This window comes from Parafrankia sp. FMc2 (assembly GCF_041008525.1).
Lineage (GTDB): Bacteria > Actinomycetota > Actinomycetes > Frankiales > Frankiaceae > Parafrankia.
This window is the reverse complement of sequence record NZ_JBFLUG010000069.1, coordinates 1-42,195: the sequence shown is the minus strand read 5'-3', so window position 1 is coordinate 42,195 and position 42,195 is coordinate 1. Positions and strand designations below refer to the sequence as shown.

The following is a 42,195-nucleotide window of genomic DNA, read 5'->3' as shown; positions in this document are numbered from 1 at the left end:
CATTCCGAACCCGGTAGCTAAGCCCTTCAGCGCCGATGGTACTGCGCGGGGTACCGCGTGGGAGAGTAGGACGCCGCCGGACTTCTTTTGGTGGGGGCTGTTTCTGGCTTGGGCCGGGAGCAGCCCCTACCTGTGTTTGAGGCACGTTTCCCGCAGCCGACGAGCCGTGTGCAGGCTGGTGCGGCGGTGCGGGCACTGGTCTGTTGCGCCTGGTGCCGTACCTCACAGCACGCACCAGCCCGGGCGGCTGAAGGCCCTCCCGCTGCTGGTCGGGGCGCCCTGACGGCGAGTGGTGTGGTGCGTGCAGAGGCGGGCTCCGGTGGCTCCAGTTTGATGGACGTCCTACTATCGGAGTGCCAACGAGGGGCGTTGGCACCGGAGTTCCGTCCAGGGGAGCGAGCCGCATGAGCGCAGTCACCGTGGCGGGTCAGGAGACCCCCACCCTGCACGTGCCCGTCTGGCCGGTGCGCGTCGTCACCGCCGCAGCCCTGTTCGACGGGCACGACGCGGCGATCAACATCATGCGTCGGATCCTGCAGGCGCAGGGCGCCGAGGTGATCCACCTGGGGCACGACCGGGGCGTGGACGAGGTTGTCAGCGCCGCCATCCAGGAAGATGCACAGGCCATCGCGATCTCGTCCTATCAAGGCGGCCATGTCGAGTACTTCAGCTACCTGATCGAGCGACTCCGGGCCCGGGGCGCCGGGCACATCCGGGTCTACGGGGGTGGTGGTGGTGTGATCGTCCCCGAGGAGATCGAACTACTGCATTCCCGTGGCGTCGCGCGGATCTTCTCCCCGGAGGACGGGCAGCGGCTCGGGCTCGCACTCATGGTCAACAGCATTGTTCGCGAGAGCGACATCGATCTGGCCGTCGACGCTCCCTCGGTCGCGCAGGTGCGCGGTGGCGACGAGACGGTACTCGCCAGGGCGATCACCGTCCTGGAAGCGGGGCGCGACGAAGGCTTCGCGGCCGGGCTGCGGGACGCTGCCGAACGGGGGCCCAAGGTTCCGGTGCTGGGTATCACGGGCACCGGTGGCTCCGGGAAGTCCTCCCTTACCGACGAGGTGCTGCGCCGCTTCCGGCTGGACCAGGGGGATGCGCTGCGGATCGCCGTCCTCGCCGTTGACCCGACCCGGCGCCGTGGTGGCGGTGCGTTGCTCGGTGACCGGATCAGGATGAACGCACTGGCGGCGCTGCCGGACAACGCCGCTGCTGCTGCTGCCGCTGCCGCTGCCGCTGCTGCGAATGCCGCTCCGGCGTCCGGCGGCGGTGGCGCCGCGGTCGCCGGCGTGGACGAGTCCGCGCCTGCGGCCGGCCCACGGGCGTTCTTCCGCTCCCTGGCCACCCGTAAGGCGGGGCGGGAGCTGCCGGAGCAGCTCGCCGACATCATCGCGGCCTGCAAGGTCGCCGGGTACGACCTGGTGATCGTGGAGACGCCCGGCATCGGCCAGGGCGACGCCGCCATCGTGCCCTTCTGCGACGTCTCGATGTACGTGATGACGCCCGAGTACGGTGCGGCCTCCCAGCTCGAGAAGATCGACATGCTCGACTTCGCCGACCTCGTCGCCGTCAACAAGTTCGAGCGGCGGGGTGCGGAGGACGCGCGGCGCGACGTCGCTCGTCAGATGGTCCGTAACCGAGAGGACTTCGGTGCCGCGTGGGAGGACATGCCGGTGTTCGGCACCTCGGCCGCGCGGTTCAACGACGACGGTGTCACTGCGCTCTACCTGTTCCTGCGCGCACTGCTCCACGATCACGGCCTGAAGCTCGACGCAGGTGTGCTGGCACCGGTCGACGGGCGGGTCTCCTCGGGCCTCACGACCGTCGTGCCGCCGAGCCGGGTGCGCTACCTGGCCGAGATCGCGGATGCGGTGCGGGAGTATCACGCGCACACCGAGGAGCAGGCGTCCGCCGCGCGCCGTCGGCAGCATCTGACGACCGCGATCACCGAGCTCGATCGGTCCGTCGGTTCCGCGGAGGCTGAACGATCCGAGGGGTCGACGCGTTCTGCCAGCTCGGCTGGCTCGGCCGACGGGGTGGACAGGCTGCGAGAACTGCGGGACGCGGCCGACGCGGGGCTGGATCGCGAGACCCGTGAGCTGCTCGATTCCTGGCCGGCGCTGCTCGCCGAGCGCTCCGGGGACGAGATGGTCTACGTGGTGCGCGGCCAGGAGATCCGCACGCCGCTGCGGCGGGTCACACTCTCCGGGACGTCCGTGCCACGGGTCGCTGTTCCGGACATCGACGACGACGCGCGGCTGGTGCGTTTCCGCCGCCGGGAGAACCTGCCCGGGATGTTCCCGTTCACCGCGGGCGTCTTCCCCTTCAAGCGGACCGGTGAGGCCCCGGCCCGGATGTTCGCCGGCGAAGGCGACCCGTTCCGGACGAACCGCCGCTTTCACCTGCTCTCCGCTGATTCTCCGGCGACCCGGCTCAGCACAGCGTTTGATTCGGTGACGCTGTACGGGCGGGATCCCGGCTCCCGGCCCGATGTCTACGGGAAGATCGGCACCTCCGGGGTGTCGGTGGCGACCCTCGACGACATGAAGGTCCTTTTCGCGGGCTTCGACCTGTGCGCGGCGACAACAAGCGTCTCGATGACGATCAACGGGCCGGCGCCGGCGATCCTCGCCATGTTCCTCAACACGGCGATCGACCAGCGGATCGAGGCCTTCCGGACGGAACACGGCCGCGAGCCCTCGGCGGCCGAGACGGCCGAGGCGGCGGCGTGGGCGCTGGCGAACGTGCGGGGAACGGTACAGGCCGACATCCTCAAGGAGGACCAGGGCCAGAACACCTGCATCTTCTCCACCGAGTTCGCGTTGCGCTGCATGGCGGACATGCAGCAGTGGTTCATCGACAACCGGGTGCGGAACTTCTATTCCGTGTCGATCTCCGGCTATCACATTGCGGAAGCCGGCGCGAACCCGATCAGCCAGCTCGCGTTCACTCTCGCCAACGGATTCACCTATGTCGAGGCGTACCTGGCCCGCGGGATGGACATCGACGACTTCGCGCCGAACCTGTCGTTCTTCTTCTCCAACGGCATGGACGCCGAGTACAGCGTGATCGGTCGGGTCGCCCGGCGGATCTGGGCAGTGGCGATGCGCGAGCGTTACGGCGCCTCGGAACGCTCCCAGAAGCTCAAGTACCACGTGCAGACCTCGGGCCGCTCGCTGCACGCGAGGGAGATGAACTTCAACGACATCCGAACGACCCTGCAGGCGCTGTGCGCGATCTACGACAACTGCAACAGCCTGCACACCAACGCCTACGACGAGGCGGTGACGACGCCCACCGAGCAGTCGGTCCGGCGCGCGCTGGCGATCCAGATGATCATCGACCAGGAGTGGGGCCTCGCCGGCAACGAGAACCCGCTGCAGGGTTCCCATGTGATCGACGAACTCACCGACCTGGTCGAGGAGGCCGTCCTCGCCGAGTTCGAGCGGATCTCGGAACGGGGCGGTGTTCTCGGCGCGATGGAAACCGGCTACCAGCGCGGCCGGATCCAGGACGAGTCGATGCTCTACGAGCGGCGTAAGCATGATGGTTCCCTGCCGATCGTCGGCGTCAACACATTCCTCGGTCCGGATGTCGACGAGAAGGATGCCGGCCCGCTGGAACTCGCCCGGGCCACGGAAGAGGAGAAGCAGTCCCAGCTGCGGCGCCTCGCGGACTTCAACGGCCGTAACGCGGACGCCGCTGCGCTGGCGCTCGACCGCCTGCGGAAGGTGGCCGCGGCCGGTGGTAACACATTCGAGGTGCTGATGGAGGCGGCGCGGGTGTGCTCGCTGGGCCAGATCAGTGCGGCGTTCTTCGACGTCGGCGGTCAGTACCGGCGCAACATCTGACGCGGGCGCAACATCTGACGCGGGCGCACCGTCGCGGCGCCGTCAGGGCGTCAGGCTGTCGGCGCCACTGCCGGGTGGCCGGGTCCGGGGGCCCGGTCACACCGACCGTGTTCCGCCCCCTGGGATGTCGCCGCAGCTGTTGTCCCGCTGGGCTGCCATGGCGCAGCGGCCGTTGGCCGGGATCCGCGAGGGTGGGTCGGAATGGCATAGTGGATGGCGCCGTCTGTCCGATGACCCGCATTTGGAGAACCGCACCCGTGACGCAGCCGAAGCCTCTTCCGGCCGACCCGATCGCGGAGGCGCACCGGCAGTGGAAAGCACACGGATGGGGCGGCGTGGCGGATGGTATGGCCGCCGTCACATCGGTGATGCGTGCACAACAGATCCTGCTTGCCCGGGTTGACGAGGTGCTTCGCCCGCTCGATCTTACTTTCGCCCGGTACGAGCTCCTCATGCTGTTGTTGTTCAGCCGGAAGGGCTCGTTGCCACTGAGTCGCATCGGAAGCCTGCTGCAGGTCCATCCGACCAGCGTCACCAGCGCGGTCGACCGTCTGGAGGCCCGTGGGCAGGTGCGCCGACAGCCACATCCGACCGACCGGCGGGCCGTCCTCGCCGAGATCACGGACGAAGGTCGCGCGACCGCACTCGCCGCGACGACCCGCCTCAACGAGAGCGTCTTCGCCGACCCAGGCCTGCCCGAGAACGGGGTGACCGAACTGGTCGACCTGCTGACCGACCTGCGGAGCCGCGCCGGCGACTTCTGATCGTTCCCGGCGGCCCGCGCAGGACCAGCCCGGGTCTTCCAGGACGCCTCCAGGCCGGGCCGGGGTGCCCTTCGCGCCGTCCTGGGCGCCGGGCCGTGGCCTTCCACGACGGGCACCCGGACAGCGGCGAGCAGTGTTACAGGCCTGGTCCGGGTGGGCCCGCGAGTCCCGGTGGGTGGCGCGGGCGACAGCTACCCTCTACAGACGTGACCTACCTCGACCACGCGGCGACCACGCCCATGCGCCCGGAGGCGGTCGAGGCGTTCACCGCCGCCCTGGCTGACGCGGGAAACGCCTCCTCGCTGCACGCCGGCGGCCGGCGCGCGCGCAGGACCGTCGAGGAGGCGCGGGAGTCCCTGGCCGAGGTGCTCGGCGCGCGACCATCCGATGTGATCTTCACGGGGGGTGGGACGGAGAGCGACAACCTCGCGGTGAAGGGCCTGTACTGGTCGCGCCGCGCCGCCGACCCCCGGCGGCGGCGGCTGCTGGTGAGCGCCGTCGAGCATCCTGCGGTGCTGGACACGGCGTCCTGGCTGGCCAGGCACCAGGGAGCCGTCCTGGAGCTGCTGCCGGTGGACGGGACGGGCCTGGTGGCGCCGGAGGTGCTGCGCGCCGCGGTGGGGGACGATCCCGCCTCCGTCGCGATGATCTCGGTGATGTGGGCGAACAGCGAGGTGGGAACCATCCAGCCGGTCGCCGAGCTGGCCCGGGTCGCGCATGGCTGCGGCATCCCCTTTCACACCGATGCGGTGCAGGCGTTCGGGCAGGTCGAGACGTCCTTCGCCGCCAGCGGGGCAGACGCGCTGACGATCAGCGCCCACAAGATCGGCGGGCCGGTGGGGGTGGGTGCGCTGCTGGTGCGGCGCGGTCTGGAACTGGAGCCCCTGGCGCACGGAGGCGGGCAGGAGCGCGACATCCGGTCCGGCACCCTCAACACCCCCGGTGTCGCCGCGTTCGCGGCGGCCGCGCGGGCCGCCCGGGCGGAACTGCCCGCGGAGCAGGCCCGGCTCGCGGCACTGCGCGACGACCTCGTCCGCAGGGTTCTGGCCGAGGTTCCCGGGGCGACCTTGAACGGCGCGCCGCCCGGGCCGGGCCGGTTGCCGGGCAACGCCCATCTGACCTTCCCGGGGTGCGAGGGAGACTCGCTGCTCATGCTGTTGGACGCACACGGTGTGGAATGCTCGACGGGTTCCGCCTGTTCGGCGGGAATCGCGAGGCCCTCGCATGTGCTGTTGGCTATGGGTGCCGACGAGGCGCATGCGCGCGGGTCGTTGCGCTTCTCGCTCGGGCACGGCTCGGCGGCGCGGGATGTCGATGCGCTCGTCGCCGTGATCGGCCCGGTGGTGGAACGCGCCGCCCGGGCCGGTGAACTCGCCGGGCTCAGTCCCCGAGGCTGAGGTCCGCAGAGGGAGTGGGATCGTGGGCAGGATGAAGGTGCTCGCGGCCATGTCGGGCGGGGTCGACTCGGCGGTGGCCGCGGCACGGGCTGTGGACGCCGGCCATGACGTGACGGGCGTCCACCTCGCGCTCGCCCGGACCCCGGCCTCCGACCGGGTCGGCTCCCGTGGGTGCTGCACGCTGGAGGACGCCCGCGACGCCCGCCGGGCCGCGGACGTGCTCGGCATCCCCTTCTATGTCTGGGATCTCGCCGACCGGTTCGAGTCCGAGGTCATCGATCAGTTCGTCGCCGACTACTCCGCCGGCCGCACCCCCAACCCGTGCGTGAGCTGCAACGAGCGCATCAAGTTCGCTGCTGTGCTGGACCGGGCGCTGGCGCTCGGCTTCGATGCGGTCGTCACCGGCCACCACGCCCGTCTCGACCCGGACGGGACGCTGCGCCGCTCGGTCGACCTGGCCAAGGACCAGTCGTACGTGCTCGGCACACTGCGTCCGGAGCAGCTGGCCGCGGCCCGCTTCCCGCTCGGGGACTCGACGAAGGAGCAGGTCCGCGCGGAGGCGGCGCGCCGTGGCCTCGGTGTTGCCGACAAGCCGGACAGCCATGACATCTGCTTCGTCGCCTCTGGCGACACCGGGGCGTGGCTGCGCGAGCGGCTGGGCCCGCGGCCGGGCCCGATCGTGGACGCGGGCACCGGCGAGACGCTCGGCGAGCACGACGGTGCCTACGCCTTCACGGTCGGGCAGCGCCGGGGCCTGCGGCTCGGCCGTCCCGCCCCGGACGGCCGCCCGCGGTACGTCCTCGAACTGTCCCCGGTGACATCGACGGTGACCGTCGGGCCGGCGGAGGCACTGGATATGCGCAGCCTCGTCGCGGAGCGGATCGTGTGGCCCCACGAGGGCTCCGTGTCATGCACCGCGCAGGTCAGGGCTCATGGCGGTGTTGTCCCGGCGACAGTGACGGCCCGTGGGGACGAGCTCGACGCGCGGCTGGCCGAACCGGTGCGCGGCACTGCCGCGGGCCAGGCCGTGGTCTTCTACGACGGGGACCGGGTCCTCGGCGGCGGGCGTATCCGCTCCCTCGCCGGCTGACTCGTCGCTGTCCGACCCGTTCCTGTCCGACCCGTTCCTGCCGGTCCTGTTCCCATCTGGCCTGTTCCCACCTGACCCGTCGCACCGATCCCCTGGCCTGCCGCGGGCCCGAGCGCTGCTGGCTCCGACCGTGGGCACGGCGGTGCCAGCGCCGGTGTGGGTGCCAGCGCCGGTGCCGGTGCGGGCGTGGCTGGCCAGCTGTGATCCGCTGTGGTCCGCTGCCGGCGATCCGGGGGCGGATGCGGGCGGAGACGAAGGAGTCGATGTGGCGATGTGGCGATGAACTGGTCTGCGGTGGAGCGGGAGCCCGAGCGGGTCCCGGCGGTGGACGGTGCCGGCCAGGACCGCGGCGAGGGTGCGCCGGCCGCGCCGAAGGGGCTCCCGTGGGCGGCGGGGTGCGTTTCCGGTGTCGGCTCGCTGCCGGGCGTCGACCCGGTCGAGGCCGCTCGGTACGTCCTCGGCGAGGTTCCTGAGCTGCCGTTCCTGCCGGAGCTGCCGGGTCGTGGCCTGGGCGCTGACATGATCGGTCGGAGTCTGGCCGTGCTGGTGGACATGCCGGTCGACCACCAGCCCTCCGGCTGGCGGCTGGTGCCGCGCCCGGGGCTCGAGCTGCGCCGAGCCCGTGACTTCCTCGAGCACGACCTCGACGTGTTCACCGAGGCCGCGGCGGGCTACACCGGCCCACTCAAGGTCGCCTTCGCCGGCCCCTGGACGCTGGCGAGCTCGGTGGAGCTGCCGCGGGGCCACAAGGCGCTCTCCGACCAGGGGGCCGTCCGTGACATCGCCGAGGCCCTCGCGGAGGGGCTGGCACTCCTCCTCGCCGACCTCGGCCGCCGGATCCCGGGCGCGCGCCTGCTCGTCCAGATCGACGAGCCGTCCCTGCCGGCGGTGCTCGCCGGGCGGATCCGTACCCCCAGCGGCTTCTCGGTGGTGCCCGCGGTGGAGGAGGGCCCGGCCATCGAGCGGCTCGCCGCCGTGCTCGGTGCCGCTGCGGCGGTGGGACCCGTGGCCGCCGCCGGCGTGCACTGCTGCGCGCCGCAGGTGCCGCTCGACCTGCTGCGCCGCGCCGGCGCGCGGTTCGTAGGCCTGGACGCGACCCTGCTCACCCGGGCCGAGGACGACGCCGTCGGCGAGGCGGTCGACGCCGGCCTCGGCCTCATGTTCGGTCTGGTACCGACCTCGCGCGGCGCGGATCTGTCGGACCCTCGCCGTACGGTCATGGTGGCGGTGGACCTGTGGCGCCGGCTCGGCTTCGCACCGGATCGGCTCGGAGAGGTGGTGGCGGTGACACCAACGTGTGGCCTGGCCGATGCCAGTCTGGACGACGCGCGGTCTGTTCTGCGCCACTGCCGCCAGGCGGCACGGGTCCTGGTGGAATCTCCGGAGTGAGAATGTCCGCCGCAGTGCCGCGGGAGCGAGTGCGGTGAGCGTTGAGGAGGTGGCTGCCGAGCCGATGAGTGCCCATGTGAGCGATGCGGCGGAGGCCGACGGCAAAGCTGACACGGATGACCGGGCGCGGGCCGCCGACCTGGCCCGGGAGCTGGAGGAGCACGCCCACCGCTACTACGTGCTCGATGCGCCCACCGTCTCTGACGCCGAGTACGACACCCTCATGCGCGAGCTCGAGGCGATCGAGCAGCGCCGTCCGGACCTGCGTACGCCCGACTCACCGACGCAGAAGGTGGCGGGCTCCTACTCGACGCTGTTCACGCCGGTCGAGCATCTCGAGCGCCTGCTGTCGCTGGACAACGTGTTCACCGAGGAGGACTTCCACGCCTGGGCGGCGCGCGCCGCGCGGGAACAGCCGGTCACGGCGTGGCTGTGCGAGCTGAAGATCGACGGGCTCGCGGTCGACCTCGTCTACGACAACGGCGTGCTGGTGCGCGCGGCGACCCGCGGTGACGGGCGCACGGGGGAGGACATCACGCCGAACGTGCGCACGCTGCGTAGCGTGCCGGCCCGGCTGCGGGGGGCAGGCGTGCCGGAACTGCTGGAGGTGCGTGGCGAGGTCTTCTTCCCGACCGCGCGCTTCACCGAGCTGAACGCGTCGCTGGTCGAGGCGGGGAAGGCGCCGTTCGCGAACCCGCGCAACGCCGCCGCGGGGTCGCTGCGGCAGAAGGATCCCCGGGTTACCGCGGGCCGCCCGCTCGACATGATCGTCCATGGGGTGGGCGCCCACCGGGGGTTCGAGGCGACCTCCCAGTCGGCGGCCTACGCGCGGCTCGCCGAGCTGGGCCTGCCGGTCTCGGCCCGCCACCGGGTGTTCGCGGGCGTCGACGAGGTGCTGGCGTTCATCCGCGAGTGGGGTGAGCACCGGCACGACGTCGAGCACGAGATCGACGGGGTGGTCATCAAGGTCGACGAGTTCGCCCAGCAGCGGCGGCTCGGCGCGACGTCCAAGGCGCCCCGCTGGGCGGTCGCGTTCAAGTACCCGCCGGAGGAGGTCACCACCCGGCTGCGGGACATCAAGGTGAACGTCGGCCGCACCGGCCGGGTCACCCCGTTCGGGGTGCTCGAGCCGGTCAAGGTGGCGGGCTCGACGGTGGCGATGGCCACCCTGCACAACATCGACGAGGTCGGCCGCAAGGGTGTGCTCATCGGCGACACCGTCGTGGTGCGCAAGGCGGGTGACGTCATTCCGGAGATCGTCAGTCCGGTCGTCGACCTGCGGGACGGCTCCGAGCGGGCGTTCGTCATGCCCACGCACTGCCCGGAGTGCGGCACCGAGCTGGGCCGCCCCGAGGGCGAGGTGGACATCAGGTGCCCCAACACGGTGTCGTGCCCCGCGCAGCTGCGGGAGTCCGTGTTCCATCTGGCGTCCCGCGGGGCGCTGGACATCGACGGGCTGGGATACGAGACGGCGACGGTCCTGTTGGCCGAGGGCCGCATCCGCGACATCGGTGACGTCTTCCACCTGACGGCGGAGTCGTTCGACGGGCTGCGCGGCTTCGCTGACCGGAAGATCGAGCAGATCCTGCGCGGAGTCGACGCGGCGCGGGACCGGCCGCTGTGGCGGCTGCTGGTCGGGTTGTCGATCCGGCATGTGGGGCCGACGGCCGCCCGCGCGCTGGCCCGCGAGCTGCGGTCCCTCGACGCGATCGCCGCGGCGCCGGCCGAGCGGCTCGCCGCTGTCGACGGGGTCGGGCCGAAGATCGCCGACGCCGTCGTCGACTGGTTCACCGATCCCCGCCATCGTGATCTGGTCGCCCGGCTCGCTGCCGGCGGCGCCCGGCTCGCGGACGAGGGGGCGGGTGAGGGCCCCGGGCCGCTCGACGGCGTCACCCTGGTCATCACCGGCACGCTGGACGGGTGGAGCCGTGACACCGCCACCGAGGCGGTGCAGGCACGCGGCGGCAAGGTCACCGGGTCGGTCAGCAAGAAGACGACCTTCGTGGTGGCCGGTGCGGACCCCGGGACGGCGAAGTACGAGAAGGCGCGCAGCCTGAAGATCCCGCTGCTGGACGAGGCCGGATTCGCTGCCCTCCTTGATAACGGAGCGGATGCGGCCAGGGTGCATGCCGTGCTCGAAGGGGATGAAGGGTAGCCTTCGGATCCTGGCAGCGAAAGGTTCATCACGGTGAGCAGTCATACGTACTGTCGCGTTCCGGTGCGCCGGCTGGGCGGCTCCGACATGCCCCCGCAACGCGTCGCCAGGTCGACTCGGGACAAACCAGGACGTTGTTGATGCGCGGCTGCGGGCTCCGGCTGGTCGGCGCGCCCGCTGCGTCGCCGAAGCCGCCCGAACCGGCTCGGGCCCGGGTGCTCGGCACGGTCGGATGCCTCACGGCGCTACTGATCATCGGGGTGGGCCTCTGGCGCGGCGGCTTCAGCGACCTGGGTATCGCCTTCGTGCCCCTTGCCGGCCTCGCGCTGGTCGTCCGTCCGCAGACACAGCTGTCACTCCTGTCCGGCGTGCCGGTGGCAGGCCGGGTGGGGCTCGGCGGCACGGATCTGAGCGGGGCCTTCCTGTTCGCGATCCTGCTCGGCTGGGGCGCGCCGGCGGCGCTCGCCGTCCACCTGGTCGTCGCCCTGCCGGTCCGGCGGCGGGGGGTACCCGCCTGGCAGGTGATGGCGAGGGTGGGGCGGCGCGCCCTCGGTCTCGCGGCGGCGGGGGCGGTGGTCGCCGCCTGCGGTATCGATCACGATCTCGGCACCGCGGAGCTGCCCGCCGTGGCACTCGCCGCGCTGGTGCTCTTCGTCGTCGAGGACCTGCCCTGCGCCGTGCCGGGCCCGGCACGGCGCCCGACGTCCAGCCTGGCGTCCAGCTCGCAGCCGAGCCCGTCGGCGGGCCCGTCGGCGGGCCCGTGGCGGCTGGCCGGCCGCCGTCGGATGGCGTTCGTCGAACTGCATCGGCGCGTGGCGGCCGGGGCAGCAGTGCTCTCGCTCGCGCCGCTGATCGTGATCGCCGCCGATCGTGGCCCATGGCTCGCGCTGCTGCTGCTGCCCGCGTTGCGGGTGGTGGGCCGGGTCGGCGAGGCCGTTCGGCAGAAGGAGCACGAGGCCCGCCACGACGGGCTCACCGGGCTGCCGAACCGGGCGGCGCTCGCCGAGCGCGCCGCGCTCAGCTTCGCCGCGGCCGAGCACAGCGGGACACGCGTCGGGCTGCTGCTCCTCGACCTCGACCGGTTCAAGGAGGTCAACGACCGGCTGGGACATGAGGTCGGGGACCGGCTGCTGGTCGTCGCGGCGGCCCGCCTGACGGCCGCGCTGCGGCCCGGGGACGTCGTCGCACGGCTCGGCGGGGACGAGTTCGCCGTGCTGCTCCCCGCCCTGCCGGCGGGCTCGGCAGGCCGGGCGGTCGCCGCCGAGGTGGCCGGCCGGGTCCGCGGGGTCGTGCGTGCCGGGTACGAGATCGACGGCCAGTCCTGCGAGATCGACGTGAGCGTCGGCGTGGCGCTGTACCCGGATGACGGCAGCGACCTGCCGGCGCTGTCGCGATGCGCCGACGTCGCGATGTACGCGGCCAAGGAGCACCGGCTGGGTGTCCAGGCCTACGGGCCGCAGGACGCCCGCCGGGCACGGCTGCGCGCCCGCACGGCAGCCGAGCTCGGCTATGCCCTCGACCAGGGGCAGCTCGAGCTGCACTACCAGCCGCAGGCGGAGATCATCGACGGGCGGGTGCGGCGGGCCGAAGCGCTGCTGCGCTGGCGGCACCCCAGCCGCGGCCTGCTGCTGCCGGGGGTGTTCGTGCCGCTCGCCGAGTCCACCGGTCTGATGCGCCCGCTCACCTCGTGGGCGATCGACGCGGCGCTGGCGCAGACAGCCCGCTGGCATGCGGCCGGCATCCCGGTCGCCATCGCGGTGAACGTGTCCTCGCGTGATCTGGGGGACCCCCGGTTCGTGGGCTCCGTCGCGAGTGCACTGGCCGCCAGCGACCTCCCGGCGGACACACTCACCTTCGAGGTGACGGAGAAGGCTCTCACCGCGGCCGGGGGAGACCCTGCCAGCGCCCTTCGCGACCTCGCCGATCTGGGCATCTCGGTGAGTCTGGACGACTTCGGGACCGGCCTGGTCTCACTCGAGGCCCTGCGGCGCCTGCCGATCGACGAGATCAAGATCGACCGGACGGTGATCCGCCGGATGGAGACCGCCGTGCGTGACGCAGCCTTCGTCCGCGCCGTGGTCCGCCTTGCCTCCGACCTGGGGCTGCGGGTTGTCGCGGAGGGGGTCGAGACGTCCGCGGAGTGGTGTCGGCTCGCCGGGTTCGGTGCGCACGCGGCGCAGGGCTGGCATGTTGCGCCGGCACTGCCGGCGACGCTGCTCACGCCCTGGCTCGCCGAGCCCGGCGACGGGTTGACCGGACTTGGACCCGGAGCGGCGAGCGGGAACGGAGCGGTGCCCGCGACCGGCCTCGGGCCTGAGCCCGGACAGCTCGCCGGGCGATCGTCCGGGGCGTCCTGGGGCGAGCTCGCCTGTTGTGGGCAGCCTCGGCGTGACGACGGCCGGGCCGGCGCCGGGCGCCCGGACGGGCCCGGTGGCGACGCCATCACTCACTCGCGACCGCGCTGACCGTTGTTGGCGGCGCGGGCGAGACTGGCAGCGATGCCGGCCAGGTGGGCCAGCCGGGCGATCTCGGAGGAGCGGAACGCCGGGCCGCCCGGCCGGCCGAGGAGCAGGGCGAGCCGCTCGTGGCCCACGGGCGCCGCGACGAGCTCCATGTTGACCGCCTCCCAGCGGGCGGGGAACTCGCCGTCGCCGGGCCCGATGCGCCGGGCCGCGGGCAGCGGCAGCCACGGCAGCGGAAAGCGGACCCGCTCCGGCACTCCCAGGTCGGCGCCGCCGAGGCTGGGCGCGCCGACCGAGGCCTCCCGGACCCGGGCGTCGCCGGGCGCCAGATGCTCCAGCAGCAGCGCCCAGTCAGCGTGGAAGACTCCCGCGACCAGCTCGGTCAGCACCGCCGCGGCCTGGGCGGGGCGCTCGGTCAGCGCGTCGACGAGCTCCAGGTCGTCGCCGATCCCGGCGCCGTCGGCCAGGAAGGGCCGCAGTGCCTCGACGGTGACGCCCGGAACGGACTGGGCCGCGGTGTACACACGGTCGGCCAGCCCGCCCGGGGGCAGCAGGACGATCATGTCGTCGACCGCGCCGGCGGGGGTGTGTTCGACCACCGAGAGACTCACGATGTCGATGCCTGCCGCGCCGAGCGCCGTCGCCACCGCGCCCAGCGCACCAGGGTGATCGGGGAGCACGAGCCTGAGCAGGTACGACATGCGGCTGAGCATGCGCAAGGGGTGTGACACTGTCATGGCGATCATGTCACGGGCGGATGTCGGCCCAGGTCAAGGGGCTGCCGCGGAAAAGTCGGGTCTTCGCGTGTCCCGCCGCGCCCGCTTCGGGACGCGCCGCGTCCGGTTCGCGACGCCGACCCGTACGATGAAGGACGACGCCGACGCCGCGCACGCCGGTGCGCAGCCGGCCGTACAGGTCCGGCCGCGTCCGGCATGGCAGCGGCCGGGGCGGCGGTGACGGCTCGGCGCGCACGCTGCCGGCCGGGCCGGCCGCCACGTCCGTGTCCCGCACCGCGGGCGCGCGGCGACCGCGCGATGACCTAGCCGATGTCGGGCCTGTGCCCACCGCCCACGAGGGGTCCACCGGAATGGCGATCACCCGGGACGAGGTCGCGAACCTCGCCCGCCTGTCGCGGATGTCCCTGTCCGAGGCCGAGCTCGACGCGCTCGCACCCCAGCTCGAGGCGATCCTCGGTGCCGTGGCCCGGGTCTCCGAGGTGGCGGCGGCGGATATTCCGCCGACCTCGCACGCCGTACCGCTCACCAATGTCTTCCGCGCGGACGTGACCCGCCCGTCGCTGCCGGTCGCCGACGTTCTCGCCGGCGCGCCCGCCGCCGAGGAGGGCCGGTTCCGGGTGCCGCGCATCCTCGATCCGGAAGAGTGAAGGGCACCAGGCCGCAGATGACCGACGTTTCAGGCACCCCGACGTCCGCCGCGCCCGCGGGCCCCGCGTCCGGCCGGACGGACGACGTCGTCCGGCTGACCGCCGCCGCCACGGCGGCCGCGATCGCCGCCGGTGAGCTCTCCGCCCAGGAGGCCACCCGCGCCGCTCTCGACCGGATCGCCAAGGTCGACGACGCGGTGCACGCGTTCCTGCACGTCGACGCCGACGGCGCGCTCGCCGCCGCGCGCGCGGTGGACGCCCGCCGGGCAGGCGGGGAGAAGCTGGGCCCGCTGGCTGGCGTCCCGCTCGCGCTGAAGGACGTGTTCACCGCCCGCGGCATGCCGACGACCTGCGGCAGCCGCATCCTGGAGGGCTGGCGGCCGCCGTATGACGCGACTGTCGTCTCCCGGCTGCGCGCGGCGGACGTCATCGTCCTCGGCAAGGTGAACATGGACGAGTTCGCGATGGGCTCGTCCACCGAGAACTCCGCCTACGGCCCGACCCACAACCCGTGGGATCTCACCCGCATCCCGGGCGGGAGCAGCGGTGGCAGCGCGGCAGCCGTCGCGGCCTTCGAGGCACCGTTGTCCATCGGTACCGACACCGGTGGGTCGATCCGGCAGCCGGCGGCGGTCTGCGGCCTGGTCGGCGTGAAGCCGACCTACGGCGGCGTCAGCCGGTATGGCCTGATCGCCTTCTCCAGCTCGCTGGACCAGGCGGGCCCGATCACCCGCACCGTCGGCGACGCCGCACTGCTGCACGCGGCCATCGCCGGGCATGACCCCAGGGACAGCACCAGCGTCGACCTGCCGGTGCCGCCCGTGGTGGAGGCGGCCGCCCGCCGCGACATCCGCGGCATGCGCATCGGCGTGGTCCGCGAGCTGTCCGGCGAAGGCTACGACGCCGGTGTGCAGGCGGCGTTCACCGCGGCCGTCGAGGAGCTGGCCGGGCTCGGCGCCGAGGTCGTCGAGGTGAGCTGCCCGCACTTCACCTACGGGCTGGCGGCGTACTACCTGATCGCGCCGAGCGAGTGCTCGTCCAACCTGGCCCGTTTCGACGCGATGCGCTTCGGCCTGCGGGCCGGTGACGACGGCCGCGCCGGCGCCGAGGAGGTCATGAGCCGCACCCGTGACCTCGGCTTCGGCGCCGAGGTGAAGCGGCGGGTCATGCTCGGCACCTACGCGCTGTCCTCGGGTTACTACGACGCCTACTACGGGCAGGCGCAGAAGGTGCGGACGCTGATCAGCCGTGACTTCGCCGCCGCCTACGAGCAGGCGGACGTGCTGGTCTCGCCGACCACGCCGACGCCGGCCTTCCCACTCGGCGACCGGGTCGACGACCCGGTCGCGATGTACCTGTCGGACCTGTGCACGATTCCGTCGAACCTCGCCGGCGGGCCGGCCATGAGCCTGCCGGCCGGGCTGGCGGGCGGGCTGCCGGTCGGCATCCAGATCATGGCGCCCGCCTTCGCGGACGACCGCCTCTACCTGGTCGGCGGCGCGCTGGAGGCGGCTCTGGACGCCCGGCGTGGGCACCCGCTGCTCGACGAGGCACCCGCGCTCTAGCCACGCCACCCGCCGACGGAGCGGGCGAGATCCGGCGGAACGGCGATCGGGAACGACGAGGAGGACGAGGAGGACATGGTCGAGCTGCGCAGTGGTCGTCAGGACCGCGCACTTCTGCTGGTCGTGTGGGGGCTCACGCTCGTGGTGCTCGTCCTCGGCGCGCTGACGCTGAGCCCGATCCTGCTGGTCTGGGGGATCATCGGGCTGCCGGCCGCGGTCGCGCTGGGCTACGTCCACCTCCGCGACACCCGCCGGGCCGCAGCGCAGACCAGCCAGGGCGCCGCCGAGCAGGGCACCACGCCGGGCATGACGGAGCCCGCAGCGGCGACGTCCGGCGACGAAACTGTGCGTGCCGCCCGGCCGGACGGCGGGGCGGAACCCGGCGCACTCGACGACGGCATCGAAGAGGAGTCATCCCGGTGAGCACAGCGGCTCCCGTCATCGCCACCCCGTCCTACGAGGACGCCCTGGCCCGCTACGAGGCGGTGATCGGGCTGGAGACACACGTCGAGCTCGGCACCGTGTCCAAGATGTTCTGCGGGTGCGCGACGGCCTTCGGGGCGACCCCGAACACCCAGGTGTGCCCGGTCTGCCTGGGCCTGCCCGGTGCGCTGCCGGTGGTGAACGAGGCCGCGGTGCGGTTCGCGACGCTCATCGGGCTGGCGCTGAACTGCACGGTCGCGTCCTGGTGCCGGTTCGCCAGGAAGAACTACTTCTACCCGGACATGCCGAAGAACTTCCAGATCAGTCAGTACGACGAGCCGCTGTGCGAGAACGGCTGGCTGGACGTCGAGGTCGAGGGCGAGATCCACCGGGTCGGGATCACGCGGGTCCACCTGGAGGAGGACACCGGCAAGTCGCTGCACGTCGGCGGGGCGACCGGGCGCATCCACGGGGCGACCCACTCGCTGGTCGACTACAACCGTGCCGGCATCCCGCTGGTCGAGATCGTCACCGAGCCGGACGTCCGTTCCCCGGAGCTCGCCCGCGCCTACGTCGACGAGCTGCGTGAGCTGTGCCGGTCGCTGGCCGTCTCCGACGTCCGGATGGACCAGGGCTCGCTGCGCTGCGACGCGAACGTCTCGCTGCGCCTGCGGCCGGCGAAGGGCGAGCCGGACGCGCCGTTCGGCACCCGGTCGGAGACGAAGAACCTGAACTCGCTGCGCTCGGTCGAGCGGGCCGTGCGGTTCGAGATCGTCCGGCAGGCGGCGCTGCTGGACGCGGGCGAGCGCGTCATCCAGGAGACCCGGCACTTCGACGAGGCGTCCGGGCGCACCTCCTCCGGTCGCTCGAAGGAGGAGGCGACCGACTACCGATACTTCCCGGAGCCGGACCTCACGCCGATCGCGCTGACGTCGGAGTACGTCGAGGCGCTGCGTGCGGTCCTGCCGGAGCTGCCGGCGCAGCGGCGGGCCCGCCTCATCGCGGAGCACGGTTACTCCGTGCGGGAGCTGCAGGAGATGCGCAACGCCGGGGTCCTCGACCTGGTCGAGGCGACGGTCGCCGCGGGCGCCAGCCCGGCCGGGGCGCGCAAGTGGTGGCTCAACGAGCTGGCCCGCCGCGCCGCGGATGCCGGGGTGGAGCCGCGTGAGCTGGCGATCAGCCCGGCCCAGGTGGCCCGGATCTGCGAGCTCGTGGCCGCCGGGCAGCTCACCGACGCCCTCGGGCGCAAGGTCGTCGACGGGGTGCTCGCCGGGGACGGCTCGCCCGACGAGGTGGTCGCGGCCCGCGGGCTGGCTGTGGTCTCCGACGATTCGGCACTGCGGGACGCGGTCGACGCCGCGATCGCCGGCGCGCCGGACATCGCGGAGAAGGTCCGGGGCGGCAAGCTGAACGCGGTCGGGCCGCTGGTCGGCACGGTCATGAAGACGATGCGCGGGCAGGCCGACGCCGCGGCCGTCCGCCGGCTCCTGCTGGAACGGCTTGGCGTGTCCTGACCGCGGACGGGCGACCGCGGGCGGGATGTGCGTCACATCACCCCGGTCGCCCGGGACGGGGGCCCGGTGCGACCTGATGTGCGACGATCGTCTCTGATGTCTGGGACCACGCGGGGGCGCCTGCTCGCCACCAGCGACATTCACGTCCGCCACCCGGAGAACCGGGCGGTGGTCGAGGCGATGCGCCCGGGGCACGACGATGACTGGCTGCTCGTGGTCGGCGACGTCGGGGAACTGCTCGACGACGTCGAGTGGGCGCTGCGCCTGCTCGCCGGCCGGTTCGCGAAGGTCGTGTGGGTGCCCGGCAACCACGAGCTGTGGTCCCTCAGCCGCGACGCGGTCGACCTGCGTGGCGAGGCCCGCTACCGCCACCTCGTCGACCTCTGCGCCGGCCTCGGCGTCCTCACACCGGAGGACCCGTACCCGCTCTGGACGGGTCAGGGCGGCCCGGCGCGGATCGTGCCGATGTTCCTGCTCTACGACTACACGTTCCGCCCGGCCGGCACGTCCACGAAGGAGGAGGCGCTCGCCGCCGCCTACGCCGCCGGAGTCGTCTGCTCGGACGAGTCGGTGCTCCATCCCGATCCCTACCCGTCTCGGGATGCCTGGTGCCGCGCTCGCGTCGCCATCACCCGGGCCCGGCTGGACGAGTGCCCGCGCGACGTCCCGCTCGTGCTGGTGAACCACTTCCCGCTGGTCCGTGAGCCGACCCGGATCCTGCGCTATCCGGTGTTCGCACAGTGGTGCGGCACCGAGCTGACGGCGGACTGGCACACCCGTTACAACGTCGCCGCGGTGGTCTACGGTCACCTGCACATCCCGCGGACGACCGTCCACGACGGCGTCCGGTTCGAGGAGGTCTCGGTCGGCTACCCGCGGGAGTGGCGCTCGTGGCGGACCAGGCGACCCGTCCTGCGCCAGATCCTGCCCGCGCCGACCGGTGAGCCCGTTCCGCCGTGGGGCGCCCCGCACGACGAGTCGGAGCACACGGCGCTGCAGGTTCCGCCGGGCGCGCCCGGCGGCCCCGTCTCCGCTGCCCCGGCGGTCCGCTCGCCGCAGCCGCAGCCGCAGCCGCAGCCGCAGCCGCCGCGGCCCTACCGGCAGGGTGCGGTTTAGCCCGAAGGTCCGCACCTCATCTGTGGTCCTCTGCGTTGCCACCATTGGTGCATCCGCGTGTCGGCTTGCCGACGGGGTGCGGCGCGTCGGATGCGGACCCGGGTGCCCCTTCGTAGGGTGAGCTCGGGCCGCATGGCCCTGCAGACGATTCCGTCGAGGTGGGGGGAGGCGAAGCGTCGTGCCTCTCACACCCACAGGGTTCAGCCCGTCGCGGTCACGTCGCCGAGGGCGAGGACGGGGCCGGCAGGGCCTGTTGGCCGCTGCCCTCGTCGTGGTCCTGCTGGCAGTCGGCGGTGGGGTCTTCTACTGGCTGAAGTCCCGGTCCGACGCTCGGGAGGCGGACCGGTCGGTGGTCGCGGCCGCCGCGGCCTACCTGGCCGGGTGGAAGGCGGTGACGACCTCGCCCTCCGCCGAGGAGGCCGCCGAGGCGTCGTCCGGTGCTGCCGGGTCCGGCGAGTCCGGTGGGTCCGGCGGTTCCGCCGCGGGTGCCACCTCCGGTGATGGCGCCGCCGGGGAGCAGGGCGGCCCGCGGCCGGCCGCCAGCCAGGCCCGTGACCGCGCGAGCGCCGCGGTCCGCGCGGTCAGCGTGGACGGCGACATCCCGGTCGCGACGCTCGTCGGGCTGATGACCGACGTGCACGACCGGCTTGACGTGACCGGAGCCGAGCTCACAGCGGGTGAGGTGGCCCGCTCAGGGGCGAGTGCGACGGTGCCCTACACGGCCAGCCTGACGCTCGCCGGCTTCTCCGAGCCGCTGACCTACGCGGGTGAGCTGGGTCTGGTCCAGACGGGCGGGGACTGGAAGGTGCAGGCCCGGCCGTCGTCCGTCCATCCGGCACTACGGCCCGGGCTGCGCCTGGACCGTGCCGAGTCCACCGGCCAGCGCGGTGCGCTGGTCGACGTGGACGGGCGTCCGATGGACACCAACCCCGAGCTCGCCGGGAACCTCATCGGCAGAGTCGATCCGGCCTCCGGCCTGCAGCGGGTCTACGAGGCGCGGCTGCGCCCCCAGGGCGGCGCGATCGTGGTCCGCACCGAGGCCAACGAGACCGTCGAGACGCTCAAGTCGTATCCGAGCAGCGACGGCGAGGCGATCCGCACCACGATCGACCTGGACGTCCAGCGGGCGGGGGAGACGGCGATGGCCACCGCGTCCCGCCCGAACGGGGCACTCGTCGCCATCGACACCCGCACCGGCGGTGTGCTTGCGGCGGTGAACCACCCGCTCAACGGCTACGGGCGCGCGGTGCGCGGCTCCTACCCTCCCGGCAGCACCTTCAAGATCGTGACGGCGACGGCCGCGCTGATGGCCGGCCGGCCGGCGGACAGCACCATCGACTGCACCCAGACGGTGGGCGTCGGCGGCCGGGAGTTCCAGAACGCCGAGGACGAACAGTTCGGACTGATCCCGTTCCGGACCGCCTTCGCGAAGAGCTGCAACACCGCCTTCATCCGGCTCGAGCAGTCGCTGCCCGACGGGGTGCTGGAGCAGGCCGCGAAGCTGTACGGCTTCGACGGTGTCGAGCCACTGCCCATCGCCAGTGTCGGCGGATCGTTCCCGGCACCGCGCGACGAGGTCGAGTCGGCCTCGGCGTCGATCGGGCAGGGCCGGGTCGCCGCGTCACCGCTGCAGATGGCCAGCGTCGTCGCCGCCGTGGCCAGCGGAACCTGGCACCAGCCGTTCGTCGTCGGCGAGTCGCCACGGAGCAACCCCCTGCCGGAGCAGGCGCTGGGTCCGCTGCGTGACTTCATGCGCGCGGTCGTCACCGAGGGCACCGCCGCGAGTGTGCCGATGCCGGGGGAGGTCCACGGCAAGACCGGCACGGCCGAGTACGCGGACGGTGACCCGCCACCCACCCACGGCTGGTTCGTCGGCTATCGGGGGGATGTCGCGGTGGCGGTCGTCATCGAGGACGGCGGCTTCGGCGCCGAGTCGGCGGCACCCGTGGTGGCGTCGTTCTTCACCGCGCTCGACGGCGGCCAGGTCGCCGGCCCGCCGCCGGCCGGCTGACGTGCGGGCGGCCGCGGCCGGTCACCCCGGCCGCGGCCGATCGCTTGACGCGATGGCCGATGTCAGGGATGGTTGAGCGCGTGCTTACCGGCATCCTCGTACGCTTGGAGCGCGTGTAGTCGGACCAGATCGGTCTCCGACCACCCGCGCCGCCCCTCAGTGCCCACGGCACGAGGGGCTTTTTCGTGTCCGGCCCCGGCCCCGCCGGTTCGACCCCGTCAGCCCGTCAGCCCGCCACGACCGCCGCCCGCCCGCACCGCCGTGAACGACGTCCCGTCCGCACATTGCCGGCCCCGTCAAGGAAGACGACCAGATGACCAGTGAGACCAGACAGATCACCGGAGCCCAGTCGCTCGTCCACTCGCTGGAAGCGGTTGGTGCCGACGTGGTCTTCGGCATCCCGGGCGGGGCGATCCTGCCCGCCTACGACCCGCTGTTCGACTCCACCCGGGTCCGGCACGTGCTGGTCCGCCACGAGCAGGGCGCGGGGCACGCCGCCGAGGGGTACGCGCAGGCCACCGGGCGGGTCGGGGTCTGCATGGCGACGTCCGGTCCGGGCGCGACGAACCTGGTGACGCCGATCGCGGACGCCTACATGGACTCGGTGCCGATGGTGGCGATCACCGGCCAGGTGGCGAGCGCGGCGATCGGTACCGACGCCTTCCAGGAAGCCGACATCTGCGGCATCACGCTGCCGATCACCAAGCACAACTTCCTGGTCCACTCGGCGGACGACATCCCGCGCACGATCGCCGAGGCCTTCCACCTCGCCGCGACCGGGCGCCCCGGGCCGGTGCTCGTCGACCTGCCGAAGGACATCCTGCAGGGCCTCACCTCGGTGCTGCCGCACGAGGTGTGGCCGCCGGCCCTCGACCTGCCGGGGTACCGCCCGGTGACGCGCCCGCACGCCAAGCAGGTCCGCGAGGCGGCGAAGATGATCAGCGCCGCGCGCCGGCCGGTGCTGTACGTCGGCGGGGGGGTGCTCAAGGCGCGCGCGGCGGCCGAGCTGCGGGTGCTCGCCGAGCTGACGGGCATCCCCGTGGTCACCACGCTGATGGCCCGCGGCGCGTTCCCGGACTCGCACCGCCAGCACCTGGGCATGCCCGGCATGCACGGGTCGGTCGCCGCCGTCACCGCGATGCAGAAGGCCGACCTCCTGATCACGCTGGGGGCCCGGTTCGACGACCGGGTCACCGGGCGGCTCGCGTCCTTCGCGCCGGGGGCAGCCGTCATCCACGCCGACATCGACCCGGCGGAGATCGGCAAGAACCGGGTGGCGGACGTGCCGATCGTCGGCGACTGCCGTGAGGTCATCGCCGACCTGACGGCCGCGCTGCAGGCCGAGCCCCGCTCCGACCTCGAGGCCTGGTGGCACACGCTGGACCGCTGGCGGGAGACCTACCCGGTGGGCTACGACACCCCGCCGGACGGCGCGGTGGCGCCGCAGCAGGTCATCCAGCGGATCGGGCAGATCGCCGGCCCGGAGACAGTCTTCGCGGCCGGAGTCGGGCAGCACCAGATGTGGGCCGCCCAGTTCATCTCCTACGAGCACCCGTACACCTGGCTCAACTCCGGTGGTGCCGGGACGATGGGCTACGCGGTGCCGGCGGCGATGGGCGCCAAGGTCGGCCGGCCGGAGGCGACCGTGTGGGCGATCGACGGTGACGGGTGCTTCCAGATGACCAACCAGGAGCTCGCGACCTGCGCGCTCGAGGGCATCCCGATCAAGGTCGCGATCATCAACAACGGGTCGCTGGGCATGGTGCGCCAGTGGCAGACGCTGTTCTACGACAAGCGCTACTCCAACACCGACCTCGGCACCCATCCCGCCTCGGCGCGCACCGGGGTGACCCGGGTGCCCGACTTCGTGCGCCTCGCGGAGGCGCTCGGCTGCGTCGGCCTGCGCTGCGAGTCCCCCGAGGACATCGACTCCACGATCGAGAAGGCGATGAGCATCAACGACGCGCCGGTCGTGGTCGACTTCGTGGTCCACCCGGATGCCATGGTGTGGCCGATGGTGGCCGCCGGTTCCAGCAACGACGACATCCAGGTGGCCCGCGACATGGCTCCCGACTTCGACTACTCCGGCGACGCGGAGGTCAACCTGTGACCCGGCACACCCTCTCCGTCCTCGTCGAGAACAAGCCCGGTGTCCTCGCCCGGGTCTCCGGCCTGTTCTCCCGGCGCGGGTTCAACATCGAGTCGCTGGCCGTCGGCCCGACCGAGAACCCGGACGTCTCCCGGATGACGATCGTCGTCGCGGTGGAGGACCTGCCGCTGGAGCAGGTGACCAAGCAGCTCAACAAGCTCGTCAACGTTCTCAAGATCGTCGAGATGGACTCCGGCGTCTCCGTGCAGCGTGAGCTCGTGCTCGTGAAGGTGCGGGCCGACCTCGCGGTCCGCTCGCAGGTGCTGGAGACCGTCCAGCTCTTCCGCGCCAAGGTCGTGGACGTCGCGCCGGACGCGGTGACGATCGAGGCGACCGGTACCCGTGACAAGCTGGACGCGCTCATCCGCATGCTCGAGCCCTTCGGGATCCGCGAGATGGTCCAGTCCGGCATGGTCGCGCTCGGCCGCGGTTCGCGGTCGATCACCGACCGCAGCCTGCGCGCCGTCGAGCGCTCGGCCTGACGTACACCCCTTTCCCACCAGGAATTCCCACTAGGAGATTCAGCACCGATGGTCGAGATCTACTACGACGACGACGCGAACCTCGAGATCCTGGCCGACCGCAAGGTCGCCGTGATCGGCTTCGGCAGCCAGGGGCACGCGCACGCGCTGAACCTGCGCGACAGCGGGGTCGACGTCCGGGTCGGCCTGCCCGAGACGAGCACCAGCCGGGCCAAGGCCGAGGAGCAGGGTCTGCGGGTGGTGACCCCGGCGGAGGCCTCCGCCGAGGCCGACATCATCATGATCCTCACGCCGGACACCACCCACCGCAAGATCTACGCCGAGTCGATCGCGCCGCACCTGAGCGAGGGCAAGGCTCTCGCGTTCGGGCACGGCTTCAACATCCGCTACGGCCTGATCGAGCCGCCGGCCGGCGTGGACGTCTTCATGGTCGCCCCGAAGGGCCCCGGCCACCTGGTGCGCCGGGTGTTCGAGGAGGGCAAGGGCGTGCCTGTGCTCGTCGCCGTCGAGGCCGATGCATCCGGGAAGGCGCTCGACATCGCGCTCGCCTACGCCAAGGGCATCGGCGGCACCCGCGCCGGCGCGCTGCGCACCACCTTCACCGAGGAGACCGAGACCGACCTGTTCGGCGAGCAGGCGGTGCTGTGCGGCGGCGCCAGCGCGCTGGTGCAGGCCGGCTTCGAGACGCTGGTCGAGGCCGGGTACACCCCGGAGGTCGCCTACTTCGAGTGCCTGCACGAGCTCAAGCTCATCGTCGACCTCATGTACGAGGGCGGCATCAGCCAGATGCGCTACTCGATCTCCGACACCGCCGAGTACGGCGACGTCACCCGTGGGCCGCGCGTGATCACGCCCGCGGTCAAGGCCGAGATGCGCAAGATCCTCGACGAGATCCAGGACGGGACCTTCGCCCGTGAGTGGGTCGCGGAGGACGACGCGGGCCGCGCGACCTTCACCAAGCTGGTCGAGGAGGGCAAGCAGCACCCGATCGAGCAGGTCGGCGGCAAGCTTCGTCCGATGATGTCCTGGATCGCCAAGGACTGAGCCGGGTGGGCCGGGTGGGGCGGGCCGGTGCACGGTGCGCCCCACCCGGCTCCGCTGTCCCGACCGGCTCCGCTGTCCCGACCGGCTCCGCTGTCCCGACCGGCTCCGCTGTCCCGACCGCCTGACCGGCTCGCCGCGCAGGTGAGAGCGGGCACACCGCGGCGGGCGCCCGATCGTGCCGGGCTGCGTCGGTAGGCTGTAGCCGCACCGTACGCCCACCTGATTCGACATCACCCACCTGATTCGACGCCCACCTGATTCGACACCGTCGTCGTCCGCCCGGGCTGTGGCGCAGCACGGCCAACGCCGCTGCGTCCCTCATCGGTGGCCGGCGGCGAGCCTGCTACTAGGAGCAGACCGTGCCCGTCGTACTCGTCGCCGAGGAGCTCTCACCGGCCGGGCTGGAGGTCCTCTCCGGGGACTTCGAGATCCGCCACGTCGACGGGGCGGACCGATCCGCACTGTTGCCAGCGCTGGCCGACGTCGACGCGGTGCTCATCCGCTCGGCCACCAGGATCGACGCCGAGGCCCTCGCCGCGGCTCCGAAGCTGAAGGTCGTCGCCCGGGCCGGCATCGGCCTGGACAACGTGGACGTCCCGGCCGCGACCAGCCGCGGTGTCATGGTGGTGAACGCGCCGCAGTCGAACATCGTCAGCGCCGCCGAACACGCCGTCGCCCTGCTGCTCTCGGTTGCCCGCCGGGTGCCGGCGGCGCACGGCGCCCTCGTGAACGGCGAGTGGAAGCGGTCGAAGTACGTCGGCGTCGAGCTGACGGAGAAGACCGCGGGCGTCGTGGGGCTGGGTCGCATCGGCGTCCTGGTCGCGCAGCGCCTCGCCGCGTTCGGCATGACCATCCTCGCCTACGACCCCTATGTCTCGGTCGCCCGCGCGTCCCAGCTCGGCGTGCGCCTGGTCGACCTGGACGAGCTCCTCGCCACCAGCGACGTGATCACGATCCACCTCCCGAAGACGCCGGAGACGCTGGGCCTGATCGGCGCGGAGCAGCTGGCACGGGTGAAGCCGGGCGCGATCATCGTCAACGCCGCCCGCGGCGGGCTGGTCGACGAGACAGCGCTCGCCGACGCGGTCCGCTCCGGCCGGGTGGGCGGCGCCGGTATCGACGTCTACGCCAAGGAGCCGACCACCTCCTCGCCGCTGTTCGGCCTGGAGAACGTGGTCGTCACCCCGCACCTGGGTGCCTCGACGCAGGAGGCGCAGGACAAGGCGGGCCTGGCGGTGGCGAAGTCGGTGCGCCTCGCGCTCAGCGGCGAGTTCGTCCCCGACGCCGTCAACGTGCAGGCCGGTGGGGTCGTCGCCGAGGACGTGCGGCCCGGCCTGCCGCTCGCCGAGAAGCTCGGCCAGCTCTTCTCCGGTCTGGCCTCCGGGGTCGCCGCGGCGATCACCGTCGAGGTGCGCGGCGAGATCGCCGTGCACGACGTGTCGGTGCTCCAGCTGGCGGTGCTCAAGGGTGTCTTCACCGACATCGTGGCCGAGCAGGTCACCTACGTGAACGCGCCGCTGATCGGCAAGGAGCGCGGCGTCGAGGTCACGCTGGAGACCTCGGAGGACAGCCCCGACTACCGCAACCTCGTCACCGTGCGCGGGGCACTGCCCGACGGCACCACTGTCTCGGTCAGCGGCACCCTGGTCGGCTCCCGGCAGGTCGAGAAGATCACGGCGATCGACGGCTTCGAGGTGGACATCCGCCCCGAGGACCACCTGGCGTTCTTCCGCTACGAGGACCGCCCGGGGATCGTCGGCGCGGTGGGCGCGCTGCTTGGCGAGGCGCACATCAACATCGCGAACGCGCAGGTCAGCCGGCTTAGCGCCGGCGGCGACGCACTCATGTCGCTGTCGCTGGACGACGCTGTGGCGCCCGACATCCTGAGCGAGATCGCAAAGATCATCGGTGCGCCGTACGCGCGCGCGGTGAGCATCTCGGTCGGCTGACGGCCCGCCTGCCCCGGGCGGGTTGCCGCCCGGGGCACCCTGATGTCGCCCTGACTCGCCCTGACGTCGCCCCGCGCCCACGGCGAGGCTCCGAGGGCCGGAATCGGGGTCTTTGTATCGGCTGGGGGTGACTCGGGCCGATGTGAGTGATCGTTGGCCGGAAGCGCCGCTCGCGGCGCCTGCTGGCGTTACCGTGGCAGACATGGCCTCGCAGCACCCGGATCCGTTCGAGGATGTGCGGCTTGACGAGCGGTTCGTCCGGTCGGCGCGCTTCCTGGAGCCGTCAGCCCGAGAGCGCACCGGCCAGATGTCGCTGGCCCGGGGGTCGCGGTGCGGGGTCGTGCCGGCACCCCGTGGCCTGCAGGGTCTGGTCTACCGGCTCTTCGTGGCCCCGCCCCGCCCGGCACCGAGGGCCCGGCGCCTGACCTGGGTGCTCGCGGTCCTCACGCTCGCGGTGGGGATGATCAGTCTCACCTTCGTCGCCCTGCGCCACACCGCCCGGGGCGTGCCGGTCGCGTCGACACCGCTCCCCCCGTCCGGGATCAGCGCCGACGGCACCGGGCTGGCGTCCGCGGCCGCCGCCGACGGACTCGCCCGGGCGACCAGCGGTCTCGCGTCGAGTACGTCATCGCCGATGGGGGGCCGGGCGGTCGACCCCGCGCTGGGTGCTCCCGGCGGCTTCGCCCTCGCCCCGGACGTGTTCCGCTCCCTGGCCGTCGGCGACTGCCTGACCTGGGCTGTGGCGTCCGTGACGCCGCTGGCCATCCCCGGCTCCGGGGACGCACCCGCACCGAGGCCGGTGGCGTGCACGGAGCCGCACCTCGACGAGATCACCCGGATCGTCGATCTCTCCGCCCGGTTCGGCAGCTGGCCCGGTGCGGCCAGGCTGGGCGCGGCGGCGGCGGATGTCTGCGCGGAGTCCCTGCGCGACTACGTCGGTGGGCTCGATGTGGCCCCGCACCGTGTCGTCGGTTCGGTGCGTCCGGACCAGGCGAGCTGGGAGCGTGGTGTCACCAGCATCATCTGCACGATCCGTGCGGACGACCTGCTCCCGGACAGCGGGCGGTTCGCGCCGCCCGGCATCGTCCGCAGCTGACCGCCGATCCGGGCCTGTCGGTCGCGGCATCGGGTAAGCTGATCCGGCGATGCGTGCGCTACTGCTTCTTAGGTGCCGCGGCGGGGCCTGATCCGGACTAGTGGCTGGCTTCCCCGTCGCGGAGTTCTCGTGCGTCAGCACCGGCTCCCGTTCGGCGGCGGGCCGGGCCGCTCTTCCGAGAAAGCAGGAGCAGTGATCACACCGCAGCAGCCATCCGGCATGCCCATCGAGAAGTACCGCCCGTTCCCGGCGGTCGCGCTGCCGGACCGCACCTGGCCGAACGCCACGATCACCCGCGCCCCGCGCTGGTGCAGCGTCGACCTGCGTGACGGCAACCAGGCCCTGATCGACCCGATGACGCCGACGCGCAAGATGCAGCTCTTCGAGCTGCTGGTCGCGATGGGCTACAAGGAGATCGAGGTCGGTTTCCCCGCGGCGAGCCAGACCGACTTCGACTTCGTCCGGCAGCTGATCGAGGGCGACCTGATCCCTGACGACGTCACCATCCAGGTCCTCACCCAGGCACGCGAGGAGCTGATCGAGCGCACCGCCAGCTCGCTGATCGGCTCCGACCGCGCGCTGATCCACCTGTACAACTCGACGTCGACCCTGCAGCGCCGGGTCGTCTTCGGGCTCGACCGGCCCGGCATCACCGAGATCGCGGTGCAGGGCGCACGCTGGTGTGCCCAGTACGCCGAGAAGCTGCTGGACGGGACGGACGTCCGCTGGCAGTACAGCCCCGAGTCGTTCACCGGCACCGAACTGGACTACGCCGTCGAGGTCTGCGAGGCGGTGATGGACGTCTGGGAGCCCACCGCGGAGAACCCCGTCGTCCTCAACCTGCCCGCGACGGTGGAGATGTCGACGCCGAACGTCTACGCGGACCAGATCGAGTGGGTGAGCCGCAATCTGACCCGCCGTGACGCGGTGGTGCTGTCGCTGCACCCGCACAACGACCGGGGCTGCGCGGTCGCCGCGGCCGAGCTGGGTGTCATGGCCGGCGCCGACCGGGTGGAGGGCTGCCTGTTCGGCAACGGCGAGCGCACCGGCAACGTCTGCCTGGTCACTCTGGGGATGAACCTGTTCTCCCAGGGCATCGACCCGATGATCGACCTGTCGGACATCGACGGCGTGCGCCGCACGGTGGAGTACTGCAACCAGCTGCCGGTGCACCCCCGCCACCCCTACGGCGGCGACCTCGTCTACACCGCCTTCTCCGGCTCCCACCAGGACGCCATCAAGAAGGGCTTCGAGGCGATGGAGCGCACCGGGCAGACACTGTGGGAGGTGCCGTACCTGCCCATCGACCCGAAGGACGTCGGCCGCACCTACGAGGCCGTCATCCGGGTGAACAGCCAGTCGGGCAAGGGCGGTGTGGCGTACCTGATGAAGTCGGAGTTCGCGCTGGACCTGCCGCGCAAGCTGCAGATCGAGTTCTCCGGCGTGGTCCAGCGGTACACCGACGACACCGGTGGCGAGGTCACCGCCGAGCAGCTGTGGGAGATCTTCGGCCAGGAGTACCGCCCGGAGGGCGGCGACCCGGGCGCACCGCTGGAACTGCTCGGCTCACGGACCACGGCGGCGAGCGGCGAGCGGGACGAGGTGACGGTCTCGGTCCGCCTGCACGGCGTCGAGACGGCCATCAGCGGTAGCGGCAACGGCCCGATCGACGCCTTCGTCGCGGCGCTGTCCGAGCGTGGGCTGCCGGTACGGGTGCTGGACTACAACGAGCACGCGCTGGGTTCCGGGGCTGATGCCCGGGCCGCCGCCTACCTGGAGGTCGCGGTCGGCGATGCCGTGCTCTGGGGGGTCGGGATCGACCCGAACATCGTGACCGCCTCGATGCGTGCCGTCGTGAGCGCGGTCAACCGGGCGGCCAGGAACAGCTGACGCGTCGGCCGGCCAGGCGGGTGGCAGGTTCGCCCGCCCGGCGGCCGGTCAGTCGTTGTACGCGGCCGGCCGGACGTTCCTGATGCCACGGCGGACCTGTTCGACCAGGTCCTCGGGAACGTCGGTCATCCCGTGGTCGACCCGGGCGTGGGTGTCGACGGCGGCGAGGATCTCCTCCTCGCCGGCGGCGACCAGGCGGGTCTCACAGCCGTGGATGATGGCGCCGCAGTAGAACTCCTTCATGGCCACGGGACGCACCACCGTGACCTCGCGGACGCGCCCCGCCGCGTCGCCGGCGGGGCGGGGGCCCATCAGGGCCTGCGCTGTCCAGAACCGGTTCCGCCTCATACCGCCGACAGCTCCGCGAGACGCAGCATCAGCCGCTCCATCCGTACCAGGCCGAGGGGTCGTCCCATCTCGGTCACGATTATCACCGGGTCGAACCGGCACCCGCGGGGACGGGTCATGGCCCTGCGCGCCACCTCGGTGACGGGTTCGTCCGGCAGGGCGAACAGCGAGGTGGGAATCCACCGGCCGTCCGGGCTGCCGCCGCTGGAACTGCCACCGCCACCGGGGCCGGTACCGGGGCCGGTGGGGAGTCGCAACGCGACGGGGCGGCAGCGGTTGCTGACGATGATGGTGGCCCTGCCGGCGGCGTCGGGTCCTCCTGGCAGGGCGGCTGCCGGGGCATGCGCGCACGGCGGGCAGGTCGCGTTGTCGGTGCAGTGCCCGTGGTCTCCGGTCGAGATCTGGGCCGGCTCCATCAGACTGACGATGTGCGCGGAGCGGTCGGCCCGCTTCGAGATCGTCTGGATCCGACGGGCGACCGCCGGGTCCAGGGACTGCCAGCGCGCGGACGGCCGCCCGAGGAGATAGCCCTGCCCGAGGGGCACCCCCAGCGCGATGAGCATGGTGAGTTCCTCGACCCGCTCGACACCCTCGGCGATGAGCCACCCGTTGAGACGGCTGGCGAACCCGCCGACGAGTTCGGTGAGCGCGATCTTCACCTGGTCGTCATCGATGTTGGTGACCAGCGATCCGTCCAGTTTCACGAAATCGGGCCGGATGTGCGTGAGCTGGCGCAGTCCCGCATAGCCGGAGCCGACGTCGTCCATCGCAATGAAGGCGCCTCGGTTCCGTAGCTCCTGCGAGGTCACGGCCAGGCCGGGGGAACAGTCGATCGCCACCGCCTCGTTCAGCTCCAGAACGATGCGGGAGAGATCCGCGCGCCGCCAGACCGCCTCGATCTCGGGGTCGGAAAGGAGATGCGGGAAGACGTTGACGGCAAGAAAGCAACGGTCCGGAAGATGGTCACGGGCCGAGATCGCCGTGCGTAGTACCCGTGCCTCCAGCTCGGCGCCGCGCCCGCGCCGGTCGGCCTCGGCGAAGACCAGAGGTGGGGCGTTGCGCGGGTCGTCACCGAACCGGGCCAACGCCTCGTAGCCTGCGATGACCCCGCGGCGCAGGTCCACAATTGGCTGGAAGACAAGGTTTGGAGCGTCCGGGTCGGCGAGCAGGCGGTCGATGTCCGGGCGGGCGGGCAGGGGCGCCGCCGGATGCGGACGTGCTCTCGGCTGGGCGCCGCCCAGGCCGGAGGTGCCCTCGTGGCTGACTGTCACCTGGGCCACCGGCGGCCCGGTGTCCGTGGGACGCTCACTGGTCAGGCGCTGAGAACCCATGCGCCGTGCACCCCCTCGTGTCGCCGCACGTCGCATCAGTGATGTTGTTTATTTCCTATCACTTTTAGCGCGTCGTGGGCATGGTGACGCCGTGGAGTTGAGGCGCTGTGCGACGGCCGTGGTCCGAATCTTGTCTGAGGCGCATTTTTTGACGTCCGGATGATTGGGTTTTCGTTGATGTGAGCCGTGCCCAATGTGGTCTTCCGCGTAGGCCGGTGCGTCGCTGGACGCCTATGCAGCGCACTCGTCCAACGGAATGTCAGATTATGTGGCCGGTCCGGCCGGCAGTGCCTGGAGCAGGCGTCGGAGGGGCTCGGGGATGCTGGGAGCCGGACGGCGCACAGAGGGTGACGGGCAGGTCGGCCCGGCCAGGTGGGTCGGGAACGGCCGGCTACAGTCGGGGCTCATGAGGCTTGCGGTCATAGGCGGCGACGGAATCGGTCCGGAAGTTGTGGCAGAGGGGCTGCGCGTGCTGCGCGCCGTTTACCCCAAGGTCGAGACGACCGAGTACGAACTGGGCGCCCGGCTCTGGCACCGGACCGGAGAGACCCTGCCGGACAGCGTCCTCGACGAGCTGCGCGGCCACGACGCCATCCTGCTCGGAGCGGTCGGCGACCCGGGGGTTCCCAGCGGGGTGCTCGAGCGCGGGCTGCTGCTGCGGCTGCGCTTCGAGCTCGACCACCACGTGAACCTGCGGCCGGTGCGGCTCTACCCGGGAGTGACGACGCCGCTGGCCGGTGACCCCACCATCGACATGATCGTGGTGCGGGAGGGCACGGAGGGTCCGTACGCCGGCGCCGGCGGCACGCTGCGCCGCGGCACGCCGCACGAGGTGGCGACCGAGGAGAGCGTCAACACCCGGTTCGGCGTCGAGCGCGTCGTCCGCGACGCCTTCGCCCGGGCGAGCCGCCGCCCCCGCGCGCACCTCACCCTGGTGCACAAGAACAACGTCCTGACCAAGGCGGGCGACCTGTGGTCCCGCACGGTGGCCGAGGTCGGCGCGGAGTTCCCGGGCGTCGAGGTCGGTTACCAGCACGTCGACGCGGCGTCGATGTTCTTCGTCACCGACCCCGGCCGCTTCGACGTCGTCGTCACGGACAACATGTTCGGCGACATCCTGACCGACATCGGCGCGGCCATCGCCGGCGGTATCGGGCTCGCGGCCAGCGGGAACCTGGACCCCTCCGGTGCCCACCCGAGCATGTTCGAGCCGGTGCACGGCAGCGCGCCCGACATCGCCGGCCAGGGCGTCGCCGACCCGACCGCCACGGTGGCGTCGGTGGCGCTGCTGCTCGAGCACCTCGGGCACACGGCGGAGGCCTCCCGGGTGGATGCCGCCGTCGCCGCCTCGCTGGCCGAGCGGGCCTCGTCGGGCGGTGGCCGCCGGTCGACCCGCGAGGTCGGCGAGGAGCTGGCCGCGCGCGCCGCGGGCTGACCCCCTGGCCGCCGCGGGGAGACCCGCGGGCCGCGGCGGGGAGCCGGGTGCTCCCCGCCGTCTGGTTGGTCGTTTTCCCAACGGTCGTCCACCGGCTATCCTCGGATGGAGCCGTAGATCCGGTACGACGGCAGCCGACAGGGCCTGACCACGGCGACGATCGGCAGTTTCGTCATCTCTGACTGTTCGTCACCCTGTTCGCCTGCGCGCTCATGTGCGCCCTGAGGTAGCCCGTTCTGGAGCTGTCATGCCGATTACCCCCACCTCGAAGATCTGGATGAGCGGCGAGTTCGTCGACTGGGACGACGCCCGCATCCACGTGCTCAACCCGACCCTCCACTACGGGTGGGGCGTGTTCGAGGGCATCCGGGCCTACTCGACGTCCGCCGGCAGTGCGGTCTTCCGGCTCACCGATCACATCGCCCGCCTGTACCGAAGCGCCAAGATCTACATGATGGAGCCGACCTTCTCGCAGGAGGAGGTCATCCAGGCGACGAAGGACACCATCGTCGAGAACGGCGTGGAGGCCTGTTACATCCGCCCCCTGATCTACCTCGGCTACGGCGAGATGGGGCTCAACCCGCTGCCCTCGTCGGTCGAGATCATGATCGCCGTCTGGCCCTGGGGCTCCTACCTCGGCGAGGACGCCGAGCGCAACGGTGCCCGGGCGACGATCTCGACCTGGCGCCGCAACGACGCGAACATCATCCCACCGGCCGCGAAGGCGTCCGGCCAGTACCTGAACTCCTCGCTGGCGAAGGTGGCGGCCATCAAGGCCGGCTACGACGAGGCGATCATGACCAGCCCGAACGGTCACATCGCCGACGGCTCGGGGGAGAACGTCTTCATCGTCTCCGGCCGGCGGGTCATCACCCCGCCACTCAGCGACGGCCCGCTCGGCGGCATCACCCGGGCGTCGGTCATGCAGATCGCGGCCGACCAGGGGTACGAGGTGCTGGAACAGCACATCGTGCGGACGGACCTCTACCTGGCCGACGAGGCGTTCTTCACCGGCACGGCGGCCGAGATCGTTCCCATCTCCGAGGTGGACGACCGCCGCGTCGGCGCGGGCCGGCCCGGCCCGGTCACCCGGGAGATCATCGACATCTTCCACCAGGCCACCCGCGGGGAGCTCGACCGGTACAAGGACTGGAACGAGCTGGTGGGCTGAGGCGCTCCAGCCAGCCGCCGCCGTGCCGAGCGCGTCCCCGGTCACGGCGCGGCTGATCTCGTCGGGCGTGTGCTCTGGCCAACCCGACCTTGGCCGCCTACCGTCTCCTGTAGTCGTTTCACGAACGCACAAGCGTCGGGAGCCGGTTCGGGAGGCCGTCATGCGGGTTTCGGATGGAATGAGCGCTCTGGTCCTGGTGGTGGGGCCAGGGCACACGCTGCGGCAGGCGTCCCGGATGATGGCCGCCCGCCAGGTCGGCGCGGCCGTCGTCCTCGACAGCGAGGGCCAGGGCTTCGGCATTCTGACCGAGCGCGACGTCCTGCGGTCGGTCGCGGCCGGGCAGAGCCCGGACACCGAGGTCGTGGGTGACCATCTCACCCGGGACGTGGTGGTGGCCGACCGCGACTGGTCGCTCGACGAGGCCGCCGCGGTGATGTTGCGTGGCGGCTTCCGTCACCTCATCATCACCTCCGGAGCGGAGGTCGAGGGTGTGCTCTCGATGCGCGATGTGGTGCGCTGCTGGAGCCGGCAGCGGGTCGAGGTGTGACCGGTCTCGACGGCGAACATCTCGCGACGAGATGTGGTCGCTGTGTGACCGTGCGGCGATGAATTGGCCGACTCGGGGATCTGCGCCGCATCGGATCCCCGTGCGGCGCTACGTTCACGGGCATGCACGACACTGAGGCGGTCACCCTGCTGCGGGGGACCACGCTGCTGAAGGAACTCGACGAGGAGGACCTGCTACGGCTGGCCAGCCGGTCCGTGACGAGGCGGTTCCGCCGAGGTCAGGTGGTCTTCACGGAGGGCGAGCCCGCCGACACCCTCCTCGTGGTCGCCTCCGGACGGCTGAAGGTCCTCACCAAGGCTGACGACGGCCGTGACCACGTCCTGAACATCGCCGGCCCGCGCGAGACCCTGGGCGAGCTCAACATCGTCGAGGCCGGGACAAGGTCGGCGAGCGTCGAGGCGCTGGAACCGAGCACCGCGCTGGTGCTGGAACGCAACGCCGTCTGGGAGCTGGTCCGGGAACGCCCGGCGGTCGCCGAGCAGCTCATCCGGGCACTGGTCGCGCACGTGCGCCGGCTCACCGGCGCCAACGCGGACCTGGTGTTCCTCGACCTGCCGCGCCGGGTCGCGAAGCTCCTGCTCATGCGGATGCGGGAGGCCGGCCGCCCGGTGATCGAGCTGGGGCTCACCCAGACCGAGATCGCCTCGCTGCTCGGCGGCTCGCGCCAGTCGGTCAACCAGGCGCTGCGCGAGTTCGAGCGCAGGGCATGGATCCTGTCCGAGGGGCAGACCATCACGATCATGCAGGTCGACCGCCTGCGTCGGTTCGCCGGCGACTGAGCCGCACCAGGCGGGTCGGTCCGGGTGAGCAGGCCCGGGTGAGCCGGCCGGTGGCGGTGCCCGTTGCGGCGGGATCCGGTGCGCTCGGCGGGGTCGGCGGGATCGGGTAGGCGGCCCGCCGGCCGCGTGGCCGGCGGGTGTGCGTAGCGTGGGGGTCGGGTACGGGTCCAGTCGCTCGCGGCACGGGGCGTCCCGAAGAGGGAACACGCAGGTCACGCGACACATGGCGCGCGCCACACTTGCTTTATGTCCGGTGTGTTACGTCATAGGGTCGGGCTCTGGCGGCGAACCCGTCCCCGTCACGCGTTCCGGTCACTGACCAGGGAGACCGGGCGCGTGACGGCCAGACACGGTTCCAGCGAGAGGTCCAGCTGTGCCCCACGACGTCCCAGCCACGACAAGCTCCGCTCCGGCCGGCGCGCACTCCGCTGGCGCCGTCGGCGAGGAGCACGCGCCCCCCTTCGACCGTGAGTCGCTGCACATCTACGACACGACGCTGCGGGACGGCACCCAGCAGGAGGGCCTGTCCCTGTCAGTGGCCGACAAGCTCGTCGTCGCCCGCCACCTCGACGAGCTCGGAGTCGGCTTCATCGAGGGCGGCTGGCCCGGTTCCAACCCGAAGGACGCGGAGTTCTTCCGCCGCGCCCGCACCGAGCTGGACCTGCGTGGCGCGCTGCTGACCGCGTTCGGCTCGACCCGGCGGGCCAGCAAGGCCGTCGGTGACGATCCGCAGGTCGCCGCGCTGCGGGACGCCGGCACGGCGGTCGTCTGCCTGGTGGCGAAGGCGGACCGCCGGCACGTCGAGCGCGCGCTGCGGACGACTCCCGCCGAGAACCTGGCGATGATCCGCGACACTGTGCGGTACCTGACCGCCGAGGGCAAGCGGGTGTTCGTCGACGCGGAGCACTTCTTCGACGGCCACCGCGCCGACGCCGACTATGCGCTGGAAATGGTGCGCACGGCCGCCGAGGCCGGCGCCGAGGTCGTGGTGCTGTGTGACACCAACGGCGGCATGCTCCCGACCCGCATCGGTGACGTCGTCGCCACCGCGCTGGAGAGCACCGGCGCGCGCCTGGGCATCCACTGCCACGACGACGCCGCCTGCGCCGTCGCGAACAGCCTGGTGGCGATCGAGGCCGGCGCGACCCACGTGCAGGGCACCGCGAACGGGTACGGCGAGCGCTGCGGCAACGCGAACCTGTTCAGCGTGATCGCCGGTCTGGAGACCAAGCTGGGCCGCCAGGTCCTGCCGGCTGGGCGGCTCCGGGAGCTCGTCCGGGTCTCGCACGCCATCGACGAGGTCACCAACTCGGCACCGAACAGCAGCCGGCCCTACGTCGGGGCGAGCGCGTTCGCGCACAAGGCCGGTCTGCACGCCAGCGCGGTCAAGGTCGACCCGGACATGTACCAGCACATCGACCCGGCCGAGGTCGGCAACGACATGCGGATGCTGGTATCCGAACTGGCCGGCCGCGCCACCCTCGAGCTCAAGGGCCGCGAGATGGGCCTGGATCTCTCCGGCGAGCGGGAAGCCCTCGGCCGGGTGCTGGAGCTGGTCAAGGACCGCGAGGCCGCCGGCTACTCCTACGAGGCCGCCGAGGCGTCCTTCGAGCTGGTGCTGCTCGACGAGGTGTCGGGGCGCGAGCGCTACTTCACGCTCGAATCCTGGCGGGTCATCGTCGAGCAGCGGGCCGGCGGCGAGGTCGTCAGCGAGGCCACGGTGAAGGTCCACTCGCACGGCGAGCGGCACGTCTCGACCGCTGAGGGCAACGGCCCGGTCAACGCGCTCGACACCGCGCTGCGGGCGGCCCTGGAGAAGGCCTACCCGGGCCTGGCGGACCTGGACCTGGTCGACTACAAGGTGCGCATTCTCGACGGGCGCCACGGCACCGGCGCGGTCACCCGCGTCCTGGTCGAGACCAGCGACGGCCGCGGTCGCTGGGACACCATCGGTGTCGACGAGAACATCATCGCAGCCTCCTGGGTGGCGCTTCAGGACGCGGTCACCTACGGCCTGCGCCGGCAGGGCGAGCGCCCGGACCCCGACGCCGTCTGACCGGCTTCGCCCGCCTGCGGCCTGCCGGGTGAGGCACGTCCGTCCACATCGGGCGATCAACATCGTCAACGCGAACCATGCGGCGTGCGCCCGTCCTGTCAAAGATTTCTCCGCTGACGCCAACCCTGCCCGGCCATCCTTTGGTGCCGGCTACGCTGACCGCGACGCTTCCGGTCATCCGAGGCATCCGTCGCATAACAGGCGATCAGGGTGCCCGGCTCGGATCCGGCGGCGAGATGCGAGCTCGGCTCTGAAGGCCGAGGAGAGGGGACGGCCGTGTCGCGGTGTCCGGCGATGATGCGCCAGACCAGGAGCGGCCGCATGCGGGGGAGCCGGCGATGAGCCGCACTCCCCGCCGTGGAGCTGGTGCCCGTCGGACCGGGGCACATCGATCGTCCGCGTCGCCGGCCACGTCGGGCGCCGGCTGGGTCGACCCCCCGTCCGGGGCGCGCCGAGTGACCGGATCGCGCCGGACGGGCCGCGCAGGCCGGCTGGGCGGCGCCGGCCGGGCGAGCAGGGCCGGCAGCGCCGGCAGGGCGGGAGAGGCCAGCCGAGCGGGCAGCACCGACAGAGCGGGCAGCACCGACAGAGCAGGCAGAGCGGGCAGCGCCGCCAGAGCTGATCTGGCCGGTGGGCCGACCGCTCGGCGCGCCGGCACCCGGCGGGGCTCCTGGGCACTGGCGAAGTTCGGCCTGGGCGCGGCGGCGCTGGCCCTGGCGGTGACCGCGGTGGCGGGCCCGGCCCCCGCCGCCGCCCCCTGGCAGCTGACCGGCCCGGTCAACGGGCGGATCGACCAGGACGAGATCCTGCCTGAGGACGGAGCGGCCTTCGGGAGCGCGACCGTGGCGGACCTGGCGGGCGTCGTCGGGGCCTCGGGGCAGGTCCGGCTGCCCGTCCGTGACGGGTTGGCGGTTGTCGCCACCGGCGGTACCGCCGGAACCGGTACCGCCGCGGCCGGAACGCAGGCGCCCGGCCCGGCGGCCGGCAGCACCGTCCCGAACGAACCGCTCGCGACCCCGCCCGGGTCGGGCGCGGAGGCCTCGACGATCCCGTCCCGCGTGCTGGTGGCGTACACCGACGCCGCTGATCGGTTGAAGGCCGAACAGCCCGGCTGCTTCCTCCACTGGTCGGTACTGGCGGGTCTCGGCGCGATCGAGTCCGGTCATGGCAGGGGCGCGGAGATCGGCCCCGACGGCAGGGTGGCACCGACAGTCGTCGGCCCGCGTCTCGACGGCTCGGCGGGCAGGTTCCACATCCGCGACACCGACGACGGCTGGCTCGACGGCGACAGTGAGCTGGACCGCGCGGTCGGCCCGATGCAGTTCACCCCGCCGGTGTGGCGCTGGGCCGGTCGGGACGCCGACGGGGACGGCCGCGCCGACCCGAACGACATCGACGACGCGGCGCTTGCCGCGGCAGACCTGCTGTGCCGTTCGGGCGACCTGCGCATTCCGGACAACGTCCTGGCGGCGGTGCGCTCGTACAACCCTTCGGACGCCTACATCCGCTCGGTGCTGGGCTGGGCGGCCTGGTACGCGGTCGGCCCGACGGTGGTCTCCAGCCTGGGTGCCGACCCCGCCGCCAGCACGGCGGAGGCCGACGGCGGCGCGGCGGGCGAGGGGTCCGAGAACCTGGCGACCGATCAGCCTTTCGAGGTGACAGCCCTGACGCCGCTCGCCGACCCGGCTGGCGGTGGCTGCGTGACACCGGTCGTCGACGGGGGCTCCATCAGCGCCAGCGGTGTCGGAGGCGACCTGCTGACCGGGTCGAACTTCGAGTCGCTGGACGTCCGCGCCCGGGTCGGCGGCACCGCGGACCGGACCGTGACCATCGAGCTCAGCCTGCTCGACAAGGCAGGCGCGACGGTGGCGACGGCGCTGAGTGCCCGCATGTTTCCGGAGGGCGACGAGATCCACTCGCTGGGCAGGATCGACGGGCTCGCGATCGGTCGGGCGTCCGACCGGGGCCCGTTCGACGTGGTCGTCCGGGTGGTGCCGGGTGGTCCGGACTGCCCGCCGGTCGAGGCCCGTGCCCGGGTCGCCGGCATCGACGCGGCGGACTTCGCGGGTGCGCCGTCGACGCTGGCCAGCCTCCGGCGTCGGCTGGAGACCTACCGCGACACCGGGCGCATCACCCCGACGGCTGCCACCGACCTGCTGGCCACGCTGCCCGTGGGCGACGGGGCCGTGCGGACCCCGGTGGAACTCGCGCGGTTCCTCGACCGGCTCGCCGTCGCGATCCGGATCGGCGAGATCGCCGCCGACGCGCGGACGGGCCTCGGGGACGTCGCCGGAGCGCTGCGGGCGCAGGCGGACCCCGCCTCGGCGGCACCGGCGGAAGCCGCTCCGGCCGACCCCGGAACGGGCGAGGGCGAGCTGCCGTTCGACGTCGTGCCGCTGGCGCCGGAGGCCTGAACCAGCTCCTTCCAGCGGCACCGCTCGGGCGCACCGCCCGTTCACACCCTCCGGTGGCATGGTCCGTCGGTGTGAGGTGGCTCGCCATGGTGGCGCGTCGTAGTCTCGCCGTCACGGGGGGAGGTGGCGATGCTGCTGAGGGCGATCCGGGGGCGGGTGGGGGACACCCGCGCGCTGCGCTGTGAGCTGGCACGGGGGGCCGGCGAGGGGCCAGGCGGCCCGGCTCGGCCCGGTGCCATCGCCGGAATGTCGGGCGGCGGAATGTTCGTCGGCCTGTTCGACATCGGCGGCCCCGGCCGGCCCGCGGAATCCTTCTGGGAGCGGCTCGGCGGGCTGCTCGATGGTGTGACGACGACCGACCATCCCCACGTCCACCTGGTCAGCGAGGCGGCCGGTGCGGTGGCACCCGTCCCGGTGACGACTACCCCGGTCACGACTGTCCCGGTGGTGGTGGGTGAGGGCCGGTTCATCAGGGTGACCTGGGGGCGTACCGCGGATCGGGCCGCGCTGTGGGCGCTGCGCCAGCGGCTGGCGAGCCGTCTGCCGGACGCTCGCCCGGACCTTCTCGGGCTGCTGTCAGCGGCGACGGAGCGGGGCTGGCTGGTCGAGGCGGCCTGCCACGAGTCGGAGGAGCTGACGCACGCGGCGGACCGCGGCGCCCAGGAGCCGGAAATGGCCGAGATCCTCGACGGGGCGCGCGGCCTGGTCACCGTGGCGGCGACGGACATTCTGCGCGACCTGTGGCTGCGCCGGCCGTTCACCACCACCCCCGGCCGGGACGGCGAGTCGGACCGAGGCCAGCGCCCCGAGGCCGCGACCGCGACCCCGGGGCCGGACGTCCAGGGTGCGGACATCCAGAGTGATCAGTCCTCGTCCGGAATCTCCTCCCACCACTGGCACCACCAGTCGCCGCCGACGAGGATCCGCAGCTTCGGGTGCCAGCAGTAGGTGATGTCCTTGTCGGTGTCGAGGTAGTAGAGGCAGTTGTCGCAGCGCTCGTCGCCGTTTGGCTTGCCGCGCAGGATGGCGTCCTCGGCGAGATGGCCGAGCTGGACGCTGAGCTCCTCGTCGATGGGCTTGGGTTCGGGCGCGCCAATCTCGTAGACGGGGGTCGAGTCGATCTCGGTCATCGTGCTCCTTCCAGAGCAGGCCGGTACCTGGCGGGCCACGCCGTCCTCGACCGGGCGCTGGCCCTTACCCGGCAATCCTGCCTGATTCTCGGCGTCCCCTCCCGGCAGTGGTGCACCGGACCTTGTCCGGCCCGGAACGCGGACGCCGGACGGGCGGCCCGTTTCGGCACCGGCGTCCGGCCGGGCCTGTTCCGTCCGTGTCCGGTGTGTCGCCGGGTGGACCGGATGCGCGGCGCGGTCGGTACGGTCGCCCAGTGCGTATAGCGAGGTTCACTGACGGGTCAGAGCCGGCATTCGGCGTGGTGGAGGGGTCTCCAGAGGAGGGGACCGCGATTGTGGCTGGGATCACGCCCCATCCGTTCGCGCCGTTCACGTTCACCGGGGTGCGGCGGCCGCTGGCCGAGGTCCGGCTGCTGGCTCCCGTCCTGCCCAGCAAGATTCTCTGCATCGGGAAGAACTACGCGGACCACGCGCGTGAGATGGGCGGCGAGCCGCCGGCGGGCCCGGTGCTGTTCCTGAAGCCCTCGACCAGTGTGGCCGGCCCCGGCGACCCGATCGTGCTCCCCCCCGACACCGAGCGGGTGGACTACGAGGGCGAACTGGCCATCGTCATCGGCAGGCTGTGCCGGGACGTTCCGGTGGAGCGGGCGTTGTCGGTCGTTCTCGGGTTCACCTGCGCCAACGACGTCACCGCCCGGGATCAGCAGGCGGCGGACGTCCAGTGGACCCGTGGCAAGGGCCATGACACCTTCTGCCCGCTCGGGCCGTGGATCGAGACCGAGCTCGACCCGTCCGACCTGGCCCTGCGGACGACGCTGGACGGCGAGGTCCGCCAGGACTCGCGGACCAGGCACCTTCTGCACGACGTGCCCACGCTCATCGCCTTCATGTCGCGAGCGATGACGCTGCTCCCCGGTGACGTGCTGCTGACCGGCACGCCCGCCGGGGTGGGGCCGATGCGGGCCGGGCAGACGGCCGCCGTCACGGTCGACGGCATCGGCACGCTGACGAATCCGGTCACCGCGCGGTAGGGGAGTGCGGGCGGGCGACGGTGCTCCGGCCCCGCCCGCCCCACTGCGGCTGGCCGGGGCCGGGTAATCGGGACCCGCCGGAGACCCGCCGGAGACCCGCCGGAGACCCGCCGGAGACCCGCCGGAGACCCGCCGGAGACCCGCCGGAGACCCGCCGGAGACCCGCCGGAGACCCGCCGGAGACCCGCCGGAGACCCG

General features: G+C 72.4%; 31 protein-coding genes and 1 rRNA gene. 28 read left to right on the top strand and 4 right to left on the bottom strand.

All coding sequences use genetic code 11. The features are described from left to right. The 8 genes from rrf to AB1460_RS22085 all read left to right on the top strand — a co-directional run. A 5S ribosomal RNA gene (gene rrf / locus AB1460_RS22120) occupies positions 1 to 82 on the top strand; the annotation flags it as partial. A 322-nt stretch (positions 83 to 404) separates the two neighbouring features. After that, positions 405 to 3,854, top strand: coding sequence for a methylmalonyl-CoA mutase family protein (locus AB1460_RS22115; protein ID WP_420497338.1), 3,450 nt, complete (start codon positions 405 to 407; stop codon positions 3,852 to 3,854). A 257-nt stretch (positions 3,855 to 4,111) separates the two neighbouring features. Next, entirely contained in the window at positions 4,112 to 4,618 is a 507-nt protein-coding gene (locus tag AB1460_RS22110; protein WP_071082469.1) for a MarR family winged helix-turn-helix transcriptional regulator, read from the top strand. Between the two features lie 206 nt (positions 4,619 to 4,824). Next, a complete protein-coding gene (locus AB1460_RS22105; protein ID WP_368963776.1) occupies positions 4,825 to 6,015 on the top strand; it encodes a cysteine desulfurase family protein in 1,191 nt (396 codons plus the stop codon). Positions 6,016 to 6,046: 31 nt separating this feature from the next. Continuing rightward, positions 6,047 to 7,105, top strand: a complete 1,059-nt coding sequence (mnmA, locus tag AB1460_RS22100) for a tRNA 2-thiouridine(34) synthase MnmA (protein WP_368963783.1) — start codon at positions 6,047 to 6,049, stop codon at positions 7,103 to 7,105. A gap of 279 nt (positions 7,106 to 7,384) precedes the next feature. After that, a complete protein-coding gene (locus tag AB1460_RS22095; protein ID WP_420497337.1) occupies positions 7,385 to 8,494 on the top strand; it encodes a methionine synthase in 1,110 nt (369 codons plus the stop codon). Between the two features lie 64 nt (positions 8,495 to 8,558). Further along, a complete protein-coding gene (gene ligA / locus AB1460_RS22090) occupies positions 8,559 to 10,649 on the top strand; it encodes an NAD-dependent DNA ligase LigA (protein WP_368963781.1) in 2,091 nt (696 codons plus the stop codon). Positions 10,650 to 10,789: 140 nt separating this feature from the next. Further along, complete coding sequence (locus AB1460_RS22085) at positions 10,790 to 13,114, top strand: putative bifunctional diguanylate cyclase/phosphodiesterase (protein ID WP_368963772.1); 2,325 nt, start codon at positions 10,790 to 10,792, stop codon at positions 13,112 to 13,114. Here AB1460_RS22085 and AB1460_RS22080 read toward each other — a convergent pair. Further along, positions 13,096 to 13,824 carry an ACT domain-containing protein gene (locus tag AB1460_RS22080; protein ID WP_368963779.1) on the bottom strand — a complete coding sequence of 243 codons (729 nt, stop codon included), beginning with the start codon at positions 13,822 to 13,824 and terminating at the stop codon, positions 13,096 to 13,098. The genes AB1460_RS22085 and AB1460_RS22080 overlap by 19 nt on opposite strands. 374 nt (positions 13,825 to 14,198) lie before the next feature. Between AB1460_RS22080 and gatC the strand changes: the two genes are divergently transcribed. The 12 genes from gatC to leuA all read left to right on the top strand — a co-directional run bounded on the left by gatC (position 14,199) and on the right by leuA (position 29,734). After that, complete coding sequence (gene gatC / locus AB1460_RS22075) at positions 14,199 to 14,495, top strand: Asp-tRNA(Asn)/Glu-tRNA(Gln) amidotransferase subunit GatC (protein ID WP_026311616.1); 297 nt, start codon at positions 14,199 to 14,201, stop codon at positions 14,493 to 14,495. Positions 14,496 to 14,512: 17 nt separating this feature from the next. Next, positions 14,513 to 16,060 (top strand): Asp-tRNA(Asn)/Glu-tRNA(Gln) amidotransferase subunit GatA, encoded by a 1,548-nt coding sequence (gatA, locus tag AB1460_RS22070; protein ID WP_368963771.1) that lies wholly within the window; start codon positions 14,513 to 14,515, stop codon positions 16,058 to 16,060. 75 nt (positions 16,061 to 16,135) lie between these two features. After that, positions 16,136 to 16,483 (top strand): hypothetical protein, encoded by a 348-nt coding sequence (locus tag AB1460_RS22065; protein ID WP_368963770.1) that lies wholly within the window; start codon positions 16,136 to 16,138, stop codon positions 16,481 to 16,483. Beyond that, entirely contained in the window at positions 16,480 to 17,997 is a 1,518-nt protein-coding gene (gatB, locus tag AB1460_RS22060; RefSeq protein ID WP_368963768.1) for an Asp-tRNA(Asn)/Glu-tRNA(Gln) amidotransferase subunit GatB, read from the top strand. The genes AB1460_RS22065 and gatB overlap by 4 nt, the downstream gene beginning before the upstream one ends. A 96-nt stretch (positions 17,998 to 18,093) precedes the next feature. Beyond that, positions 18,094 to 19,113 (top strand): metallophosphoesterase family protein, encoded by a 1,020-nt coding sequence (locus tag AB1460_RS22055; RefSeq protein WP_368963767.1) that lies wholly within the window; start codon positions 18,094 to 18,096, stop codon positions 19,111 to 19,113. Between the two features lie 253 nt (positions 19,114 to 19,366). After that, entirely contained in the window at positions 19,367 to 21,124 is a 1,758-nt protein-coding gene (locus AB1460_RS22050; RefSeq protein WP_420497336.1) for a penicillin-binding transpeptidase domain-containing protein, read from the top strand. A 313-nt stretch (positions 21,125 to 21,437) separates the two neighbouring features. Next, complete coding sequence (locus AB1460_RS22045; RefSeq protein ID WP_368963764.1) at positions 21,438 to 23,234, top strand: acetolactate synthase large subunit; 1,797 nt, start codon at positions 21,438 to 21,440, stop codon at positions 23,232 to 23,234. Then, the gene (gene ilvN / locus AB1460_RS22040; RefSeq protein WP_368963763.1) at positions 23,231 to 23,755 is read left to right on the top strand and encodes an acetolactate synthase small subunit; all 525 of its coding nucleotides are present in this window, start codon (positions 23,231 to 23,233) and stop codon (positions 23,753 to 23,755) included. Before AB1460_RS22045 ends, ilvN begins: the two co-directional genes overlap by 4 nt. A gap of 48 nt (positions 23,756 to 23,803) precedes the next feature. After that, positions 23,804 to 24,799 (top strand): ketol-acid reductoisomerase, encoded by a 996-nt coding sequence (ilvC, locus tag AB1460_RS22035; protein ID WP_368963761.1) that lies wholly within the window; start codon positions 23,804 to 23,806, stop codon positions 24,797 to 24,799. A 359-nt stretch (positions 24,800 to 25,158) separates the two neighbouring features. Further along, positions 25,159 to 26,748: a phosphoglycerate dehydrogenase gene (gene serA, locus AB1460_RS22030; RefSeq protein ID WP_368963760.1), complete on the top strand. Its 1,590-nt coding sequence runs from the start codon at positions 25,159 to 25,161 to the stop codon at positions 26,746 to 26,748. Positions 26,749 to 26,950: 202 nt separating this feature from the next. Further along, positions 26,951 to 27,844 carry a septum formation family protein gene (locus tag AB1460_RS22025; RefSeq protein ID WP_368963758.1) on the top strand — a complete coding sequence of 298 codons (894 nt, stop codon included), beginning with the start codon at positions 26,951 to 26,953 and terminating at the stop codon, positions 27,842 to 27,844. 192 nt (positions 27,845 to 28,036) lie between these two features. Further along, the gene (gene leuA, locus AB1460_RS22020) at positions 28,037 to 29,734 is read left to right on the top strand and encodes a 2-isopropylmalate synthase (protein ID WP_368963757.1); all 1,698 of its coding nucleotides are present in this window, start codon (positions 28,037 to 28,039) and stop codon (positions 29,732 to 29,734) included. Between the two features lie 48 nt (positions 29,735 to 29,782). Here leuA and AB1460_RS22015 read toward each other — a convergent pair whose 3' ends face one another. Together AB1460_RS22015 and AB1460_RS22010 are read right to left on the bottom strand one after the other, a co-directional pair. Continuing rightward, entirely contained in the window at positions 29,783 to 30,082 is a 300-nt protein-coding gene (locus AB1460_RS22015) for a DUF1059 domain-containing protein (RefSeq protein ID WP_368963755.1), read from the bottom strand. After that, positions 30,079 to 31,413, bottom strand: a complete 1,335-nt coding sequence (locus AB1460_RS22010; RefSeq protein ID WP_368963754.1) for an EAL domain-containing protein — start codon at positions 31,411 to 31,413, stop codon at positions 30,079 to 30,081. The genes AB1460_RS22015 and AB1460_RS22010 overlap by 4 nt, the downstream gene beginning before the upstream one ends. Before the next feature lie 406 nt (positions 31,414 to 31,819). On the opposite strand from AB1460_RS22010, the gene AB1460_RS22005 reads away from it, so the two are divergent. From AB1460_RS22005 to AB1460_RS21975, 7 genes are all read left to right on the top strand, one after another. Beyond that, positions 31,820 to 32,848 (top strand): 3-isopropylmalate dehydrogenase, encoded by a 1,029-nt coding sequence (locus AB1460_RS22005; protein ID WP_368963753.1) that lies wholly within the window; start codon positions 31,820 to 31,822, stop codon positions 32,846 to 32,848. Positions 32,849 to 33,095: 247 nt separating this feature from the next. Next, positions 33,096 to 34,019, top strand: coding sequence for a branched-chain-amino-acid transaminase (gene ilvE / locus AB1460_RS22000; RefSeq protein ID WP_368963751.1), 924 nt, complete (start codon positions 33,096 to 33,098; stop codon positions 34,017 to 34,019). Between the two features lie 160 nt (positions 34,020 to 34,179). After that, a complete protein-coding gene (locus AB1460_RS21995) occupies positions 34,180 to 34,566 on the top strand; it encodes a cyclic nucleotide-binding/CBS domain-containing protein (protein WP_368963750.1) in 387 nt (128 codons plus the stop codon). Between the two features lie 122 nt (positions 34,567 to 34,688). Beyond that, the gene (locus AB1460_RS21990) at positions 34,689 to 35,366 is read left to right on the top strand and encodes a Crp/Fnr family transcriptional regulator (RefSeq protein WP_368963748.1); all 678 of its coding nucleotides are present in this window, start codon (positions 34,689 to 34,691) and stop codon (positions 35,364 to 35,366) included. Positions 35,367 to 35,739: 373 nt separating this feature from the next. After that, complete coding sequence (gene cimA / locus AB1460_RS21985) at positions 35,740 to 37,422, top strand: citramalate synthase (protein ID WP_368963747.1); 1,683 nt, start codon at positions 35,740 to 35,742, stop codon at positions 37,420 to 37,422. Positions 37,423 to 37,877: 455 nt separating this feature from the next. Further along, positions 37,878 to 39,836 carry a murein transglycosylase gene (locus AB1460_RS21980; protein WP_368963746.1) on the top strand — a complete coding sequence of 653 codons (1,959 nt, stop codon included), beginning with the start codon at positions 37,878 to 37,880 and terminating at the stop codon, positions 39,834 to 39,836. Between the two features lie 129 nt (positions 39,837 to 39,965). Next, positions 39,966 to 40,784, top strand: a complete 819-nt coding sequence (locus AB1460_RS21975) for a hypothetical protein (protein WP_368963745.1) — start codon at positions 39,966 to 39,968, stop codon at positions 40,782 to 40,784. On the opposite strand, the gene AB1460_RS21970 is transcribed toward AB1460_RS21975, so the two are convergent. Continuing rightward, positions 40,700 to 40,966 (bottom strand): hypothetical protein, encoded by a 267-nt coding sequence (locus AB1460_RS21970; protein WP_018640555.1) that lies wholly within the window; start codon positions 40,964 to 40,966, stop codon positions 40,700 to 40,702. The two genes, AB1460_RS21975 and AB1460_RS21970, sit on opposite strands and share 85 nt — an antisense overlap. 254 nt (positions 40,967 to 41,220) lie before the next feature. Between AB1460_RS21970 and AB1460_RS21965 the strand changes: the two genes are divergently transcribed. Further along, positions 41,221 to 41,997 (top strand): fumarylacetoacetate hydrolase family protein, encoded by a 777-nt coding sequence (locus AB1460_RS21965; RefSeq protein WP_368963743.1) that lies wholly within the window; start codon positions 41,221 to 41,223, stop codon positions 41,995 to 41,997. Positions 41,998 to 42,195: the final 198 nt, after the last annotated feature.

Coding starts and splice junctions, on each gene's coding strand:
- AB1460_RS21990 (WP_368963748.1), top strand. CDS start 34,689: ATGCACGACACTGAGGCGGTCACCCTGCTGCGGGGGACCACGCTGCTG.
- AB1460_RS22055 (WP_368963767.1), top strand. CDS start 18,094: ATGTCTGGGACCACGCGGGGGCGCCTGCTCGCCACCAGCGACATTCAC.
- AB1460_RS22095 (WP_420497337.1), top strand. CDS start 7,385: ATGAACTGGTCTGCGGTGGAGCGGGAGCCCGAGCGGGTCCCGGCGGTG.
- AB1460_RS22015 (WP_368963755.1), bottom strand. CDS start 30,082: ATGAGGCGGAACCGGTTCTGGACAGCGCAGGCCCTGATGGGCCCCCGC.
- ilvC (WP_368963761.1), top strand. CDS start 23,804: ATGGTCGAGATCTACTACGACGACGACGCGAACCTCGAGATCCTGGCC.
- AB1460_RS22025 (WP_368963758.1), top strand. CDS start 26,951: ATGGCCTCGCAGCACCCGGATCCGTTCGAGGATGTGCGGCTTGACGAG.
- AB1460_RS22085 (WP_368963772.1), top strand. CDS start 10,790: ATGCGCGGCTGCGGGCTCCGGCTGGTCGGCGCGCCCGCTGCGTCGCCG.
- AB1460_RS22065 (WP_368963770.1), top strand. CDS start 16,136: ATGGTCGAGCTGCGCAGTGGTCGTCAGGACCGCGCACTTCTGCTGGTC.
- AB1460_RS22005 (WP_368963753.1), top strand. CDS start 31,820: ATGAGGCTTGCGGTCATAGGCGGCGACGGAATCGGTCCGGAAGTTGTG.
- AB1460_RS22010 (WP_368963754.1), bottom strand. CDS start 31,413: ATGGGTTCTCAGCGCCTGACCAGTGAGCGTCCCACGGACACCGGGCCG.
- ligA (WP_368963781.1), top strand. CDS start 8,559: ATGAGTGCCCATGTGAGCGATGCGGCGGAGGCCGACGGCAAAGCTGAC.
- AB1460_RS22045 (WP_368963764.1), top strand. CDS start 21,438: ATGACCAGTGAGACCAGACAGATCACCGGAGCCCAGTCGCTCGTCCAC.
- ilvE (WP_368963751.1), top strand. CDS start 33,096: ATGCCGATTACCCCCACCTCGAAGATCTGGATGAGCGGCGAGTTCGTC.
- gatA (WP_368963771.1), top strand. CDS start 14,513: ATGACCGACGTTTCAGGCACCCCGACGTCCGCCGCGCCCGCGGGCCCC.
- gatC (WP_026311616.1), top strand. CDS start 14,199: ATGGCGATCACCCGGGACGAGGTCGCGAACCTCGCCCGCCTGTCGCGG.
- AB1460_RS21995 (WP_368963750.1), top strand. CDS start 34,180: ATGCGGGTTTCGGATGGAATGAGCGCTCTGGTCCTGGTGGTGGGGCCA.
- AB1460_RS22080 (WP_368963779.1), bottom strand. CDS start 13,824: ATGCTCAGCCGCATGTCGTACCTGCTCAGGCTCGTGCTCCCCGATCAC.
- AB1460_RS21970 (WP_018640555.1), bottom strand. CDS start 40,966: ATGACCGAGATCGACTCGACCCCCGTCTACGAGATTGGCGCGCCCGAA.
- mnmA (WP_368963783.1), top strand. CDS start 6,047: ATGAAGGTGCTCGCGGCCATGTCGGGCGGGGTCGACTCGGCGGTGGCC.
- AB1460_RS22115 (WP_420497338.1), top strand. CDS start 405: ATGAGCGCAGTCACCGTGGCGGGTCAGGAGACCCCCACCCTGCACGTG.
- AB1460_RS21975 (WP_368963745.1), top strand. CDS start 39,966: ATGCTGCTGAGGGCGATCCGGGGGCGGGTGGGGGACACCCGCGCGCTG.